47 protein-coding genes (2 of these 47 running past the window's edge) are annotated in these 57407 nt (G+C 71.4%); 22 read left to right on the top strand and 25 right to left on the bottom strand.

Annotated elements, in window-relative coordinates; translation table 11 throughout:
• The 3 genes in view from O1Q96_RS41575 to O1Q96_RS41565 are tightly spaced (at most 4 nt apart) and all read right to left on the bottom strand, a layout consistent with a single transcriptional unit that may run on beyond the window.
• Positions 1–2359, bottom strand: partial view of an ABC transporter permease gene (locus O1Q96_RS41575; protein WP_269253023.1) — the 5' portion only. The gene continues 227 nt to the left of window position 1, outside the view; only the first 2359 of its 2586 coding nucleotides appear in the window; its start codon is at positions 2357–2359; the stop codon falls past the left edge of the window.
• Positions 2360–2363: 4 nt separating this feature from the next.
• Positions 2364–3128, bottom strand: a complete 765-nt coding sequence (locus tag O1Q96_RS41570) for an ABC transporter ATP-binding protein (protein ID WP_269253022.1) — start codon at positions 3126–3128, stop codon at positions 2364–2366.
• The gene (locus tag O1Q96_RS41565; protein WP_269253021.1) at positions 3125–3367 is read right to left on the bottom strand and encodes a hypothetical protein; all 243 of its coding nucleotides are present in this window, start codon (positions 3365–3367) and stop codon (positions 3125–3127) included. Before O1Q96_RS41565 ends, O1Q96_RS41570 begins: the two co-directional genes overlap by 4 nt.
• A gap of 264 nt (positions 3368–3631) precedes the next feature.
• Here O1Q96_RS41565 and O1Q96_RS41560 point away from each other — a divergent pair, with 264 nt between their 5' ends.
• The 3 genes from O1Q96_RS41560 (at position 3632) to O1Q96_RS41550 (ending at position 6912) form a co-directional block, all read left to right on the top strand.
• Positions 3632–4858: a sensor histidine kinase gene (locus O1Q96_RS41560; RefSeq protein WP_269253939.1), complete on the top strand. Its 1227-nt coding sequence runs from the start codon at positions 3632–3634 to the stop codon at positions 4856–4858.
• A complete protein-coding gene (locus tag O1Q96_RS41555) occupies positions 4846–5505 on the top strand; it encodes a response regulator transcription factor (protein ID WP_269253020.1) in 660 nt (219 codons plus the stop codon). The genes O1Q96_RS41560 and O1Q96_RS41555 overlap by 13 nt, the downstream gene beginning before the upstream one ends.
• Before the next feature lie 210 nt (positions 5506–5715).
• Positions 5716–6912 (top strand): serine hydrolase domain-containing protein, encoded by a 1197-nt coding sequence (locus O1Q96_RS41550; RefSeq protein WP_269253019.1) that lies wholly within the window; start codon positions 5716–5718, stop codon positions 6910–6912.
• A gap of 75 nt (positions 6913–6987) precedes the next feature.
• Here the strand turns inward: O1Q96_RS41550 and O1Q96_RS41545 are convergent, their stop codons facing one another.
• The 3 genes from O1Q96_RS41545 to afsR all read right to left on the bottom strand — a co-directional run bounded on the left by O1Q96_RS41545 (position 6988) and on the right by afsR (position 10676).
• Positions 6988–7140: a hypothetical protein gene (locus O1Q96_RS41545; RefSeq protein WP_269253018.1), complete on the bottom strand. Its 153-nt coding sequence runs from the start codon at positions 7138–7140 to the stop codon at positions 6988–6990.
• Between the two features lie 128 nt (positions 7141–7268).
• A complete protein-coding gene (gene afsS / locus O1Q96_RS41540) occupies positions 7269–7505 on the bottom strand; it encodes a regulatory protein AfsS (RefSeq protein ID WP_269253017.1) in 237 nt (78 codons plus the stop codon).
• Between the two features lie 216 nt (positions 7506–7721).
• On the bottom strand, positions 7722–10676 hold the full coding sequence (gene afsR, locus O1Q96_RS41535) for an SARP-family global regulator AfsR (protein WP_269253016.1): 2955 nt from the start codon (positions 10674–10676) through the stop codon (positions 7722–7724).
• Between the two features lie 224 nt (positions 10677–10900).
• On the opposite strand from afsR, the gene O1Q96_RS41530 reads away from it, so the two are divergent.
• From O1Q96_RS41530 to O1Q96_RS41520, 3 genes are all read left to right on the top strand, one after another.
• Positions 10901–12133 carry an amidohydrolase family protein gene (locus O1Q96_RS41530; RefSeq protein WP_269253015.1) on the top strand — a complete coding sequence of 411 codons (1233 nt, stop codon included), beginning with the start codon at positions 10901–10903 and terminating at the stop codon, positions 12131–12133.
• A gap of 50 nt (positions 12134–12183) precedes the next feature.
• On the top strand, positions 12184–13086 hold the full coding sequence (locus O1Q96_RS41525; protein WP_269253938.1) for an LLM class F420-dependent oxidoreductase: 903 nt from the start codon (positions 12184–12186) through the stop codon (positions 13084–13086).
• 192 nt (positions 13087–13278) lie between these two features.
• Positions 13279–14001 carry a helix-turn-helix transcriptional regulator gene (locus tag O1Q96_RS41520; protein ID WP_269253014.1) on the top strand — a complete coding sequence of 241 codons (723 nt, stop codon included), beginning with the start codon at positions 13279–13281 and terminating at the stop codon, positions 13999–14001.
• 70 nt (positions 14002–14071) lie between these two features.
• On the opposite strand, the gene O1Q96_RS41515 is transcribed toward O1Q96_RS41520, so the two are convergent.
• A complete protein-coding gene (locus O1Q96_RS41515; protein ID WP_269253013.1) occupies positions 14072–14863 on the bottom strand; it encodes a hypothetical protein in 792 nt (263 codons plus the stop codon).
• A gap of 171 nt (positions 14864–15034) precedes the next feature.
• On the bottom strand, positions 15035–15769 hold the full coding sequence (locus O1Q96_RS41510; protein WP_269253012.1) for a hypothetical protein: 735 nt from the start codon (positions 15767–15769) through the stop codon (positions 15035–15037).
• 283 nt (positions 15770–16052) lie between these two features.
• Between O1Q96_RS41510 and O1Q96_RS41505 the strand changes: the two genes are divergently transcribed.
• The 4 genes from O1Q96_RS41505 to O1Q96_RS41490 all read left to right on the top strand — a co-directional run bounded on the left by O1Q96_RS41505 (position 16053) and on the right by O1Q96_RS41490 (position 21355).
• Entirely contained in the window at positions 16053–16832 is a 780-nt protein-coding gene (locus tag O1Q96_RS41505) for an SDR family NAD(P)-dependent oxidoreductase (RefSeq protein ID WP_269253011.1), read from the top strand.
• A 110-nt stretch (positions 16833–16942) separates the two neighbouring features.
• Positions 16943–18061 (top strand): LLM class flavin-dependent oxidoreductase, encoded by a 1119-nt coding sequence (locus tag O1Q96_RS41500; RefSeq protein ID WP_331276095.1) that lies wholly within the window; start codon positions 16943–16945, stop codon positions 18059–18061.
• 115 nt (positions 18062–18176) lie between these two features.
• Positions 18177–19907 (top strand): N-acyl-D-amino-acid deacylase family protein, encoded by a 1731-nt coding sequence (locus O1Q96_RS41495; protein ID WP_269253010.1) that lies wholly within the window; start codon positions 18177–18179, stop codon positions 19905–19907.
• On the top strand, positions 19904–21355 hold the full coding sequence (locus O1Q96_RS41490; protein WP_269253009.1) for an aldehyde dehydrogenase family protein: 1452 nt from the start codon (positions 19904–19906) through the stop codon (positions 21353–21355). The genes O1Q96_RS41495 and O1Q96_RS41490 overlap by 4 nt, the downstream gene beginning before the upstream one ends.
• Before the next feature lie 148 nt (positions 21356–21503).
• On the opposite strand, the gene O1Q96_RS41485 is transcribed toward O1Q96_RS41490, so the two are convergent.
• On the bottom strand, positions 21504–22595 hold the full coding sequence (locus O1Q96_RS41485; RefSeq protein WP_269253008.1) for a S1 family peptidase: 1092 nt from the start codon (positions 22593–22595) through the stop codon (positions 21504–21506).
• Between the two features lie 423 nt (positions 22596–23018).
• Between O1Q96_RS41485 and O1Q96_RS41480 the strand changes: the two genes are divergently transcribed.
• On the top strand, positions 23019–24680 hold the full coding sequence (locus O1Q96_RS41480) for a serine/threonine-protein kinase (RefSeq protein WP_269253007.1): 1662 nt from the start codon (positions 23019–23021) through the stop codon (positions 24678–24680).
• A gap of 20 nt (positions 24681–24700) precedes the next feature.
• On the opposite strand, the gene O1Q96_RS41475 is transcribed toward O1Q96_RS41480, so the two are convergent.
• Genes O1Q96_RS41475 through O1Q96_RS41465 form a run of 3 tightly spaced genes read right to left on the bottom strand, consistent with a single transcriptional unit; the run spans position 24701 to position 26197 of the window.
• Positions 24701–25096 (bottom strand): nitroreductase/quinone reductase family protein, encoded by a 396-nt coding sequence (locus O1Q96_RS41475; protein ID WP_269253006.1) that lies wholly within the window; start codon positions 25094–25096, stop codon positions 24701–24703.
• Between the two features lies 1 nt (position 25097).
• Positions 25098–25337 carry a DUF397 domain-containing protein gene (locus O1Q96_RS41470; RefSeq protein ID WP_269253005.1) on the bottom strand — a complete coding sequence of 80 codons (240 nt, stop codon included), beginning with the start codon at positions 25335–25337 and terminating at the stop codon, positions 25098–25100.
• Between the two features lie 8 nt (positions 25338–25345).
• Positions 25346–26197 carry a helix-turn-helix domain-containing protein gene (locus tag O1Q96_RS41465; RefSeq protein WP_269253004.1) on the bottom strand — a complete coding sequence of 284 codons (852 nt, stop codon included), beginning with the start codon at positions 26195–26197 and terminating at the stop codon, positions 25346–25348.
• Between the two features lie 197 nt (positions 26198–26394).
• On the opposite strand from O1Q96_RS41465, the gene O1Q96_RS41460 reads away from it, so the two are divergent.
• Positions 26395–26817, top strand: a complete 423-nt coding sequence (locus O1Q96_RS41460; protein WP_269253003.1) for an ATP-binding protein — start codon at positions 26395–26397, stop codon at positions 26815–26817.
• Between the two features lie 103 nt (positions 26818–26920).
• Positions 26921–28780 carry a protein kinase domain-containing protein gene (locus O1Q96_RS41455; RefSeq protein ID WP_269253002.1) on the top strand — a complete coding sequence of 620 codons (1860 nt, stop codon included), beginning with the start codon at positions 26921–26923 and terminating at the stop codon, positions 28778–28780.
• Between the two features lie 67 nt (positions 28781–28847).
• Here O1Q96_RS41455 and O1Q96_RS41450 read toward each other — a convergent pair whose 3' ends face one another.
• On the bottom strand, positions 28848–30398 hold the full coding sequence (locus tag O1Q96_RS41450; protein ID WP_269253001.1) for a CehA/McbA family metallohydrolase: 1551 nt from the start codon (positions 30396–30398) through the stop codon (positions 28848–28850).
• A 227-nt stretch (positions 30399–30625) separates the two neighbouring features.
• Here O1Q96_RS41450 and O1Q96_RS41445 point away from each other — a divergent pair, with 227 nt between their 5' ends.
• The 4 genes from O1Q96_RS41445 to O1Q96_RS41430 all read left to right on the top strand — a co-directional run bounded on the left by O1Q96_RS41445 (position 30626) and on the right by O1Q96_RS41430 (position 38502).
• Positions 30626–31471, top strand: a complete 846-nt coding sequence (locus O1Q96_RS41445; protein ID WP_269253000.1) for an LLM class F420-dependent oxidoreductase — start codon at positions 30626–30628, stop codon at positions 31469–31471.
• 82 nt (positions 31472–31553) lie between these two features.
• Positions 31554–34139 carry a bifunctional FO biosynthesis protein CofGH gene (locus tag O1Q96_RS41440; RefSeq protein WP_269252999.1) on the top strand — a complete coding sequence of 862 codons (2586 nt, stop codon included), beginning with the start codon at positions 31554–31556 and terminating at the stop codon, positions 34137–34139.
• A 126-nt stretch (positions 34140–34265) separates the two neighbouring features.
• Positions 34266–34841, top strand: a complete 576-nt coding sequence (locus O1Q96_RS41435) for a hypothetical protein (RefSeq protein ID WP_269252998.1) — start codon at positions 34266–34268, stop codon at positions 34839–34841.
• A 325-nt stretch (positions 34842–35166) separates the two neighbouring features.
• Complete coding sequence (locus O1Q96_RS41430; protein WP_269252997.1) at positions 35167–38502, top strand: tetratricopeptide repeat protein; 3336 nt, start codon at positions 35167–35169, stop codon at positions 38500–38502.
• A 113-nt stretch (positions 38503–38615) separates the two neighbouring features.
• On the opposite strand, the gene O1Q96_RS41425 is transcribed toward O1Q96_RS41430, so the two are convergent.
• Together O1Q96_RS41425 and O1Q96_RS41420 are read right to left on the bottom strand one after the other, a co-directional pair.
• A complete protein-coding gene (locus tag O1Q96_RS41425; RefSeq protein ID WP_269252996.1) occupies positions 38616–39131 on the bottom strand; it encodes a DUF2165 domain-containing protein in 516 nt (171 codons plus the stop codon).
• A 108-nt stretch (positions 39132–39239) separates the two neighbouring features.
• Positions 39240–40115, bottom strand: a complete 876-nt coding sequence (locus tag O1Q96_RS41420) for a hypothetical protein (protein WP_269252995.1) — start codon at positions 40113–40115, stop codon at positions 39240–39242.
• A gap of 170 nt (positions 40116–40285) precedes the next feature.
• Between O1Q96_RS41420 and O1Q96_RS41415 the strand changes: the two genes are divergently transcribed.
• Both O1Q96_RS41415 and O1Q96_RS41410 read left to right on the top strand, forming a co-directional pair.
• On the top strand, positions 40286–41071 hold the full coding sequence (locus O1Q96_RS41415; protein ID WP_269252994.1) for an SDR family oxidoreductase: 786 nt from the start codon (positions 40286–40288) through the stop codon (positions 41069–41071).
• A 142-nt stretch (positions 41072–41213) separates the two neighbouring features.
• On the top strand, positions 41214–42779 hold the full coding sequence (locus O1Q96_RS41410) for a sodium:solute symporter family protein (protein WP_269252993.1): 1566 nt from the start codon (positions 41214–41216) through the stop codon (positions 42777–42779).
• Between the two features lie 132 nt (positions 42780–42911).
• Here O1Q96_RS41410 and O1Q96_RS41405 read toward each other — a convergent pair whose 3' ends face one another.
• The 5 genes from O1Q96_RS41405 to O1Q96_RS41385 all read right to left on the bottom strand — a co-directional run bounded on the left by O1Q96_RS41405 (position 42912) and on the right by O1Q96_RS41385 (position 47831).
• Complete coding sequence (locus O1Q96_RS41405) at positions 42912–44066, bottom strand: ADP-ribosylglycohydrolase family protein (protein ID WP_269252992.1); 1155 nt, start codon at positions 44064–44066, stop codon at positions 42912–42914.
• A 401-nt stretch (positions 44067–44467) separates the two neighbouring features.
• A complete protein-coding gene (locus O1Q96_RS41400; RefSeq protein ID WP_217459233.1) occupies positions 44468–44668 on the bottom strand; it encodes a DUF397 domain-containing protein in 201 nt (66 codons plus the stop codon).
• A gap of 248 nt (positions 44669–44916) precedes the next feature.
• Complete coding sequence (locus tag O1Q96_RS41395) at positions 44917–45774, bottom strand: helix-turn-helix domain-containing protein (protein ID WP_217459232.1); 858 nt, start codon at positions 45772–45774, stop codon at positions 44917–44919.
• A 407-nt stretch (positions 45775–46181) separates the two neighbouring features.
• Positions 46182–46937, bottom strand: a complete 756-nt coding sequence (locus tag O1Q96_RS41390) for a GOLPH3/VPS74 family protein (protein ID WP_217459231.1) — start codon at positions 46935–46937, stop codon at positions 46182–46184.
• A 432-nt stretch (positions 46938–47369) separates the two neighbouring features.
• A complete protein-coding gene (locus O1Q96_RS41385) occupies positions 47370–47831 on the bottom strand; it encodes a hypothetical protein (RefSeq protein WP_269252991.1) in 462 nt (153 codons plus the stop codon).
• 39 nt (positions 47832–47870) lie between these two features.
• On the opposite strand from O1Q96_RS41385, the gene O1Q96_RS41380 reads away from it, so the two are divergent.
• Together O1Q96_RS41380 and O1Q96_RS41375 are read left to right on the top strand one after the other, a co-directional pair.
• On the top strand, positions 47871–50210 hold the full coding sequence (locus O1Q96_RS41380; protein ID WP_269252990.1) for a D-alanyl-D-alanine carboxypeptidase family protein: 2340 nt from the start codon (positions 47871–47873) through the stop codon (positions 50208–50210).
• A 587-nt stretch (positions 50211–50797) separates the two neighbouring features.
• Positions 50798–52525 carry an MFS transporter gene (locus O1Q96_RS41375; RefSeq protein ID WP_269253936.1) on the top strand — a complete coding sequence of 576 codons (1728 nt, stop codon included), beginning with the start codon at positions 50798–50800 and terminating at the stop codon, positions 52523–52525.
• A 124-nt stretch (positions 52526–52649) separates the two neighbouring features.
• Here O1Q96_RS41375 and O1Q96_RS41370 read toward each other — a convergent pair whose 3' ends face one another.
• The 3 genes from O1Q96_RS41370 to O1Q96_RS41360 all read right to left on the bottom strand — a co-directional run bounded on the left by O1Q96_RS41370 (position 52650) and on the right by O1Q96_RS41360 (position 55200).
• Entirely contained in the window at positions 52650–53549 is a 900-nt protein-coding gene (locus tag O1Q96_RS41370; RefSeq protein WP_269252989.1) for a MerR family transcriptional regulator, read from the bottom strand.
• A gap of 103 nt (positions 53550–53652) precedes the next feature.
• The gene (locus tag O1Q96_RS41365; protein ID WP_269252988.1) at positions 53653–54168 is read right to left on the bottom strand and encodes a glutathione peroxidase; all 516 of its coding nucleotides are present in this window, start codon (positions 54166–54168) and stop codon (positions 53653–53655) included.
• A 9-nt stretch (positions 54169–54177) separates the two neighbouring features.
• Positions 54178–55200, bottom strand: coding sequence for an ArsR family transcriptional regulator (locus O1Q96_RS41360; protein WP_269252987.1), 1023 nt, complete (start codon positions 55198–55200; stop codon positions 54178–54180).
• 97 nt (positions 55201–55297) lie between these two features.
• On the opposite strand from O1Q96_RS41360, the gene O1Q96_RS41355 reads away from it, so the two are divergent.
• A complete protein-coding gene (locus O1Q96_RS41355; protein ID WP_269252986.1) occupies positions 55298–56482 on the top strand; it encodes an MFS transporter in 1185 nt (394 codons plus the stop codon).
• Positions 56483–56598: 116 nt separating this feature from the next.
• On the opposite strand, the gene O1Q96_RS41350 is transcribed toward O1Q96_RS41355, so the two are convergent.
• Together O1Q96_RS41350 and O1Q96_RS41345 are read right to left on the bottom strand one after the other, a co-directional pair.
• Entirely contained in the window at positions 56599–56964 is a 366-nt protein-coding gene (locus tag O1Q96_RS41350; protein WP_269252985.1) for a PH domain-containing protein, read from the bottom strand.
• Between the two features lie 203 nt (positions 56965–57167).
• Positions 57168–57407, bottom strand: partial view of an aldo/keto reductase gene (locus tag O1Q96_RS41345; protein WP_269252984.1) — the final stretch only. Its footprint extends 615 nt past the window's final position; the window shows 240 of its 855 coding nt (coding positions 616–855); its start codon lies off the right edge, out of view — the gene reads right to left on this strand; its stop codon occupies positions 57168–57170.

Raw genomic sequence — 57407 nt, 5'->3', positions numbered from 1 at the left:
CCTCGCGGCGCATCATCGCGAGGATCTGGCGCGGTGTGGTGCCGTTGAGGCGGAGCGTGGCGATCTCGCCCTGCCGCTGGGCGGTGGTGGCGACCAGCTTGTTGGCGATGCTGAGGAGGAGATAGCCGAGGAGTACGACGATGAGGGCCAGGTTGATCCAGACCGTGGGCGGGGCGTCGCTCAGGCTGTCGCCCGATCCGGTGTCGGTGGGCGTGAGGGCCAGGCCCGGGCGGCCCGCGGCGAGGGCCGTGAGAGCGCGCCGGGACGTCTCGCTGCCGTCGGTGCGGACGAGGATGCTCTGGTCGAGGCCCGCGGTGGTGTGGCCCTTGGCCAGGTCGTGGGAGAGGGCGAGCGGGCCGAAGCCGAGGCCGCGGTCGTAGACGGCGACGACCTTGGGGCTGACCCGGGTGCCGTCCCCGAGGACCACGGTGATGCGGCTGCCGAGTCCCGAGCCGGGGGAGCGGGCGACCTCGGTGCTGACGGCGACCGTGTCGCCCTCGAGGCGGGCCAGGCTGCCGTCCCGTACGCCGAGGTCGAGGACGTCCGACGCGGCCGGGGTCAGGATCATCGCCGAGGCGGCTTCGACGACCGGGTCACCGAACTGCTTGTACTCCCGGATCACGGTGGTGTCGCTGACCGGGGCCGCCGCCTCGACGCCCGAGGTCCTGGTGACGGCGGCGAGGGTGCCGGCGGGCAGGCCGCCGAGGCCCGGCGCGGTCAGGCGCTGCTGGGCGAGGGTGCCGGTGCGGGTGTCCTGTGCGGTGGCGCTCATGACCGTCGTCTGGGCCAGCGTGTAGGTCAGGACGAACACGACCGCCATGGCCAGGGCACTGACGACCCCCGAGAGCCGCAGCGCGTATCCGCGGATGTTGGACACCGCGAGCCAGGTCGGTGCCGAGACCCCGGGCCGCAGCCGCCGGCCCGCCGCGTCGCCGATGCCCCGGACCAGGGCGGGTCCCGCCAGGGCCAGGCCGATCGCGCCGATGATCCCGGCCATGGAGGTGGCCGTCGCGCCGAGGACCGTACGGCTCAGCAGCGGTACGACCGACAGCGTGGTGGCGGCGACGATCAGCAGCAGCCCGCAGCGGGCCCGCGTCTTCGACGGGGTGCGGGGTTCGCTGCGCGACTCGGCGACCGCCTCGGTGGCCGGCATGCGCGAGGTGCGCCACGCGGCGCTGCGGGCCGACACCTGCACGGCGAGGCCGAGGAGCAGGACGGTGGCGAGCGCGGGCAGCGGACTGAACGTGAGCGGCAGGGCCTCCGGGATCACCTCGCGGTCGACCAGCAGCCGCCGGAACCGGCCGGCCAGCAGATAGCCGAGGCCGACCCCGGGCACGACCGCCACGGCGGCGATGACGGACGCCTGCCCGGCCGCAAGTCGCCTGATCTGCCGGGGAGTTGCGCCGACGGCCCGCATCAGGGCCAGGTCGCGGCGCTGGCCGCCGATCGACACGGCGAGCGCGCTCGCCAGCACGAACCCGATGACCAGCATGATGACCCCGGCGAGCGAACTGGCCAGCAGGATCAGCAGGGAACGGGCGGCGCCCGCGCCGGGAGAGGCGATGTCGCCGCGCTCGGAGCCGGTGGAGACGATCAGGGGGGCGGCGGCCTCGGTGTCCTTGCGGGCGGCCGTCTTCTTGCCGGTGTCCTTGATCTTCTCGCGGGCAGCTGCGGCCACCGAGGCCTCGGCGCCGGGCTCGGTGCGCAGGGCCACCAGGTCCACGGTCCCGGCGCGCTCTCCGTCGGCGCGGCCGGACAGCCGTACGGCCGTCGGGTCGGCGAAGAGGATTCCGGCGTCCGGTGCGTCGACCAGCGCCGTGACGCGGTACGCGGCGGCGGCCCGGCCGGCGGCGGCGACCTTGACGCTGTCGCCCACCCGGACTCCGGCGGTGGCGGCCGTGGCGCTGTCGAGGGCGACCTCGCCGGAGCCGGCCGGAGCGGAGCCGTCGACCTTCGCGTCCACGAGCAGCTTGGTCGAGGACCAGCCGTGCCCGGCCGTCCGCGGGTCCTCGGTCGGTACGACCCGGCCGTCGGCGTCGATGAGGCCGGCGGGGAAGCCGATGTCGCCGACCGCCGCGGTGACGCCGGGCAGTTGGGCCAGCTCGTCGACCAGCTCGGCCGGGACCGCGCCGCGCTCCGTGAACGCGATCGGCAGGTCGGGGCCCGTGTTGAAGCTCTGTTCGGTGGAGACCACGACCTGCGCGCCGGCCAGGCGCCCGGCCGGCAGCTGGGAGCGGAACCCGGACTCGGCCATCACACCGGTGCCGGTGATGAGGGCCGCTCCGCCGAGGACCGCGCACGCCACCGCCAGCAGGGCGGTGATCCGGTGTCCGGCCATCCGGACCGCGAGATACAGCATGGTTCTAGACCTCTCCGAGCTTGACGAGACGGTCGGCCAGTTCGGGTGCGGTGGGCTGGTACAGGCGCTCGACCACCCGGCCGTCGGCCATCACCACCGCGTGGTGCGCCTGGGCGGCGGCGGCCGGGTCGTGGGTGACCATCACCACTGTCTGGCGCAGTTCGTCGACGAGTTCGCGCAGCAGGCCGAGCACCTCGTGGGCGCTGCGCAGATCCAGCGCTCCGGTCGGCTCGTCGGCGAACACGACGGCCGGCTTGGCCACCAACGCCCGTACGATCGCGGCCCGTTGCTGCTGGCCGCCGGAGAGTTCGGCGGGCCGGTGCGACAGCCGGTCGGCGAGACCGACCCGCTCGACCAGTGCCCCCAGCCACTCCCGGTCGGGGGCCCGCCCCGCCAGGCGCAGCGGCAGCGTGATGTTGTCGGCGATGCTCAGGGCGGGGACCAGGTTGTAGGACTGGAACACGAACCCGATGTGCTCGCGGCGCAGTTCGGTGCGGCGCGTCTCGTTCAGTCCGCCGATCTCCTGGCCGCCGATACGGATGCTGCCCGAGGTCGGTGAGTCGAGGCCGGCGGCGCAGTGCATCAGCGTGCTCTTGCCGGACCCCGAGGGACCCATCACGGCGAGGAACGTGCCGTGCTCCACGGCCAGCGACACGTCGTCGAGGGCGTGGACGCCTCCCGCGTACGTCTTGCTGACGTTCACCAGCTCGATGGCCGGAGCGGTTCGGGTCGCCCTCGGGTGGCCGGCTCCCGCCTGGACGCCGCTCATCGCCGGCCCCGCAGGTGGCGGGTGACGAGCGCGGTCACGCACAGCGCGGTGACGACGCCGCAGGCCAGGTGCATCTCGGTGGAGGCGACGCCGTAGGAGGCCACCATGTTGCCGACGGTGCTGATGACCAGCACCAGCCAGAGCACCGTACGCCCGACGTCGTTGCGGGTGACGTCGGTCTTCGCCGGGTCCGTGCTCTCGACGCCGCTGGTGAGGCGGTAGGGGTCCATGGTGGCCATCGCTGTCCCTCTTCGGATTCTTCGAACTCTCCGGACCCTGGGGCGGGTCCCGCTGACATCACCGAAGTTACGGATCAGCACCCTGTGCGGCCGAGCCCGCCAGCAGCCCGACTCGGGGTACAGCAGGCTGTACCTCTACGCTCCTCATCGAGAGTGAACCGGCCGCTCGCACAGGGCTGTTGGCGAGGCAGAGAGGAGGAGCAGATGTCGATCTCGACCCGGCACGACGAGCCGGTCGACGCGGGCGCGGGACAGCCCGGGATCATGGCGAGCGCGATCCGGACCGCCGAGGCCGCGGGCGCCGCGCTCGGACAGCTCATCGGCGGGCTGGGGACCGCGATGCTGGCGCTGGCCGTGCTGTTCTGGCTGGCCGTCGCCGCGGTGACGTCCGTCGTGGGCGTCGGACTGCTCATGGCCCCCGCCGCGCTGCGCGCCCTGCACTCCCTCGCCGACCGTGAACGCCACCGGCTCGCCCGGTGGGGTCCCGAGATCATCGGGCCCGACCCGGCCCCGGCCCGGCTGCGGCTCGCCCTGGTCGACCCGACCACCCGGGCGGAGCTGCGCTGGCTGACCCGGCACGCCACGCTCGGGCTGCTGCTCGGCCTGATCGCGCTGCTGCTGCCGCTGATGGCCGTACGCGACGCGATGTTCCCGCTGTACTGGCGCTTCATGCCGGAGAACGCGACCAGCACGTCCGTGGGCCTCGGCCATGCCCAGGGCTGGCCCGACGCCCTGGCCGTGACTTTGCTGGGGCTCGGCTGGATCGCCATCATCGTGGGCCTCACCCCAGGCATGGCACGGCTCCAGGCGCGGCCGGGACGGGCTCTCCTCGCGGCCGGTCCCGACACCGACCTGTCCCTGCGCGTCGCGGAACTCACCGCCACCCGGGCCGCCGCCCTGGACGCGCACGCCACCGAACTGCGGCGCATCGAGCGCTCGTTGCACGACGGCACCCAGAACCGGCTCGTCACCGTCACCGTGCTGCTCGGCGCGGCCCGCCGGATGGTGGCCCGCGATCCGGCGGGCGCCGACGAACTCCTCGAACGGGCCCAGAGCGCCGCCGAGCAGGCACTCTCCGAACTGCGCTCGGTCGCCCGGGGCATCCTGCCGCCCGTACTGGCCGACCGCGGCCTCGAAGGCGCGCTCACCGGCCTCGCCGCGAGCTGCCCGGTGCCCTGCCGGATCGACGTCGAGGCACCCGAGCGGTGCGCCGCGTCCGTGGAGGCCAGCGCCTACTTCGTGGTCGCCGAGACGCTGACCAACATCGCCAAGCACAGCGGGGCGACGAGCGCCACCGTCACAGTCCGCAGCCGTGGCGGCCGACTGCGACTGGACATCACCGACGACGGCCGTGGCGGAGCCGACGAGGCCGGCGGCTCCGGGCTCACCGGCATCCGCCGCCGGATCGCGGCCCACGACGGCACCCTCGACCTGGCCAGCCCGCCCGGCGGCCCGACGACTCTCAAGGTGGACATGCCATGCGGATTGTGATCGCCGAGGACGACCCGTTGCTGCGGGAGGGGCTCGCGCTGCTGCTGCGCGCCGAGGGCCTCGACGTGGTGGCCACCGCCGGTACCGCCGACGGCATCCTCGACGCCATCGACACCCACAAGCCCGATGTCGCCATCCTCGACGTACGGATGCCGCCGACGCACACCGACGAGGGGATCGTCGCGGCCGTCGAGGCCCGGCGGCGCAGGCCCGATCTGGCGGTGCTCGTCCTTTCGGCGTACGTCGAGCACTCCTTCGCCACGGAGTTGCTCGTCGGCGGGGTCACGGGACTCGGCTACATGCTGAAGGAACGGGTCGGGAGGGTCGAGGAGTTCCTGGACGCGCTGAACCGAGTGGCGGCCGGGGGCACGGCCATCGACCCGGAGGTCGTCGCGCAGCTCTTCACCCGCAGCCGCCAGGACACCCGCCTGGAGCGGCTCAGCCCGCGCGAGCGCGACGTGCTCGGGCTGATGGCGGAGGGACTGGGCAACGGCGCCATAGCGGAACGGCTCGTCGTCACGGACGGCGCCGTCCACAAGCACATCCGCAGCATCTTCGCCAAGCTCGACCTGTCGCCCGCCGACCAGGTGGACCGGCGGGTCGCGGCGGTCCTGCGCTACCTCGACGACGCGCGACGCCGCACCTGACCGATCCGACGTACCGTCACCGGGCCCTGATTTCGGCGGTGTTGGCCGAGGTCGGGGCCGGTCAGGTACAGCAGGCGCTACCGGCACAGGGGAGTGGGCACCCGTACCGAACGGCCAGGCTGCCGGATCGTGACGTACGGCCGGAATTCCTAAGTTGGTGATCACACCGCAACGGCGGTACGACGACCGACCCGCTAGGAGCCCGCCCGCATGAAGACGAAGCTCACCTCCCGCATTGTGGCCACGACGCTGGTGACCGCCCTGGCCGGTATCGGACTGACCCTGCCCGCGGCGGGCGCGACGGGGCAGGCGGCGAAGCCGACGCTGAACAAGACGCACGGCAAGACGCACGACAAGGCGCTCCAGGCCGACGTGAACGCGATCCTCAGGACCGGGACCGTCGGTGTCGTGGCCCAGTCGACGGGTCCGCGGGGCTCCCGGTACGCCAACGCCGGGGTGGCCGACAAGGCCACCGGCGCCGCCGCCCGCTCCGGCGACCGGTTCCGGATGGCCAGCGCCAGCAAGACGTTCGTCGCCACGGTGGTGCTGCAACTCGTCGGTGAGGGACGCCTGTCGCTGGACGACTCCGTGGAGCACTGGCTGCCGGGAGTCGTGTCCGGCAACGGCAACGACGGCAGCCGGATCACCGTGCGGCAGCTGCTCCAGCACACCAGCGGACTGTTCAACTACACCGCGGACTTCGCCCCGTTGACCAGCGTGGACGCCTACCAGGCGGGCCGCTACACCACCTGGACCCCGGAGCAGTTGGTCGGCATCGCGATGCGGCACGCCCCGGAGTTCGAGCCCGGCGACAAGTGGTCGTACTCCAACACCAACTACATCCTCGCCGGGATGATCATCGAGAAGGTCACCGGGCACAGCTGGGAGCAGCAGGTCACCAAGCGCATCATCCGCCCGCTGGGCCTGCGCGACACCTCCGCGCCGACCACGGACACCCGGATACCCGGCCGCCACCTGCACGGCTACTCCGACTTCGGGAAGACCGGGCCGACGATCGACACCACCGTCTTCAACCCCTCCGCGGCGGGTGCTGCCGGCGCCGTGATCGGTACGACGGCCGACCTGACCCGCTTCTACCAGGCGCTCCTGGGCGGCAGGTTGCTGCGCTCCGCGGAACTGAAGGAGATGAAGACGACCGTACGGACCCCGGACCTGGACGTCGTGTGGCCCGGCGCGAGTTACGGCCTCGGCCTGATGCGGGTCCCGCTGACCTGCGGCGGCTCCTACTACAGCCACGCGGGCGACCTCCCCGGCTCCACCACCCGCAACGGCATCAGCCCGGACGGCCGCCGGGTGGTGGTCCTGCACGCGACCGGCGACGGCGCGTCCGACCTGTCCACCGAGCAGGCCCAGAGCGACCTGATCGACGGCGAACTCTGCGCCTGAGAAGCCGGGCCGGCTGCGGCCGCGCATGCCGATGGGGCCGAGCCTGGTGAGGCTCGGCCCCATCGGGGTGCTGCCTTACGGCGTGGGGTTGCCCGGCGCGGTCACGGGCATCGAGTTGTCCGGCGGAGGCGCGGGCATCGAGTTGTCGGCGAGTGCCGGGCTCGCGGCCGCGACGGTGACGCCGACTATCAGGGTGATCGTGGTGAGGATCTTCTTGGTACGGGTCATGTCGGCTCCGGTGGGGAGGGGACTTCCGGACAACAAGTGTCGCCAGCGAACCGTGCCCCGGACAGACCTCGGCCGCGGTGGCTCCCCCTCCGGGCCACCGCGGCCGATCCCCGTCGGGAGAAAGGTCTCTACTTGCCGCCGTCGAGGTCCAGGGCGGGCGGAGCGGGCATGCCGTTGTCCATGGTCCGCAGCTCGTTCTTCGCGGGCTCGCTCGGCATGCCGTTGTCCAGCGGGGCGACCTCCGGGTCCTGCGGCGGAGTCGGCATCCCGTTGTCGAGCGGCTTGACGACGGGGTCCTTGGCCGGTGGTGTCGGCATCCCGTTGTCCTGCGTGGTGAAGTCCGCGTCCCTCTTCTGGTCGCTCATGGGCTCGGGTCCCTCCGTTGTGGTGACGAGTGAGGAACGCCCGCCCAGAAACTCCCCCGAGGGCCGCTGGACGGGCGTTCGGAGCCGCACACTAACCGGTTGGGCTCCTGGTCAGACCGTCTGCCCCCCGACGCGACGGTGTGACAGGTATGAGAGTGCCGGTCGGCGATAAACGAATGCTGAACGTCCGCGTCAACCCGGTCGAAAGGCCGCCGCTCACGCCGCCTTGGCGGGCGTGAGCAACGCCCTGACCTCCTCGGCCTGCACCGCGCCGCCGTTCTGTTCGAGCAGGTTGAGCGCCTCGCGCCAGCAGGCCCTGGCCCGGTCCACCTGCCCCAGCATGGTGAGCGCCCGGCCCAGGAGTGTCAGGACGATGCCCTGCATCCGGTCGCCGCCGATGCAGCCGAGCGCGAGGGCCTGCTCGGCGTGCTGGGCCGCCTGCGCGGGCCGGCGGGCCGCCAGGTGCGCCTCGGCCATCCGGAAGTTGGTGGTCCCCTCCCAGAGCCGCTGCCGGTGGCTGCCGAACACGGACAGCGCGTCGGAGAACTGGCTGAGCGCCTCGGAATGCCGGCCGGCCCTCGTCAGCGCGATGCCCAGCGTGAAGTGGCCGTTGGCGAGGCGCAGGGTCTGGCCGATCTCCAGGTACGTCGCGAGGGCGCGCTGCGCGATCTCCACCGCCATGGTGATGTTGCCCATGCCCAGGTGGGCGCGGGACAGGTTGCACAGGCTGAGCGCTTCGAGCGGACGGTTGCCGATCGCGCCGTACCCCTCGATGGACCGCTCGAAGTACGGCTTGCCGCTCGCGAACTGTTCCTGGTGGAGGAAGGTGAGCCCCCGGTCGTTGGCCGCCCAGCTCATGGCCATGGCGTCCCGGGCGGTGGCGGCGAGGTCCATGGCGAGCTGCGCCTGTTCGGCGGCCTGCTGGATGCGGCCGGAGACCAGCAGGACGTTGGTGAGCGTGGTGCGCGCCCTGCCCTCCGCGCGGGCGTCCCCGGCGGCCCGGGTGGCGTCGCACATCGCCCTGGCCGTCGTCTCGTACTGGTGGGAGTTGGCCCCCGACTCGGTGAGGTCCTTGGCGGCCCACAGCAGGTCCACCGCCCGCGGCAGCAACTCCGTACCCGCCGACTGCCGTACGCACGCCAGCAGCGGCGAAGCCTCCGTGTAGAGCCAGTCGAGGGCGGCGCCGCCCTCGGTGAACCGCAGCCCCGGGTACTCCGTCGTCTCCAGGTGGTCCACCAGCAGGTCGCCCGGCCGCTCGATGGCGTAGACCCCCGAGGCCGTGGCCAGGTAGAAGTCGAGCAGCCGGGACATCGCGGCGGCCCGCTCCCCGGGCGGCTGTTCGTCCCGCTCGGCGCACGCACGCGCGTAGAGCCGGACCAGATCGTGGTACCGGTAGCGGCCGGGCGCCGCCGACTCCAGCAGCGAGGTGTCGACGAGCGACTCCAGTACGTCCTCGGTGTCCTCCGTCGAGAGGTCGAGGACGGCGGCGGCCGCCGCGAGGGAGATGTCCGGACCGTCCGCGAGCCCCAGCAGCCGGAAGGCCCGTGCCTGGGCGGGCTCCAACTGCCCGTAGCCCAGCTCGAAGGTGGCCTTCACAGCCAGGTCGCCGGCCTGCAGCTCGTCCAGGCGCCGCCGCTCGTCCGCGAGCTTCGCCGCCAGTACCGAGACCGTCCAGGTGCGCCGGGCCGCCAGCCGGGAGGCGGCGATCCTGATCGCCAGTGGCAGGAAACCGCAGGCCGCCACCACGTCCAGCGCCGACTGGCGTTCCGATGCCACGCGCTCCGCGCCCACGATCTTCGTGAAGAGCTGGAGTGCCTCCTCCGGTGACATCACGTCCAGGTCGACCAGGTGCGCGCCGGCCAGGTCGACCATCCGCACCCGCGACGTCACGAGCGCCGCGCACCCCTCCGTCCCGGGCAGCAGCGGGCGGACCTGGGCGGCGTCCCGGGCGTTGTCCAGCAGCACCAGGACCCGCAGGCCGTCCAGGGTCGAGCGGTACAGGGCCGCCCGCTCCTCCAGGGAGTCCGGGATGGCCGAGTCCGCGGTGCCCAGGGCGCGCAGGAAGGCGCCCAGTACCGTCTCCGGTTCGGCCGCCCGCCCGCCGGCTCCCTGCAGATCCACGTACAGCTGCCCGTCAGGGAAGGCGGCCCGCGCCCGGTGCGCGACATGCACGGCCAGCGTCGTCTTGCCCACGCCGCCGATGCCCGCCAGCGCCGACACCGCCATCACCCGGCCCTCGGCCGCCGACGCCGCCGAGAGCACCTCGCTCAGCTCGGACACGAAGGACGCCCGGCCGGTGAAGTCCGGGACCGTCGCGGGCAGTTGGGCCGGACGCACCGGGGTGGCCGCGGTCTCCGGGACCAGTGGGGCCGAGGGTTCCGCCAGCCCCGGGTCCGCCTGAAGGATGCGCTGCTGGAGTTCCTGGAGGCCGGGGCGCGGGTCCACGCCCAGCTCGTCCGCCAGCAGCCGCCGGGTGTCCGCGTACGCCGCGAGGGCCTCCGCCTGCCGGCCCGAGCGGTACAGCGCGAGCATCAGCAGCTCACGCAGCCGCTCCCTCAGGGGGTGGGTGGCGGTCAGGGCCGTCAGCTCGGAGACGGCCTCCGCGTGGCAGCCCTGTTCGAGGTCCATGTCCAGGCGTGACTCCAGCAGTTGGAGCCGCCATTCCTCGAGGCGCGTGCGCTGTGTCTCCGCGTACGGGCCGGGGACGCTCGCCAGCGCCTCCCCGTCCCACAGGTTCAGTGCCTTGTTGAGGAGAGCACGGGCGTGACACAGGTCACACGAGTTCCTCGCCTTCTCGGCGTCGGTGGCCAGCTCCTGGGCGACGGCCAGGTCCAGCGCCCCGTCGTGGAGGGAGCGGATCGCGTACCCGCCCGCATCGCTGACCAGGACGTCGGGGTCCAGCACCTTCCGGAGCCGGGACGCGTACGTGCGCAGTGCCGCCAGCGCCTGGGAGGGCGGCTCCTCGCCCCACAGGGCGTCGATCAGCTCGCCCGCCGTGGCCGTGCGGCCCTCGCGGAGCAGCAGGGCCGCCAGCAGCGCGCGTTGCTGGGGGGATCCCGTGGGCAAGGAATCCGCCCCACGCCAGGCGCGCACCGGGCCGAGCACGCTGAAGCGGAGGCTCGCCGATTCCTCGGGACGCCGCTGCTCCGGTACTCGCGGTACACCGTCCATCGCTGTCCCCCTGCCGAACCGTCATGACAACCACGCCAGTTTGCCTTGTCCATGGCGGATGCGTCAGCCGTGGGAGGTGCCGATCACAGGACGCCGTGCCAACTCGCGCAACCTCTCACAGGGCCCACACCCCGTCCTCGCAACCTCACGATGCGACTTCCGCATTCCAGAGACCGCCCTCCAGAGAGCTGACGCCCCGTCAGATCGGCGCTACCGTACAACGTATGGAGACCTTCCCGAAGATCATCTCGGTGGACGACCACACGGTGGAACCTCCCGACGTCTGGCGGGACCGGCTCCCGTCGAAGTACCAGGACCAGGGACCCCGCGTCGTGCGCGCCCCCCTGAAGGAAATGACCTTCCTGGGCGGCAAGTTCGCCCCCGTCATGGGCAGCCCCGGCGACGACGGCCCGATCGGCGACTGGTGGGTGTACGAGGACCTGCACCGCCCCCTCACCCGTCTCGACACCGCCGTCGGATACGACCGGGACGAGATCAAACTCGAAGTGATCACGTACGAGCAGATGCGCCCGGGCTCGTACGACGTCCCGCAGCGCCTCGCCGACATGGACGTCAACCACGTCCAGTCCGCCCTCTGCTTCCCCACGTTCCCGCGCTTCTGCGGCCAGACCTTCACCGAGGCCAAGGACCGCGAGCTGGGGCTCCTCTCGGTGCGCGCCTACAACGACTGGATGGTCGACGAGTGGTGCGGGCCCGACGCCCGGGGCCGGCTGATACCGCTCACCCTCATACCGCTGTGGGACGCGGAACTCGCCGCGCGGGAGGTCCGGCGCAACGCCGCCCGCGGGGTGCGGGCCGTCGCCTTCTCCGAGATACCTCCGCACCTCGGACTGCCGTCCGTTCACACGGACGACTGGGATCCGTTCTTCGCGGCCTGCGACGAGACGGGCACCGTCATCGCCATGCACATCGGGTCGAGCAGCCGGATGCCCTCCACATCCGCCGACGCCCCGCCCGCCGTCGGCTCCACCATCACCTTCGCCAACTGCTGCTTCTCGATGGTCGACTGGCTGATGAGCGGCAAGTTCGAACGCTTCCCGAACCTCAAGGTCATGTACGCGGAGGGCCAGATCGGCTGGATCCCCTACATCCTGGAGCGCGCCGACGTGGTCTGGGAGGAGAACCGCGGCTGGGGCGGCGTCGCCGACAAGGTCCACCGCCCGCCGTCCGAACTGTTCACCGAGCACGTCTACGGCTGCTTCTTCGACGACGCCTTCGGCCTGAAGAACCTGGACGCCATCGGCGTAGGGAACGTCCTGTACGAGACCGACTACCCCCACTCCGACTCCACCTGGCCCAAGTCGCGTGAGGTCGGCGAGGCCCAGATGGGCCACCTGGACGCGGACGTCGTCGACCGGATCGTCCGCCGCAACGCGATCGAGCTGCTGGGGCTGACGCGGGACGGGCTGTGGGCCGGACCGGGCGGTGCCCGGTGAACGCGCCCCCTGGCGACGCCCCTCCCGGCGACGCGCCCTTCAGCTACGGGATGCAGCTCCCGGTCCAGTCGCAGAGCACCCTCTACGCCGAGGCGTGGGAGGCCGACGCCGGGCCGGGGGATCTCGTGGAGATCGCCCGGGCCGCCGACGTCTCCGGCTTCGCGTATCTCGCGAGCTGCGACCACGTCGCGATACCGAGGCGGCTCGCCTCCGCGATGAGCACCGTCTGGTACGACCCGGTCGCCACCCTCGCCTTCCTGGCCTCGGTCACCGAGCGGGTGCGGCTGCTCAGCCATGTCGCGGTCGTCGGGCTGCGGCATCCCCTCGCCACCGCCAAGCAGTACGCGACCCTCGACCACCTGAGCGGGGGGCGCCTGATCCTCGGGGTCGGCGCGGGGCACGTACAGGAGGAGTTCGAGGCGCTGGGGGTGGACTTCGAGCGGCGAGGGGCCGTGCTCGACGAGTGCGTCGACGCCCTGCGGGCCGCGCTCGGGCCGGACGAGTTCCCGTCCCACCACGGCAAGTTGTACGACTTCGAGGGACTCGGGCAGCGGCCCCGGCCGGCGCAGGAGCGGGTGCCCGTCTGGGTGGGCGGCTCCTCGCCCGCGGCCGTCCGGCGGGCCGCCGTCAAGGGCGACGGATGGCTGCCGCAGGGAGATCCGCGCGAGCGGCTGCCCGAGCAGATCGCCCGCATCGGCCGGCTCAGGGAGGAGGCGGGGATCGCCGACCCCCTCACCGTCGGCGCCATCACCGAACCGCTGTACGTGGGGGAGCCGGACTGGGCCGTGGGGCGCCGCACCCTCACCGGCGCCCCCGAAGCGCTCGCCGAGTCGCTGCGGGCGTACCGGGCGATGGGGGTGCACCAGATCCAGGTGCGGTTCCGCAGCAGGAGCCGCGCCGAACTCACCGACCAGATGGCGGCGTTCGGGACGGAGGTCGCGCCGCTGCTCTAGGAACCCCTGGCCTCGCGGAGGCGGGTCTCCGTGGGGAACCTGTCTGACAGCCAGACAGTTTGTCGTTGAAACTTCGAACACATTCCGTCCGTGGCACGTACGTAGGGGCATCCCGGCTTCGGCGGAAGGACACGCGAAGTGCGATCGCCCCGGCACGTCCGAACTTCCCAACACGGTTCTCTGCAGGGCTCGTTGACCGGCGCCCGGCGTACGGGCGCCGCCGCCCCGACAGACCCCTCCCGCAAACTGACCGTCGCCCTCGCCTGCGCCGAGGGCGACTGGCCGCACGACGACTGGCCGGCTCCGGACGACCCGTACGTGGGTCCGGCGCAGCACGTTCCTGCGCCCTACCGCGCTCTTCGGGAGGGCCCGTTGCGCGGCGCGGTCGACGTCGTCGTCCTGCGCTGCGAGGAACCGTCGGCCGCCTTCGCGGAGCTGCTGACGGCCATGGGCGCGATGAGCGCCCCGGTGATCGTCGTCAGCCCCCGGCGGGACACCGAGGCGGTGGTCGAGGTGTTCCGGGGCGGGGCGGGCTATCTGGTCGAGGGCGACTACTGCGCCTGCATGCTGTCCTCGGCGGTCGTGGCCGCCACGATCGGACACACCTACCTCTCGCCGACCGCGTCCGTCGTCCTGCGGGAGGCCGCCCGGCGGATGCCCGACGGCGCGGAGGCGACGGAGCGGGTGCGCGCCCTGCTCTCACCCCGCGAGCGGGAGATCATGGAACTGCTCTCGACCGGCCTCGGCGCGCAGGACATCGGTCTGAGACTGGGACTGAGCGAGAAGACCGTCCGCAACAACCTCAGCAACATCTACGCCAAGCTGGACGCCCGGGGCGGCACGGAAGCGGTGCTGCGGTGGCTCGGCGCCCCGCACGGCGACGCCCCGGGCATGCAGGGATCACCCATCCACTGACGCGGGGGCGGGCACGGAAGAAGCCCCCGCGCGGATCGCGGGGGCCGTTCGTGCCGTGTCGCCGGCGTCGTTACGGCGCCGGGATCTCGGACAGCGGAATCTCGACGTCCGACACGTTCGAGCCGCCCTCCTCGAAGCCTGGTTCCGCCCTGAGGCTCTTCGACGAGTTCTGGATTCCGCCCGCCTCGGGAGTTCCGCACTTCACGTTGCGCAGCCAGAGGCGGCCGTCAGGGGTGCCGTTCTTCAGGAGCTGCGGGTAGAAGACGTGCACGCTCGTGCCGCCCTCGCCGGGCGAGAAGAACACCTTCTGACCGTCCTGCTCCTCCTTGTACGTGGCCCTGAGGAAGCCGCTCACGTCGGTGCGCTTCTCCGACCACATGAAGAAGCCGAGGTGGTCGGCCTTCACGGTGTCGGTCCTGGAGAAGTCGAACCCGGTCCCGGTGTCGTCCCGCTGGATACTGAATTCCGTCGTGTTGAACTTGGCGCCGATCTCGAAGAACGAGTTCCCCAGCTTCGAGTCCGCGGCGGCCGTGAACCCGTCCTCGAGGGTGATGGACCTCGTCACCGAAGCGGAGACGCTGAAGTTCTTCGTGGCGTCGGCCGTGGATCCGCAGTTGTCCGTCACGGTGGAGACGCGCTTGTTCGGGCCCAGGTTGTTCCTCTTCACCTGGACGTCGACGAACGCGCAGTCCTCCAGCTTCGCGGAGTCCTCCGCGCAGTCCTTGGACACCTCGGACGGGGTGGCGGCACCCGCCTGGTTCATCAGCGGAACGGCCACCGCGGCGGCCACCACCGGGGCCAGCATGAGGGCGATGCGCTTCTTCTTGCTCCGGTGATGTCCCTTGCGGCCGGTGCGTGTCATGGTGCGTCTCCTTGGAGCTTGAGGGGGGAAAGCAGGTGGGGGGAGCGTGTAGGGGGAGGTGTGCAGGGGGGAGGTGTGTGGGGCCGGCCGAGGGGGACGCGGGGGAGCCGGAGTGACGGAGGGGCCGTCGGAGTTCCGCCGGCGGTCCGTCGCAGACCCGTCAGCAGTCCGTCAGCAGTCCGTCAGGACGGGCTTGGCGACCCCGTCCGCGATGCCGGGCGCACCGGCGGCCGAGGCCAGGACGACGGGTCCCTCGATGACCTCGGGGGCCGCGAAGTTCTTCTCGGGGCTGGGGTTGACGGCGAAGCTCCCCGGGTCGGCGTCGATCCGTACCCGCCACTCGCCGGTCATCCGCTGCATCTTCGGCGTGAACTCCATGTGCAGGACCTTGCCGACCGGGACGTCCCGGGTCTCCGTGTCGCCGGCGGTCACCGACCGGACGGTCAGGTCGGTCGTCCCCTTGTGCTTGAGCCACGACCCGCTCAGGAAGCCGAACAGGCCTCCGCCGGCGCCCTGTTGGGTGGAGGTGTACTTGCCCTCCCCCTGGCCCACGGTCGCCTTCCAGGTGATCGAGACCTTCGCCGGCTCGGTGGCGTTCGGCTCGCAGTTGGGGAAGTCGATGGACGCCTTCTCCTTGGGGCCGTCGAAGGTCTCGAACTTCGTCTCGGCGAAATCGCAGTTGTCGGCCTGGAATCCGTCGGCGAAGGCGCCTCCGAAGTCCCTCACCGACCGTTGTTTGCCGCTGACGACCGCGGACCTCTCGCACATCGTCGTGATCTGCTCCGGCGTCTTCTCCTCGGCCGCGTTGGCCGAGGGCAGCAGGGTGACGACCGCCGCACCGGTGGCGAGTGCGGACCCGATGGCGACCAGCCGGATCTTCTTGTTCTTCAAGGCCCTCTTGGCCACGACTTGCTCCGTCCTTGGGGGCTTCTTTGCCTTGCCGAGAACGGATTATTGGGCCGCGCCGGGAACGCCGACAGAGTCAAATGTCCCTACCGGACAGTTACTTGACGTGTGCATTGCGACACACCCCGAAGCCCCCGACCCCTTGCCTGACGATGCGTCAGATACGACGATGGGCACGCTCGCCACATGTATGACGGCGCGTCAGCAGCGCCGCGGCCGTCTCCACGTCTCCATCTCCCGCACCTTCACGTCTTCACGTCTTCATGTCTCCGGAGGGAATCCCATGGGCAAGCTCGACGGGCGCGTCGTCCTCGTCACCGGTGCCGCGCGCGGCCAGGGCGAGCAGGAGGCGCGGCTCTTCGCGGCCGAGGGCGCCAAGGTCGTCGTCGGGGACGTGCTCGACGACCAGGGGGAGCGCCTCGCCAAGGAGCTGGGAGCGCTCTACGTCCACCTGGACGTGAGCCGCGAGGAGGACTGGAGGGCCGCGGTCGCCGTCGCCAAGGGGGCGTACGGAAAGGTCGACGGGCTGGTCAACAACGCCGGCATCCTGCGGTTCAACACGCTCGTCGACACGCCCCTCGAAGAGTTCATGCGGGTCGTGCAGGTCAATCAGGTCGGCGTCTTCCTCGGCATCAAGACCCTGGCCCCCGAGATCGGGGAGGCCGGCGGCGGGACCGTCGTCAACACCGCCTCGTACACCGGCCTCACCGGCATGGCGTACGTCGGCGCGTACAGCGCGAGCAAGCACGCGATCGTCGGCCTCACGCGCGTGGCCGCGCTGGAGCTGGCCTCCAAGGGGATCCGCGTCAACGCCGTCTGTCCCGGGGCGATCGACACCGCCATGAGCAACCCGGCCCTGCTCGACCCGGCGGCGGCGGACGCCGAGGCGGCCTCGGAGGGTGTCGAGCGGCTGTACCGCAAGCTCGTGCCGATGGGCCGCATCGGTACGGCCGAGGAGGTGGCCCGGCTCGCGCTCTTCCTGTCCTGCGAGGACTCCTCCTACATCACCGGCCAGCCCTTCGTGATCGACGGCGGCTGGCTGGCGGGAGTCAGCGCCATGTGACGCTCCATCAGGTATTGACGCCTCGCGGGTGCGGTGCAACAGTCGGCGGCAGATGGATCTGACGGTGCGTCAGGTCAGGCAGGGTGACGGACAGAGGACGGTGAACCTCCTTGGAATTCGGGCTCTTTGTACAGGGATACGTGGGCAAGCGGGCCGAGACCGATCCGCTCGCGGAGCACAAGGCGCTGATGGAGGAGACCGAGTACGTCATCCAGGCGGACAAGTCCGGCTTCAAGTACGCCTGGGCGTCCGAGCACCACTTCCTGGAGGAGTACTCGCACCTCTCCGCGAACGACGTCTTCCTCGGCTACCTGGCGCACGCGACGGACCGGATCCACCTGGGATCGGGCATCTTCAACCCCCTCGCCCAGGTGAACCACCCCGTGAAGGTCGCCGAGAAGGTCGCCATGCTCGACCATCTCACCGAGAACCGCTTCGAGTTCGGCAGCGGACGCGGCGCCGGATCGCACGAGATCCTCGGCTTCCTCCCCGGCATCACCGACATGAACTACACCAAGGAGATCTGGGAAGAGACCATCGCCGAGTTCCCGAAGATGTGGCTCCAGGACGAGTACGTCGGGTTCCAGGGCAAGCACTGGCAGCTCCCGCCCCGCAAGATCCTGCCCAAGCCGCACGGCAAGTCGCACCCCGCCATGTGGTACGCGGCCGGGTCGCCACCCTCGTACTCCATGGCGGCCCGCAAGGGGCTCGGGGTGCTCGGCTTCAGCGTGCAGAAGGTCTCCGACATGGAGTGGGTGCTGGAGCAGTACAAGACGGCGATCGTCGAGGCCGAGCCCATCGGGGACTTCGTCAACGACAACGTGATGGTGACGACGACCGCGATCTGCGCGCCGACGCACGACGAGGCGATCCGCGTCGCCGTGGGCGGCGGACTGCACTATCTGCCGTCCCTCGTGTTCCGGTACCACGACACCTTCCCGCGGCCGGAGGGTTTCCCCGTGTGGCCGGAGACGCTGCCCGAGTACAACGAGGAGTTCATCGAACTCCTCATCGCCGAGGAGCTGTTGATCTGCGGGGACCCCGACGAGGTGCTCATGCAGTGCAAGCGGTGGGAGCAGGCCGGGGCCGACCAGCTGTCCTTCGGGCTGCCTGTCGGCGTGCCCAAGGAGGAGACGCTGCAGACGATCCGGCTGATCGGGGAGCACGTGATTCCGAAGATCGACACGGATCCTGTCCATCGGACCACCCGGTTCCGTCAGGCGGGCTGAGGTCCGTCGCAGGGTGCGGCGCCGTCGTGGTCGCCCGCGCAGTTCCCCGCGCCCCTGAAAGAAGGGGCGCCCAGGTGCAGCGGCAGAAATCGCAGAGCCAGAGAGGGGTGTCGTCGTGCTTGACCATCTGATCAAAGGCGTGACCGTCGTCGATGGGTCGGGTGGGCCCGCCCACGTCGCCGATGTGGGGATACGGGACGGGCGGATCGCCGTGATCGGTCAGGTCACGGAGGAGGCGCGAACGAGTGAGGACGCCGCCGGGCTCGTACTGGCGCCCGGATTCGTCGATCCCCACACCCACTACGACGCGCAGCTCTTCTGGGACCCGTATGCCACTCCCTCCCTGAACCACGGGGTGACGACCGTGGCCGGCGGGAACTGCGGATTCACCCTCGCCCCCCTGAACCCGTCACGGCCCGAGGACGCCGACTACACCCGGCGGATGATGTCCAAGGTCGAGGGGATGTCCCTGGTCGCGCTGGAGGAGGGCGCGCCGTGGAACTGGCACTCCTTCGGGGAGTACCTCGACGCCCTGGAAGGACGGATAGCGGTCAACGCGGGCTTCATGGTGGGCCATTGCGCGCTGCGCAGGTACGTGATGGGTCCGCAGGCCGTGGGCGGACAGCCGACGCGGGAGCAGCTGTCGCAGATGGTCACGCTGCTCCGCGAGGCGATGGAGGCCGGCGCCTGGGGACTCTCCACCACGCAGTCGTCCACCCACTCCGACGGCGACGGGAAGCCCGTCGCCTCACGGCACGCGGGGCCCGCCGAACTGCTCGCGCTCTCCCAGGCGGTGGGCGAGCACGAGGGTACGCAGATCGAGGCGATCGTGGCGGGCTGCCTCGACCAGTTCAGCGACGACGAGATCGATCTGTTCGTGGAGATGAGCGCCGCGGCGGGACGCCCGCTGAACTGGAACGTCCTGACGATCGACGCGGCCGTTCCCGAGCGGGTGCCCCGGCAGCTGGCGGCGAGCGAGCGGGCCCGCAAGGCGGGCGGCCGGATCGTGGCGCTGACCATGCCGATCCTCACGCCGATGAACATGTCGCTGGGCACGTTCTGTGCCCTGAACCTGATCCCCGGGTGGGGCGAGGTGCTCGGCCTTCCCGTGCCCGAGCGGATCGCGAAGCTGCGGGAGCCCGACGTCCGCGCCGAGATGCTGCGCCGCGCCGACTCCAAGGAGGCGGGCGTCTTCCGGCGCCTCGCCGACTTCGGGCGGTACGTCATCGGGGACACGTACAGCGCGGCGAACGAGGGGCTCACCGGGCGGGTCGTACGGGACATCGCGGCCGAGCGGGGCCAGGAACCCTTCGAGTGCATCGTCGGGATCTGCGCCAACGACGACATGCGTACGGTCCTGTGGCCCATGCCCACCGACAACGACCCCCAGTCGTGGAGCCTGCGCCAGGAGACGTGGCGGCACGAGGACGTGATGCTCGGCGGCTCCGACGCGGGCGCCCATCTGGACCGGATGTGCGGGGCGCCGTACACGACCCGGTTCATCGGGGACTGCCTGCGGGGCCGGAAACTGGCGACGCTGGAGGAGGCCGTGAAGATGCTCACGGACGACCCGGCCCAGCTCTTCGGGCTGCGTGACCGCGGCCGGATCGCGGAGGGTTTCCATGCTGACCTCGTGCTCTTCGACCCGCAGCGGATCGACGCCGGCAAGGCCACCCTGGTGCACGACCTGCCGGGAGACAGCCCGCGCCTCGACTCGAAGGCGATCGGCATCAAGGCCGTGTGGGTCAACGGAGTCGAGTCGATACGGGACGACGTGGTGACCGGGGCCGTACCGGGGAAGGTGCTGCGGTCCGGGCAGGACACGCGGACGGTGAGCACCAGGTGACCGACGCCCAGCGGCTGTTCGTCGGCGGCTCGTGGGTGGAGCCGGACGGCGGCCACTACGAGGTGACCGACCCGGCGACCGAGGACGTCGTCGGGCTGGCCCCGGAGGCCTCGCGGGATCAGGTGCACGCGGCGGCCACCGCGGCCCGCGAGGCCTTCCCTGCATGGTCGCGCACGGCCCCCGCGGAGCGGGCCGCGATCCTCGGACGGGCGGCCGACGTGATCCGCCGCGGCCTCGCCCCGCACGCCGAGGTGGCCCAGGCGGAGACCGGCGCGACGACCGGCACCGCGCGCGCGATGCAGGTGAGCGTCGGGGCGGCCCGTTTCCAGCGGTACGCGCGCGTGGAGCCCGTCGAGGAGCCGCTGCCCCCGCAGATCAACGAGGCGGGCCCCTTCGGGAAGGCCGCCGTGATGGGCGCCCTGGCCGTCCGCCAGCCGGTGGGCGTGGTCACCTGCATCACCTCGTACAACAACCCCTGGGCGAACCCGGCGGGCAAGATCGCCCCGGCGCTGGCCATGGGCAACACGGTCGTGGTGAAGCCCGCCCCGCAGGACCCGCTCTCCGTGTACCGGATGGCCCGGGCGCTGGAGGAGGCGGGCGTGCCGCCGGGGGTCGTGAACGTCGTCAGCGGCTCGCGGGCGGAGGTCGGGGAGGCGGCCGTCGACTCGGACGACGTCGACATGGTGAGCTTCACCGGTTCCACCGCCGTCGGCCGGCGCATCGCCGAGGTGTGCGGGCGCGGCATGAAACGGCAGCTGATGGAGCTGGGCGGCAAGGGCGCGGCGGTCGTCTTCGAGGACGCCGACCTGGAGTCGGCGGTCCGCGGCATCGGGACCACGTTCTCCTTCTACAGCGGCCAGATCTGCACGGCTCCGACCCGGGTGCTCGCGCAGCGTCCGGTCTACGACCGGCTGGTGGCCCAACTGGCCGCCTACATCGGCTATTTGAAGGTGGGCGACCCACGGGCCGAGGGCACGGTCGTCGGCCCGGTGATCTCCGCCGCCCACCGCGACCGGATCGAGTCGTACGTCGAACTGGGCCGCAAGGAGGGCGCGCGGGTCGTGGCCGGCGGGGAACGCCCGCCGCTCGACAAGGGCTTCTACGTGGCCCCCACCCTCCTCGCGGACTGCACCAACGACATGCGGGTCGTACGCGAGGAGATCTTCGGACCGGTCGTCGTGGTCCTCCCCTTCGACGACGAGGACGAAGCGGTCGAGCTCGCCAACGACAGCGACTACGGCCTCATCGACTACGTCTGGTCCGGCGACGTGGCCCGCGCCTTCCGCGTGGCGCGGCGCCTGCGGGCCGGCGGGGTCGGCGTCAACACGGTCGGCCGGAACATGGAGGCACCCTTCGGCGGCTTCAAACAGAGCGGGGTGGGACGGGACGTGGGGTCGTACGCCCTGCACGCGTACTCGGAGCTGCAGTCGATCGTGTGGCCGGGCTGAGCCCGGGACCCGGCCGTGGCCCGCACCACGCCTCGGGGTGAGGCGGGGCTCGGGCCACACGGTGCCGGGCGGCGGCCGGGTGGCTCTGTCCTCGTCCGCGAAGCCGGGAAGACCACTCCGGCGGGAAACCTGTTCGACCCGGCAGGTCCTAGTACACGCTCAGCCCGTAGCGGGCCAGCACCCACTGCACCGGCTGGAAGAAGGTCCGGTACTGACCCTGCGCGCTGTTGCACGACGCGCCCTTCGGGGTGTTGGTCGCGGAGGTGATGCCGAGCGCGTCGGTCCCCGCCCACAGGGGCCCGCCGCTGTCTCCGGGCAGGGCGCAGTGCGAGGTCTCGATCATGTTCTTCATCACCTTGCCGCTGGGGAAGGTGAAGGTCACGCTCGGGTTGATCACCTGGCCCACCAGGTCGCTGCTGACGGCGCCGGCGCGCTTGACGGACTCACCGTCCTGCGGGTAGCGGGAGTCGGTGATCTCGAACGTGGCGCCGGCCGCCCTGACCGCCCCGTAGGCGGCGACGTTGTCGTTGAGGTACTCGATGACGGCGTAGTCCTTGTCGACCTCGCCGAAGTCCCACCACTCCGTGCGATTGCCGAGGTAGATACCGCCGGCCTCCCGGTGCCAGGGCACCTCTTGGCTGGTGCTCGCGCAGTGACCGGCGGTGATGAAGTACCGCTTTCCGGCGGAGTTGCGGACGTTGAACCCGAGGGTGCAGTTCGTGGGGCCGTACGGCGCGACGATGCCGATGCCGCCAAGGGATTCGTAGGCGGTCTCCTTGATCCCGCCCGGCACCTTCTCGACGCGCACCTTGTCGCCGTAGCCGGCGACGAGGTCGGTGAGGCGCTTCTGGTCGGCGGCGGAGACGCCGTCGAAGATCTCCACGGTCACCTGGTTGGTGCTCGGGTCGATGCCCCAGGAGGTGTTGGGGATGGCATCGGTCTCAGCGATGCGCTCGTCGAGGGCGGTGCGCACCGAGTTCAGGTCCGCGGTGCTGTGCTCGACGACCTCGGCGGTGCCGCCCTCGGCCCGGACGGTCCGCGCGGCGGCCTCGTCGGTGACGGCGACGACGAGCTGCCCGGCGGTGTCGTAGTAGACCCCGCCCGTCCGGTCGGGCCCGACTTCGGCGGCCAGCGCCCGCGCCCGGGCCGGGTCGGTGAGGGACGCCGGGAGCGGGGCCGTGGCCGCGTTCGCCATCGGCGAGGTGAGCGTCGCGAACAAGCCGCAGATCGCTATCGCCATGACTGTGGGACGGAGCGGGACTTTCCGCATACGGAGCACTTTCGCTGAGCAGGGAGCAGGGAGCAGGGAGCAGGGAGCAGGGAGCATGACGTGTCGGCAGGCCGACTTCCGCTCCAGGGTGCGGGACGGCTGCTCGGTCTGTCGTTGCCGGTGCGTGCACAGAACCTTGGCTCTGCGTTCACTCCCCTGCTCAGCCCTGTGCCATGTTCCGTGAGCTCACCTTGACCGGAACTCCGGGTCGGCCCTCGAACCGGCTCACGAATTCGGCGTTGTCGTGCTTGACTTTCCAGTCCGCACGATCTTGGCGGGGCGGCCGAGCTGTGTGCCTCCCGCTGCGACCGGCGGACAGGGGACGACCGTTGGGCTGACACCGCTGGTCAGCGCATCGGCCGAGGGGATCAGGGGATCAGGGGACGAGGGCCGATGAATCACGCGACCGAGGTGTTCCAGCCACTGCAGGCGGACGATCCGTCCATGGTGGCCGGTTACCGCCTCGCCGCCAGGCTGGGAGCGGGAGGCATGGGCCGGGTCTACCTGTCCCACACCCAGGGCGGCCGACCGGTGGCGATCAAGGTGATCCGGCCGGAACTGGCCGACGACCCGGTCTTCCGGCGTGGCTTCAGCCGGGAGATAAGGGCGGCTCAGCGGGTCCGGGGCGCGTACACCGCCGAGCTGATCGACGCCGACGCGGACGGCGTACCGCCGTGGCTCGCCACGCTGTACGTGCCCGGTCCCTCGCTGGCGGACGCGGTCGCCCGGCGCGGACCGCTGCCGGTGCCCGCGGTCCTGTGGCTGATGGCGGGAGTGGCGGAGGCGCTCCAGGCCATCCACTCCGCGGGAATCGTGCACCGGGACCTGAAGCCGTCGAACGTGCTGCTGGCCGCGGACGGGCCGCGGGTCATCGACTTCGGCATTTCGCTGGCCTCCGGCATCACCTCGCACACGGCCACGGGAGCGACCGTCGGCACGCCCCAGTTCATGGCTCCCGAGCAGGCGTCCGGCGGTGAGATCACGGCGGCGACCGACGTGTTCGCGCTCGGCCAGACAGCGGCGTTCGCGGCGCTGGGCGAGCCGCTGTACGGAGACGGCAACTCGGTCGGCGTGCTGTACCGGATCGTGCACTCGGAACCGGATCTGTCCCTGCTGCCCGCACAACTCCGACCGCTGATGGCCCGGTGCCTCGCGGCCGACCCGGGGGAGCGGGCCACTCCGGCGGAGATCGTCGAGTGGTGCCGTCAGCGGCTGGGCGGGGATGCCGACGCGGGCGCGGGGCCGGCCGTCTGGCGGGAGGTCATGGGACCGGAGGTGACGGTTCCGGCCCCGGTCCCGCATCCCACCCCGGTGTTGCCGATGCCGTTGTTTCCGCAGCCGCAACTGCAGGGGCGTCCGCAGCCGACGGTGCAGGACGAGCGGCGGGCCCGACGTCGGCGTACCAGAGTGTTCGCGGTCGGCGTGCTCGTGGCCTCGCTGCTGTCGGTGAGCGTGGCATGGACGAACCTGAACCTGTCGGACCGGCTCGGCGACCGGAACGCGGGGGCGTCCTCGACGTCCGGCCGGGAGTCCTCCGCGGGGTCGTCGGTCTCCTCATCGGCATCCGCGCCGTCCTCGGGCTCGAAGACCGGTGGCCGGGCAGCAGGAGGTTCGGACCCGTCCTCGGCCGCGTCGGGGCAGCCGGAGCGGATCCCGTATCCCGTGATGCTGCTGAACGCGACCGAACCCCTGGACATGAAGGATCCCTACCGCTACGCCACCAAGAAATCCAAGGGCTCCAAGGACACCAGGAGCGCCGAGGAACGCAAGGCGGACATCCGCTTCGTCTGCGGGCAGACCTGCGCGCTGGAGAGCGACACGAGCCTGATCGACTGGGTGCCTTCCGAGAAGCCCGGCGCCACCCTGGAATCCTGCCGCGCGACCCTCGCCGACGCCGAGCACAAGCTCCCGCTCGCCATTGTGGCGGCCGGCAGCGAGATCTGCTTCGAACACCCCTCCGGAGACATCGGGCTGTTCGTGATCGACGTGAAGTCGACAGCGCTGCCGGAAGCCGCCTTCTTGTCGGGGGACATGACGGTCTGGCGGGCGGGCTAGGCGGTTCTGCCCACCCGCGCTCAGTCGGTCAGATCGACCCGTACGGTCAGCAGGTTCGTGCCGACCGCCCGGACCGCGGTGCTGTTCAGGCGCGGCAGGGACTTCAGCCGGGTGCGGGCGTCGTCCTCGTGCAGCAGATGGGCGGTGCCGTGGTGCCACCGGCCCTTCACGCGGACCCTGACCTTCGGGTCCGCCTGGATGTTCCGCACGTACTGCGACTTCTCGCCGTACTCGGACACTATCCAGAACTCCTGCCCGACGCGACGCCCACCGACCGGCGTCCGCCGGGGGAGGCCAGACTTGCGCCCGGTGGTCTCCAGAAGCACCTGGAACGGCAGCAGCCTGGAGACCGGGTTCGCGATCCGTCGCTGGACCGTGGTGACGATCCGGAACTTGAGCTCGTGATGGCGGGACATGTCAGGCGTGGCTCCTCTTGAGTACGTGGAGGAGGGTGCCGAAGGTGGCCGGGTCGGTCGAAAGTATGGAGCGGGCGGGGTCGCTGCTTTCGGTGAGATGGATCGTTTTTGCGGTGGTGGTGACGTGGAGGCAGGCTTCGCCTTCCTGGCAGTAGGAGGACTTCTGCGCCGTCGCGGCGACATGGACGCAGGATTCGCCCTGGGCGCAGTAGGACGACTTCTGCCATGCGTAGGCTGTCATGCGGGTCCTCACAGTTCGGTGGCCAGGCTCTGGATGAAGTCCCGGGTCTTCTCCGGGGGAAGGGCTACGGACTCCATGCGTTGCAGCAGATTCCGGTACGTGTCCAGTTCGGCCTCGGCGTCGACCAGCGCGGGTCCGTGCGATTGGTCCAGGGAGACCGTGTCGAGCCGCGGAACAGGGCCCTCGATGTAGAGGAACGTCTGTCCGGAACCTGGGTAGGCGCCGATGGCAAAGGGGATCACCTGGATCGTGATGTTGTCGCGCTGGCTCTGGGTCAGCAGGTGTTTCAGCTGCCGCTTGGTGACCGGCGGCCCGCCCACGGGTACGCGGAGAGCGGCCTCGTGGATGATCGCTTGGTACGGCACCGGTTGGTCCTGGTCCAGTAGCGCTTGGCGCTGAAGTCGGTGGTTCACCCGATGCTCGATGTCGCGGCGGCTGAATTCCGGCACGGCCTGCTCGTAGATGGCACGGGCGTGGTCGGCGAGCTGGAGCAGGCCAGGGATGTGCGCTGTGTTGGCCGCCCGGAGTCGAAACGCGTGGTGTTCGATCTCGGCCAGGTCGAGCAGGGCTGTCGGGAGCACCTCCCGAAAAGTCTCCCACCATCCCCCCTTCCGCTCCGTGGCCAACTCGATCAGTCCATCCACGTAGGCGGCGTCGGCGCAGCGGTAGTTACGGGCCAACGCGCGCAGCCGGTCCGGGCTCACGCCGAACCGGCTGGCCTCGATGTTGCTCAGCTGTGCCTGGCTGACGCCGAGTTGACGGGCGCCCTCGGTGACGGTGAGTCCCGCGCGCTCGCGCAGCCGCCGCAGTTCGGTGCCGAGACGCAGTCGGCGGGCGGTGGTGGCGGTCCTGGGCGCCATGGCTGAACACTCCTTGCGCAACCGCACGTTGGAGTCACGCACACGAGCGAAAACCTCATGCAATTGCCAAAATGGGAAATGTATTAGGTGGTGAGCCGCTAGCTTACTGAGTGGCGCCACCCCCCCCAGAAGCACCCCGCTCGACGGAGCGGCACGGTCACTGGGTCCCGAACTCCCCTCGTGATCGGAGACTTCCGATGGCCACCGTATCGCCGCCCTGGGCCTACACCCTCCAACTTCCGCACGATCCACGCGCACCGGGGATCGCCCGCGCAACTCTCCGAACCGTCCTCGCCGCCCACGGCCTGACGGGCCTCACGCCCACCGCCGAACTGCTGGCCTCCGAGCTGCTCACCAACGCCCATCTGCACACCCAGGGCCCGTACGCCCTCCGTATCCGCTCGGCGGAGCCCGACCGGCTGCGGATCGCGGTGTGGGACTCAGGCTCCGAGATCCCCCCGGGCTTCGGCGCCCCCGGCCCCGTACCCGTAGGCCCGGACACCGCGGAGAACGGCCGCGGCCTGCATCTCGTACGGGCGTGCGCGGACAGGTGGGGCGCGCACGTGCTGGGGGACGTCCGGGGCGGCAAACTCCTGTGGGCCGAGTGCGGGGGTGGGTGACCGGCGAAATGATTGCGCGGTCACCCACCGGCCCTCCCACCCGTAACTCCCGCCCCTCCCCTATCCTCATGCGGACGCGCCGGGACGGGGAGAGGGAGCACGCATGGACGGGTTGGAGCCGGCCGATCCGGGCTGGATAGGCGGGTACCGGCTGCTCGGCAGGCTCGGTGAGGGCGGCATGGGGCGGGTGTACCTGGCCCGTTCCGAGCGGGGCCGTACGGTCGCGGTCAAGGTCGTCCAGGAAGAACTGGCCCGCAGGCCCGACTTCAGGCGGCGCTTCGCCCAGGAGGTGAAAGCGGCGCAGCGGGTCGGCGGCGAGTGGACCGCCCCCGTGCTGGACGCCGACACCGAGGCGCCGACGCCCTGGGTCGCCACCGGTTACGTCGCAGGTCCCTCGCTCGCCGAAGTGGTCGACGAGCAGTACGGGCCACTGCCACCGAAGACCGTACGGGCGCTGGCGATCGGGCTCGTCCACGCACTGCGGGCGATCCACGGAGCCGGCCTCGTGCACCGCGATCTCAAGCCCTCCAACGTCCTGGTGACGATCGACGGGCCCCGTGTCATCGACTTCGGGATCGCGCGCGCCCTCGACTCGGCCGTGCAGTCCGCCGACGGGCTCACCAAGCCCGGTGCCCTCGTGGGGTCCCCGGGCTTCATGGCGCCCGAGCAGGTGCGCGGGGAGCGGGTGACGTTCGCGAGCGACGTGTTCTGTCTCGGTGCCGTACTGGCCTACGCGGCGACGGGCCGGCTGCCCTTCGGCAGTGCCGAGGGCGGCATCCACTCGCTGCTCTTCCGCATCGCCCAGGAGGAGCCGAACCTGGAGGGGATACCGGAGCCGTGGCACGGCCTGGTCGCGGCCTGCCTGGCGAAGGACCCCGGTCAACGGCCCTCACTGGACACGCTGTTGAAGCGGGCCGAGGAAGCGGAGGGCGGCGGCGCGGAAGGCGGGCGCGGCGCGGCGAGCGGCGCGTGGCTGCCCGGCGCGGTGCTGGCGGAACTGGGCAGACACGCCGTGCGCCTCCTCGACAGCGAGGACCCGGAGAGCCATGCCCTCGCCGGGCGGGCGGCGGCTCCCGGACCCGGGCCGGGCCCCGTACAGGTGGCGAGCCCCCTCCAGGGCGCGATCCCGTCCCCGGCGAGCCCCGTACCGGGCTTCGGGCCTCCCATTCCGTACGCACCGGCCACGCCCTCGTGGCAGAGCCCGCCGCCCGACGGAGTCCACCCCTACCGGACGGCACCGGCCGATCTCCACCCGCACAGCCCGTTACCGGGTGCCGTTCAGCCCCCGCGCCTTTCCACTCCCGTCTTCGCCGGCCCGCCCCTCACGCCCCGCCCGACCCGGGGGCTCTCGATCGCCCTGGCCCTCCTGCTCGGCCTGTTCGTCGTGCCCCTGCTGCTTCGGAGCTACGTCCTCGCGACGGCCTTCTCCCGGCTGTCGGCGGCGGCGAGCACCTCCGACACCGACCTCATCCAGGACTTCAGGTTCCTGGGCACCGCATCGCTGGCGACCGAGGTGCTCGGCGTCTTCGCGGGCATCCCGGTGGTGATCGTGTGGGCGTTCTGGTTCCAGCGCACGCGGATCAACGCCGAGCTCTTCGCCCCCGGACGCGTCCGGTACGCCACCGGGCTGGCGGCCGGCTCCTGGTTCATCCCGGTCGTCAACCTCTACATGCCCAAACAGATCGGCAACGACATCTGGACGGCGACGACCGGCACGCCGAAGGGCGCCGGGCGGTGGCTGCTGCACACGTGGTGGTGGTTCTGGATCGCCTTCTTCGTGGCGTACGCGAACGACTCGACCGCCAGTTGGTACGACAGGGACCTCGCCGTCGCCGCCACGGACACCATCGTCACCTCGCAGGCGGCCAACGCCCTCGGGATCGTGGCCGCCGTCCTGGCCATCGTCTTCGTACGACGGCTCACGTCCCTCCAGCAGAACCGCATCAACGGAGCGTCCCGCTAGGCCCTGTCGGCCCAAGGGCCCCGCATCGACGCAGCGCCCGGTCCACGGCCTCCGGCCGGGCGCCTGCTCACCCCCGCCCGAGAAAGACAGGGTTCGTGAACGCGGCCAGCGCCCCCGGCAAGGGGCCCGCCGCCGTCTCGTGCCGCACCTCGGCCCGTACGTACGCGGCGTACTGGGCCGTCGTACGCCACTCCACCGTGCCGGAACCCGACACCGGCAGGACGGGGCTCGTGTGCAGCACGCCCTGGTCCGTGACGAAGCGGACCGTGCAGCGGGGGGTGCCCGAGACCTCCAGGCGGACCGTGACCGGGTCGTCGCGGTCCACCCTCAACCGGCCGCCGATACCCGCGTGTTGGCCCTTCGGTCCGGTGGCCGCGAACGACAGCGTCACCGCCTTCGACTCCGCCACGTAGGAGCGGCCCGCGCGGATGCCCTCCTGGATCGCCTCGCGGGTCAGATCGTCGGCGAGGACGACCGTCTGCGGGCTGCCGACCGGGTCGGGGTCGCGGTGGGCGTCGCTGTTGCCCATCGCCGGAATCCACTCCCGGCCGCCCCGGCCCTCCCGTACGGAGGCGACGAGCATGCTGTCCCAGTCGGCGAGCGACACCTCGTCGTCGGGCCCGTACGCGCCGTTCCACACCTCCACCGCGTCCGCCTCGCCGAAGCCGAACTTCCAGTTGCAGCCGACGCAGGTGGCGTGCGGATGGGCGGGCACGACGAGACCGCCGGCCTCGCGGATCCGGCGCGCGTACCGGCCGAAGCGGTTGTCTCGCGCCCGGTAGCGCCAGTCGACGAACGTCCCCGGGTCGGTGCCGAGCGCGACGACGTGACCGTTCCTCGTCGTCACCTCCTCGCCCAGCATGATCAGCAGGTCGTCACCGGCCTGGTCGGCCCAATGGGCGTGCGCGGAGTGCGTGTTGTGCTCGGACGTGTTGATGAAGTCCAGGCCCGCCGCCCGCGCGAGGGCCGCGATCTCCGCCGGGGTGCGGCGGCCGTCCGAGTACCAGGAGTGCAGGTGGCAGTCGCCCCGGTACCAGGCCCGGCCGCGGCCCTTCGCCCGCGACGGCGGATAGACCGGCTTGACGACCGTGCCCGGCTCGCCGTACGTCAGCGTGATCGTCACCTCGTACGGGAGCCCCTGCGGAGCCACCGTGTACGGGCCCAGCGCGATGTGCCAGGTGCCCGCGCGGACCGGGCCGGGGATGTAGCCGGGTGTCGCGTCGTCCGCCCGGATGAAGAACTCCGTGCGGGCCCCGCCCGACCAGCCCCGGAAGCCCTTGCCGCCCAGGTCGGTGCCGCGCTGGTCGAAGATGCCGATGTCGAGCGCGTTGCCCGCGGTGCCCGCCGGGACCGGAGGCTTCTCGTAGGTGTACGCGACCCTGATCTCCCGTACACCGGACGGGACTTCGACGGGCAGGTACACGAAGTCCGGCGAACCGGTGGGCAGGGTGCCGCGTACGGTCCGGGTCTCGGGGTCACCGGAACCGGAGGGACCGTCGGCCGCGTCGGCGCCGCTCGCAAAGCTCACGCCTCCCAACGTAAGCGCGGCGGCGGCTCCCGTCACGAACAGGGCGCGTCTGCCGACGTCGTGGCCGGCGCTGTGGTCGTCCTCGCACATGCTGCTGCTCCCCGGGTTGTCGTGAGTCACATGGCACGGGTGACGCTGGTGTGGCGGTCACCAGCCTCGTATTCAGCCGTGAACCGCGGTACAAGGGAAGGCGATCGGCGGATTTCGGGAACGGAGCATCCGTGCGATCCGGCCAGTACGGAGAACCCGGTGCGAGGCACCGAAAAGGCCGACTGGTCGGTATGGACACCTGGGTGTCGTGCCGGTAGAGATGACCCATGCGCATCTCCGTGACGATCTTCCTCACCGACGAGACGATCACTCCGACCCGGCTCGCCCGTGAGCTGGAACAACGCGGTTTCGCCGGGCTCTACCTGCCCGAGCACACGCACATCCCCGTCGAGCGGACCACCCCGTACCCGGCGGGCGGGGACCTGCCGCCCGAGTACGGCCGCACCCTCGACCCCTTCGTCGCCCTCGGCCAGGCGGCGGCGGTCACCGAGTCCCTCGCGCTCGGCACCGGCATCACGCTCGTCGCCCAGCACGACCCGATCGACCTCGCCAAGCAGGTCGCGACCCTCGACCACCTCTCCGCAGGCCGCTTCACCCTCGGCGTCGGCTTCGGCTGGAACGTGGAGGAGGCCGCCGACCACGGCGTCGAGTGGCGTACGCGCCGGGAGCTCGGCCGGGACCGGATGGCGCTGATGCGGGCCCTGTGGTCGGCCGAACCGACCGCGCACGAAGGCCCGTTCGGATCCGTCCGGGCCAGTCACGCGTACCCCAAGCCCGTGCAGAAGCCGCGCGGACCCGTCGTCGGGCCGCGCACCCTCATCGGCGGAGCCGCCGGCCCGAAGCTGTTCTCGCACATCGGCGAGTACGCCGACGGCTGGCTGCCGATCGGCGGCAGGGGCCTGACCGAGTCGATGCCCGTGCTGCGGACCGCCTGGGCGGAGGCGGGACGCGACCCCGGGGCCCTCCAGGTCGTGCCCTACGCCGTGCTGCCGAGCGCCGGCAAACTCGCGCACTACGCGGACCTCGGCATCGAGGAGGTCGTCCTGCAGCTGCCGCCCGCCGGTGAGGGGGACGTACTGCGCGTACTGGACGCGTACGCGTCGTACCTGTAGCCGACCCTGACGCGCGGCAGGTGTGCCGCTTGTAACGCGGCACACCTGTAATGCCTGATCAATCCGATCGTATGCTCGAAGGATGACGACTTCCGCGACCTCCGGAACCGGGCCCACCGCGAACGCCATGCGTCGCGCGCTCAAACGCGCCCGCGACGGCGTCGCCCTCGACGTCACCGAGGCCGCCGTGCTGCTCCAGGCCCGCGGCGCCGACCTGGACGACCTGACCGCCTCGGCCGCCCGGGTGCGGGACGCGGGCCTGGCGGCGGCGGGCCGCCCCGGCGTCATCACGTACTCGAAGAGCGTGTTCATCCCGCTCACCCGGCTGTGCCGGGACAAATGCCACTACTGCACCTTCGTCACGGTCCCCGGCAAACTGCGCCGGGCCGGACACGGAATGTTCATGTCGCCGGACGAGGTCCTCGACATCGCCCGCAAGGGAGCCGAACTGGGCTGCAAGGAAGCCCTGATCACCCTCGGCGACAAGCCCGAGGACCGCTGGCCCGAGGCCCGCGAATGGCTCGACGCGCACGGCTACGACGACACGATCGCCTACGTACGGGCCATCTCCATCCGCATCCTGGAGGAGACGGGCCTGCTCCCGCACCTCAACCCGGGTGTCATGTCGTGGACCGACTTCCAGCGGCTCAAGCCCGTCGCGCCCAGCATGGGCATGATGCTGGAGACGACCGCGACCCGGCTGTGGAGCGAGCCCGGCGGCCCGCACCACGGGTCGCCCGACAAGGAGCCGGCGGTCCGGCTGCGCGTCCTGGAGGACGCCGGACGCTCCTCGGTCCCCTTCACCAGCGGCGTCCTCATCGGCATCGGCGAGACGTACGAGGAACGCGCGGACTCCCTCTTCGCGCTGCGCCGCGTCTCCCGCGCCTACCACGGCATCCAGGAACTGATCATCCAGAACTTCCGCGCCAAGCCGGACACGGCGATGCGCGGGATGCCGGACGCCGAACTGGACGAACTGGTCGCGACGGTCGCCGTGGCCCGGCACATCATGGGCCCCTCCGCCTGCCTCCAGGCACCCCCCAACCTGGTCGACTCCGAGTACGGACGGCTCATCGGCGCCGGGATCGACGACTGGGGCGGGGTCTCGCCGCTCACCATCGACCACGTCAACCCCGAGCGCCCCTGGCCGCAGATCGACCTGCTGCGCGAGCAGTCCGCCGAGGCGGGCTTCGCACTGCGCGAACGCCTCTGCGTCTACCCCGAGTTCGTCCAGCGCGGCGAACCGTGGCTGGACCCGCGGCTGCTCCCGCACGTCCGGGCGCTCGCCGACCCGCAGACGGGCCTCGCGGTGGCGGACGCCGTCGTCGAGGGTCACCCGTGGCAGGAACCCGAGGAGGCGTTCACGTCCACGGGCCGTACCGACCTGCACACCGCGATCGACTCCGAGGGGCGCACGTCCGACCGGCGCGAGGACTACGACCACGTGTACGGCGACTGGGACGCCCTGCGGGAGGCCGCGGCGCCCGGGATGGTCCCCTCCCGCATCGACACCGACGTACGGGCCGCCCTCGCGACCGCCGCCGACGACCCGACCAGGCTGACCGACGACGAGGCCCTCGCCCTGCTCCACGCGGACGGCCCGGCGCTCGACGCGCTCTGCCGCATCGCGGACGACGTCCGCAGGTCGGCGGTCGGTGACGACGTCACGTACATCGTCACGCGGAACATCAACTTCACGAACGTCTGCTACACCGGCTGCCGCTTCTGCGCCTTCGCCCAGCGCCGCACCGACGCGGACGCCTACACCCTCTCCCTCGACCAGGTCGCCGACCGCGCCCAGCAGGCCTGGGACGTCGGGGCCGTCGAGGTCTGCATGCAGGGCGGTATCCACCCCGACCTGCCGGGCACCGCCTACTTCGACATCGCGCGCGCGGTGAAGGAGCGGGTGCCCGGGATGCACGTCCACGCCTTCTCACCCATGGAGGTCGTGAACGGCGCGACCCGTACGGGCCTGTCGATCCGCGAGTGGTTGACGGCCGCCAAGGAGGCCGGCCTCGACTCCATCCCCGGCACGGCCGCGGAGATCCTCGACGACGAGGTCCGCTGGGTCCTCACCAAGGGCAAGCTGCCCACCGCGACCTGGATCGAGGTGGTGACGACCGCGCACGAGCTCGGCATCCGGTCCTCCTCCACCATGATGTACGGGCACGTGGACCAGCCCCGGCACTGGCTCGGCCACTTCCGCACGCTCTCCCGCATCCAGCAACAGACCGGCGGTTTCACGGAGTTCGTGACGCTGCCGTTCATCCACACGAACGCGCCGGTGTACCTGGCGGGGATCGCCCGGCCCGGTCCGACGACCCGGGACAACCGCGCGGTCATCGCGATGGCCCGCCTCCTCCTGCACCCGCACATCCCCAACATCCAGACAAGCTGGGTGAAACTGGGCACGGAGGGTGCCGCGGAGATGCTCCGCTCCGGCGCCAACGACCTCGGCGGGACCCTGATGGAGGAGACCATCTCCCGTATGGCGGGGTCGAGTTACGGCTCGTACAAGTCCGTCAAGGACCTGATCGCGGTGGCGGAGGCGGCGGGCCGCCCGGCGAAGCCGCGGACGACGCTGTACGGGCCGGTCCCCGAGGAACGGCAGCGGGCCGCGGCGCTGTCGGACGGGCATCTGCCGGAGCTGCTGCCCGTCCTGGACTGACACGGCGGCCCCCTGGACCGCCCCGGCGGGCGCCGCCGGGGCGGGCCGGGCCAGGAACAGGCAGGGACCGCGTCGGAGTAGGATGATCCGACCCTCCGACGGGGTGAATCAGAGCTGAGGAGATGCGTGCCCGTGCCTGCCCGACGGCTTCCCTCGTGGGCCTGGGTCACCGGTCTGACCGCGGCCGCTCTGGTGCTGGTGGCCGTCCTGGCCGTCAAGGCCGACGAAGGTCCCGAGCCGACCGCGTCCGCGAGCCCGAAGCCGTCCGCCTCGGCCGGCGTCAAGCCCTCCGCCTCACCCGGAAAGTCCGAGCAGCCGACCGCCGTACCGGACGGCTCCGGCACGGGACGGCGCATCGTCTACTCCCTCGCGCAGCGGCGGGTGTGGCTGGTCGACGCGAGCGACGCGCCCCGGCGCACCTTCACGGTGTGGCCCGGGACGGTGAACCCGGAGCCCGGCAACTACACGGTCGGCACCCGGCGCGAGGCCGCGACCGGCAGTGACGGCGTGGAGATCGAGCACATCGTCTACTTCGCCGTGGCGTCCGGCGTGAACGTCGCCTTCTCCAACGCGGTGGACGGCTCCTCCCCGCCACCGCCCGCGTCGGGCGCGACGACGGGCGGCGTCCGCATGAAGGCGGCCGACGGGGACGCGGTCTGGAAGTTCGGCACGGCGGGGACGACGGTCGCGGTCGTGAAGTAGCGCTCGCCCTCCTCGGACGGACCCGGTGCACCGGTGACCTAGGATCACGCTGTTCTCTGGGGAGGGGATGGTGCGTGGGGGCGATGGGCCGTTGCGTGCGTGGCGATGTTGAAGCCGGCGGGGTGCGGGGAGCGGGCGGCTGCGGGGAACCCGAGGTTCGCAAGCACCGAGGAACCGCCGGACAAGCTTGGCAAGGACGGCGCCACCATTCCGGTGGGCGATCCGAGAGCGAAGCCGACCGTGCGCCCGGCCCTGGGTCCCGCCCGCCGGTCTGCTCCACACTGGAGTCCGGACTCGACGCGGGACGCGGCAAGGAGGCAGGCGGGTGGCGCAGGCAGGGCTGTCGAGGCAGGAGCTGATCCAGCAGGGCAACCGGGCCGGATTCGTGGGCCGGGACGCCGAACGGGCCGCGTTTCTGCGGAACTTCGACCTCCCGGCCAGTGACGCCCGGCAGCGCTTCCGCTTCCATGTGCACGGCCCCGCCGGCGTCGGAAAGACTTTCCTGGTACAGGAGTTGCGGCACCTCGCCCGCGACCGCGGCGCGCTGACGGCGTACGTCGACGAGCGCGCCGGAAGCGTGCCGGAGACGATGGCGGAGATGTGCCGTCAGTTCGCCGACCAGGGGCGGCGGTTGAAGGATCTGGAACGGCGGCTGGCCCTGTACCGCGAGCGGCGGCACGAGGCGGAGGCGGCCGCGCTGGCCGCGCTCGCGCCGGAGCCCGGGACACCGACGGCCGGCAGCAGGGCCGCGGTGGGGCTCGGCCTCGCCGCCGTGGAGGCCACCGTGCCGGGCGGCGGCCTCCTCACGAGTGCCCTCCCCGCCGACCTGCTCGCCCAGGGAGCGGACCGTCTGCGGGCCGGTCTGAGCGCCCGCTTCCGCAATCCCGACGACATCGAACTGGTGATGTTCCCGGAGAAGGTGCTCACACCCGTCCTGCTCCGCGACCTGCGCGCCGCGGCCTCCGCCGTCCCGAGGATCGTCCTGTTCTTCGACACGTACGAACGGACCGGGCCGTTTCTCGACCCGTGGCTGCACGACATGGTCACGCGCCACGAGGCGGACAGCGGACTGCCGGCCACCGTCGTCGTGGTCACCGCCGGCCAGCGTCCCCTGGACACCGTTCGCGGGAGCGGCCCGGGCTCCGTGGCGGACGTGCCGCTGGCGCCGTTCACCGAGTCCGAGTCGCGCGGGCTGCTCGCCGGGAAGGGGGTCGTGGCCGAACCGGTCGTCAAGGAGGTGCTGCGCCTCACCGGCGGCCTGCCCGTCCTCGTGTCCACGCTCGCGGAGGCCCGCCCCGGCGACCCGGACGACGTGGGCGATCCGAGCACGACCGCCGTGAAACGGTTCCTCCAGTGGGAAGCCGACGACGCCCGTCGCCAGGTCGCCCGGATCTGCGCGCTGCCCCGGCGGCTGGACGCGGACGTGTTCCGGGTCCTCGTCGACCGCCCGGACGACGAACTGGACGCGCTGTACGACTGGTTGACGGGACTCCCGTTCGTCGGCGAGCGCGGGTCCCGAGTGCAGTACCACGACGTCGTACGGGCGCCGATGCTGCGGCTGGAGCGACGCCGGTCCCCGCGCGAGTGGGCCGGGCGGCACCGACGGCTGGCGGAGGCGTTCGCGCGGTGGCGGGCCGAGGCCGGGGCCGGCCGGGAGACCGAGAACCTGTGGGCGGACGAGGAATGGCGCGAGCTGCGCCTGGAGGAGACGTACCACCTGCTCTGCGCCCGGCCCCCTGCGGCGCTCGGCGCGGCGCTGCGGGCGCTGGTCGAGGCCTGCCGTGAGGACGGCGTCGTCGGCCGCCGCTGGGCGCGGATGCTGGAGGAAGCGGGCCACGCGGCGGACAATCCCGGCCTCGCCGAGTGGGGCGCGCGGCTGGGCGAGGCCCTGGAGGAAGACGGGGGCGGGGTGGCCGGCGCGATGAACCTGCTCCTGGCCCGGCCGGGACTGGACACGGCCGGCCGGGCGCTGGCGCACACCCTGCGGGGCAGGGAACTGCGCCACGGCGGCGAGTACCGGCAGGCCCTGGAGGAGTACGGGCGGGCCCTGGAGCTCGACCCGGAGCTCGCCTGGGCCCACTACGGCCGTGGCTTCACCCACCAGCTGCTGGGCGACTTCCCGGCAGCGCTGGCCGCCCTCGACCGGGCGGACGAACTGGCCCCCGGCACCGGGTGGATCATCGCCGGGCGCGCGGAGACCTACCGGCTGGCGGGCCGATTCGAGGAGGCCGTCGCCGATTTCGACCGTGCCGTCGTCCTCGACCCGACCGATGCCGAATCCCTGACCGGGCGGGCCGTGTGCCGCCACGTCCTCGGACGGTACGACGAGGCGCTCGCCGACTTCGACCGAGCGCTGAGCATCGAGGAGGACGACCCCTGGGCGCTGGTGCGCAGGGCGCGCCTGCACCGCACCAGGGGGGAGCTGGACGAGGCGTTCGCCGATTTCGACCGGGCGGTGCACGTCGCGCCCGACGCGTCGTGGGTCGCGTCGGAACGGGGTGACGCCTACCGGCTGGCCGACCGGTTCGAGGAGGCCGTCGCCGAGCTCGGCCGGGCCGTCTCCCTGGAACCCGACTACGCCTCGGCCCTGGCGAGCCGTGGTGCGGCCCTGCACGGCCTGGGCCGCCACGACGAGGCGCTGGCCGACCTCGGCCGTGCTGTCGAGCTGCGGCCCGACTACGCGTGGGCGCTGGTGACGAGGGCCCGGGCGAAGAACGAACTCGGTGACCGGGCAGGCATGTTCGAGGATCTGGAGCGGGCCGTCGAGGCGGCTCCGGACATCGACTGGATCGGTCACGAACTGGGCGTGGAGTACCGGCTGGCGGGCCGGTACGAGGAGGCGGTCGCCGCCTTCGGGCGCGTACTGGAGCAGAGCCCGGACGACCACCACGCGCTGGCCGAACTCGGAGCCACGCACCGCCTGCGAAGGGACCACCAGGAGGCTCTGCGGTATCTGGACCGCGCACTGGAGGTGAGTCCGGACCACGGGTGGGCGTACGCGTCACGTGCGCTGGTCGGCCTGGCGACCGGGCGGACCGAGCAGGCGCTGGCCGATCTGGACCGCTGCGTCGTCCTGGAGCATCAGGCGCCCTGGGCGCGCCGCGCGGCCATCGAGTTGCTGACGCAGTGCGGCCGCTGGGACGAGGCGTCCGCAGGGCTGGCCGACGCCGACCGGGCGGCGCGGCCCGACGACGACCTGGACGATCTGCGCTGCGCGGTGCAGCGCCATGCCGGGCAGTGGTCGCAGGCCCGGCGTACGGCGGAACGGGTGCGCGGGACGGAACCGATCCCGGGCACCTTCGAACTGGCGGTGACCGTCGGCCGGTGCGAGGGGCTGCCCGCCGCGGAACCCCTCTGGCGTGAGCTGGCACGCCTGGTGCGCTCGGACGCCGAACCGGACGGGCCGGACAGCGTCCTGGGAGAGCTGGAACGCGCACAGGGAAGGTGTTTCATCGGCTGCGCCCTCGCCGACTGGACCGACGCCGACCGAGGTCTGGCCGAGGTCCTGGCCATGGACCCCGGCTGGGACGACCTGGCGAACCTCGCCGCCGTCCTCACCGAACTGCTGGACAGCCCCGGCGCCGACCGGGGCCGCCTCGCACCCCGCCTCGCGGAGATCACGGCGGCGCGCGACGCGATCCGGGCGCGCTGCGCGCAATGACCGGTCGCTGAGCCGCGGCGCACCTCCGCCACGGCGTGCCCCGCCGGGGGCGGGGAACCGCGCGACCGGCCACGGCCCGCAGGTACCGGACAACCCTTCCGCGGAGCAGCCGCCTAGACGCCGGTACGCGAGGCGGAGGCATCCCCGGCCCGGTCCATCGGAAGGTGGATGACCAGCAGCACGACCCCGCTCATCAGAAAGACCCGCATCGCCGCGTCCAGACCGTTCCAGTCCTCCGACTGCCACATCGCGAACCACTCGCCGCCGATCGCGAGGAATCCGGCGCCGAAGAGCAGCATCAGCATCAGCAGACCGATGGTGGAGGTCCGCCGGGCGTTGACGTGGTCGTGCCGGAACCACTGGACCGTGGCCCAGATCAGGACGAGTGCGGCGATCGTCTCCCAGACGATGATCGCCACGTAGGCCGCGTCCTGGAGCCCCTTCGACTCCACGGCCCGCCACATCAGGTCGTCGTCCTTGAAGGTCGTGTCCATGGACAGGACGTGCTGGACGAACTGTTGGTTGGTGCCGAAGTCCGTGATGTTCCCGAACGCCACGAACGTGATGTAGAGAGCGACCGTGCCGGTGAGCAGGGTCGCCGCGAGCGGTAGCGCGCGTACCGAGGTCATCCTCAAGTCCCTTCGCAGACAGGTGTGTTGGTCAACGACGGGACGCCGCGGAGTATGCCGCGTCCGGGTGACGGATCAGCGGGACGGCCACGGCCGAGTCGGCGGCGGTCAGCGGAGCCGGTCGACGTACCGGTCGGTCCCCGGCACGGTGGGGATGAAGGGGGCCACCAACTCGACGCGTCCCAGCCCGCCCGCGGCGGAGCCGCTCATGGATGCAGCGGCCACCGGGGCCTCCAGCCCCGTGAAGTACTCCTCCCAGCACTCCCGGGGGTCCGCCTCCAGGAACCACAGCAGCGTCAGCCGCGTGTCGACGCCCTCGACCTGCTTCACGTACGACATGCGGTCGCCGGGGAGCGGGGTCGGGCGGAAGACCGTGACCATGGCGGCGGGGGAGCCCGCGAGGTGCTTGGGCAGGTGGCGGGAGCGCAGCCACTCCAGCAACTCGGTGCGCTGTTCCGGTGATTCGGCGTCGATCACCTGAAGCACCAGGCCCGCGTACGGGTGGTCGAGGGCGTGGAAGTCGCGCGGCCCGGCCGCCCCGTCCCGGTACACCGTCGCCTCGTGGTCCTGGAACGCGGTGAAGACGTGCGTACGGTCCTGGTAGACCCGGCCGTCCCGGTTCAGCCGCTTGTTGATGCCGACCGTCCACTTCATGTGCTCGTCGTAGCGGCCGTCAGTGACCCAGTACGTCGAGAGGTAGCAGCCGGCGGTGACCGGCTGGGCGACCGCGGACTTCTCGGGGTAGCGCAGGAGCTGGAGGTCGCGGGTCGCGACCCAGCGGCGGCCCGCCGCCATCCAGGGCATGGCCATCGCGCCCGCGTAGTAGTGGTCGTCCTCGTACCAGCGGTTGTACGCGTACTCGTGGCCCGGATGCGGCTCCACCATCGTGATCAGGGCGTGGCCGGGACGGACGCCGTACGGGCCGACGGCGGCCAGTTCCGCGTACACCTCGCTGCGCGTGTCGACCGGTGTGTCATCGAGCATGGCGCTCCCCCTTCTCCGTGTTCCTAGGGTTCCTAGGGTTTCTCGGGCTTCTCGGGTTCTTCAGGCTCTTCGCGTTCCTCGGGGCCTGTGTCCTCCGGGCTTCCGTCCTCCGCCGGACGCACCTACTCTGACGGACCGTCAGATCAACCGCCAGAGCCGGGAGGCCCGCAATGTCACTGCTCCAGGGCAAGACAGTCGTCGTCTCGGGGGTGGGCGCCGGACTCGGCCACCAGGTCGCGGCGGCGGTCGTGCGCGACGGCGGCAACGCCGTCCTCGGCGCGCGCACCGAGGCGAATCTCGCCAAGGCCGCCGCCGAACTCGACCCGGACGGCACGCACACGGCGTACCGGGCGACCGACATCACCGACGAGGCCCAGTGCGAGGCGCTGACGGCGCTCGCCGTGGAGCGCTTCGGCCGGCTCGACGCGGTCGTCCATGTGGCCGCCTGGGACAGCTACTTCGGCGGCCTGGAGGACGCGGACTTCGCCACCTGGCAGGCCGTGCTCGACGTGAACCTGCTCGGCACGCTGCGGATGACCCGCGCCTGCCTGCCCGCGCTGAAGGAGCGCGGCGGGTCGGTGGTCGTCATCGGGACGCAGTCGTCGGTCGCCGCCCCCTCCCAGGTGCGACAGGCGGCGTACGCGGCCTCGAAGGGCGCGCTGACCAGCGCGATGTACTCCATGGCGCGGGAGCTCGGTCCGCATCGGATCCGGGTGAACACCGTGCTGCCGGGGTGGATGTGGGGCCCGCCGGTGGAGGCGTACGTGCAGTTCACCGCGTACACCGAGGGCGTGCCGGAGGCCGAGGTGCTGGAGCGGCTGACCTCGCGGATGGCGCTGCCCGAGCTGGCCACGGACGGAGACGTGGCGGACGCCGCGGTGTTCCTGGCGTCGGACCGGGCACGGGCGATCACAGGGCAGTCCTTGCTGGTCAACGCGGGGGAGCTGATGCGGTAGTCGCCACGCACCATGTTCAGAAACATGAACCGAGGTCAGTAAGCAGAACTATTTTACCTCCCTTTGACTGTACGAGTGGTTGTCGGAGTCATGCCATCAAACCCACGATGAGCGGGCGCTTCACGACCCTGGGAGGGGGCACATGAACGGTCTCGACTGGGCCGTGCTCATCGGCTACTTCGGTGTGATGGTCGCGATCGGCCTGTGGTCCCACAAACGTGTGGACGACGTCAGCGACTTCTTCACGGCCGGCGGCAAGATGCCGTGGTGGCTGTCGGGCATCTCGCACCACATGTCCGGCTACAGCGCCGTGATGTTCACGGGCTACGCGGCAATCGCCTACACGTACGGCGTCACTTCCTACGTCACCTGGTCCTTCCCGATCGCCATCGGCATCGCGATCGGCGCGAAGCTGTTCGCGCCCCGGCTCAACCGGGTGCGCTCTCGGCTGCACGTGGCCTCGCCACTGGAGTACCTGAAGAACCGCTACAACCTGCCCACGCAGCAGGCGCTCGCCTGGTCCGGCGTCCTGCTGAAGATCGTGGACGTCGGCGCCAAGTGGGCCGCCATCGCCACCCTGTTGTCCGTCTTCACCGGTGTCTCGCTCAACATGGGCATCCTCATCACCGGCGCGGTGACGGCCGTCTACTGCACGGTCGGCGGGCTCTGGGCCGACGCCCTCACCGAACTCGGCCAGTTCATCATCCAGTTCGTCGCCGGCATCGCGATGCTCGTCGCCGTCATGGCCGAGCTGAACGGCTTCGGCACCCTCTGGAGCGTCTGGGACGAGCCCGCGCTCGACGGCCACACCAAGCCGCTGGCCGGCCCGTACATGATGGTCTTCCTGATCGCGTACCTGTTCATCAAGACCTTCGAGTACAACGGCGGCATGTGGAACCAGGCCCAGCGCTACATGGCCACGGACTCCGCGAAGTCCGCCACGCGCTCGGCCGCGCTGTCCGCCGCGCTCTGGCTGGTCTGGCCGCTCGTGCTGTTCTTCCCGATGTGGGTCGCGCCGCTGATCATCAAGACGGACGCGCCGGGCGACTCGTACGCGCTGATGGCCGAACAGCTGTTGCCGCACGGGCTGTTGGGTCTGGTCGTCGTCGGATTCTTCTCCCACACCATGGCGATGTGCTCGTCCGACGCCAACGCGATCGCCGCAGTCGTCACCCGCGACATCATGCCCGCGGTCTCACGCAAGGCGCGCGAGTGGGACACCCGGATGGGACTGCTGGCCGCCCGCTGGGCCACGCTGCTCTTCCTCGGTCTGTCGATGGCCATCGCGACCCAGGTCAACTCCGCCTTCTTCGGCGACATCATCACCGTCGTCATCAAGTGGGTGGCGGGCCTGATGGGTCCGATCGCGATCCCGCTGATGCTGGGCCTGCTGCCGTGGTTCCGCAAGAGCGGCCCGACGGCGGCACTGATCAGCTGGGGCGTCGGACTGGTCACCTTCTGGCTGGTCAACTACCCGATCAGCTGGAACGTCGACGGCGGAGTCCCGCTCCAGTACCAGGTGTCGATCCCGCTCGCGGTGTCGCTCGTCCTCTACATCGTCGTCGGCTACGTGAAGCCGGAGGACACCCCGGAAAGGGACGCGCTCATCGCGAAGATCAACACGGATGACGGCGGATCCACCGCCGCGGCGGTACCGGCCCCGGCCGGACCCGTGGACGACGTGGTGGGCACGCCGGTCAAGGACTGATCCGCACACGCGAGGCAGGAGGGCGACCGCTCGGGAACGAGCGGTCGCCCCGACCTGTTCCGGGGCGCACCGGCCGTGCACCGGCCGCGTGGCGGCCGACGATCCGCGGAGGCGGCCGACGGTCTGCGTGATTCAGACCGCCGGGACCGGCGTGCCTCCCGGCAGGGCCGCGTACCCGCGCGGATACCGGGCCAGCCAGCCCGGTGAGGAGCCCGCCGGACCGTGCAGGGCCGGGCCCTGGGTCATCTCCATCGCGAAGTCGTCCGCGAGGACCAGCATGGTGGGGCGGCCCTCCAGCTCGGCCAGCCAGGACGGCGGAAGGGCCGTCTCGCCGTGCATGGCTCCGAGCAGCGCGCCGGTGAGGGCGCCGGCGGCGGCCGACGCGCCACCGTGGTTCACCGACAGGCACAGCCCGTGCCGGGTGTCCTCGCCGACCAGCGCGCAGTACACGGCCACCGAGAGCAGCCCGTCCGCCGTGCCGTCCCCGGCCAGGTCCTCGACCCGGGCCGGAGTCGGCATGCCCTGCCGTACGGCCCCCAGAGCCCGCTGCAGCGCCTCCGCGACGGGCTTCTGCCCCGGGCGGGCGGCCAGCAGCTGCAGCGCCCGCTGGACGGCGGTGTCGAGGCTCTCACCGCGCGCGAGCCCGTGCACGATGACGGCGTACGCGCCCGCCGACAGGTAGGCCAGGGGGTGGCCGTGCGTCTGCGCCGAACACTCCACCGCGAGCTGCATGACGAGCTGCGGCTCCCAGCCGACCAGCAGCCCGAACGGCGCGGAGCGGGCCGTGGCCTCCACCCCCCGCTCGTCGGGGTTCTTGGGTGCGTCCAGCGTGCCCATCAGCTCGTCGCCGAGGCCGATCAGACAGGCGCGCGCGGGCTCACGCCGGGCGTACAGCCACTCCTCGCGCGCCAGCCACCCGTCCTCCTTGCGCCGTTCGTCCGGGCCCCAGTCGCGCTGCGTGGAGGCCCACCGCAGATAGGCGCGGTGCAGATCCGTCGGCGGATGCCAGGCGCCGGTGTCCCGGCGCACCTGGGCCCGTATCAGCCCGTCGACCGAGAACAGGTTCAGCTGGGTGAGATGCGAGACGGCCCCGCGCCTGCCGTGGCCGAAGGCCAGGTCGGTGAGCCCCTCCGCGCCGTGCGCCTCACGGATCTGTTCCAGCGTGAGGCCCTCGACGGGCGAACCCAGCGCGTCACCGACCGCCGCGCCGAGGAGCGTGCCACGCACCCGGCTGCGGAAGTCCTGCTGTTCGGCGCGGCCCCAGACGGCACCGGCTGTCGCACCCACCGAGGCCTCCTGAGATCCCGATCCGATTCCGTCCGTACGGTCGACAGCTCAGCACTGTAATCGAACAGGAACGGTCGGTTGAGAGGCGGAACGGTATGTGAACAGTGAGGCGACTGATCATATTTGGCGGGGATCGGAACGCATTTCCGTCGGTCCGCCGCCGTGGAAAGAAAGATCCACGCGGACGATCACGGATTTCATGTGCGACATCTGCGCGGCATGCACACAAATGCAGGGGCCCTTCAGCGATCACCCGGACAGGGCCGAGCCCCCTCGGCCGGGACGGCGGGCCAGTCGAGAGGGCTCTTTCATGGTGCGTGTGCAGTTGTTGATCCAGTTGTCGGTGCTCTTGCTGTGCGTACCGCTTCTGCTGTGCGTACTGCGCGAGGCATCCGTTGAGATCAGACGGTGCCGCGGCTCACTTCTGAGACGAAGGCGTTCCACGACTCCGCCGGGAAGGCCAGTGTGGGGCCTTCGACGACCTTGGAGTCGCGGACGGCCATCGCCGCCAGGACAGGGGACTTGACCTCGACGCATGCGCCGTTTCCTTGGGAGTACGAAGACTTCGTCCACGTGTCCGAGGAGCCCTGCTTGATTGCCATGTTCGCTCCGGTAGCCAGTTGCTGAGTTGCTGTCACCGAGCTGAGGGTCCCCTGTGGAACCCACGGTTCGGATTGCGCCAAGGTCGTTGCTCCCTGGCGTGATCGACGCTACTCGCCAACATCGGCGTACGAAGAGACTATTCACTCGACCGGATGGCATATACCAGCTGGGTCTTCCGTCGTGATAGGCCGAGGGTGTATTGTCCCGCCCTTCTCGCAGGGGCGGTCGAAATCGGCCCCGAATCAGTTCAGTGCGCGTAGTCCTTCGCGACGTCGGCGATGAACTCACGGGACTGGTCCGCGTTGAGCGCCTGCGCCCGCAGATGCTCGTACATGACGCTGTACTTCTGGACGTCGTTCGCCTTCTCCAGGTACAGGTCGCTCGTGACGCCCTCGATGTAGACCACGCTGGAGTCGGCCGCGTCGGGGAACTCGAGGATCGCGTACTGACCGCTCACCCCCGGATGGGCGCCCATCGTGAACGGGATGACCTGCACCGTCACGTGCGGCACGTGGGACATCTCGACGAGGTGCTCCAACTGCTCGATCATCACCTGCTTGTTGCCCACGGTCCTGCGCAGCGCGGCCTCGTCCAGGACGGCCCACAGCCGCAAGGGGTTCTCCAGGTCGGAGATACGTTCCTGTCGCCGCAGCCGTACCTGCACACGCTTGTCGATGTCACCGGGGGCCGCCTCGGGGAGCGCGCCCTGGATCAGCGACTCGGCGTACGGACGGGTCTGCAGCAGGCCCGGCACGACCAGCGGGTCGTAGACGCGCAGACTCGCCGCGTCGGTCTCCAGACCGATGTAGACGCTGTAGGGGATGTCGCCGAAGGAGTGCCACCAGCCCTGCTGGCGCGAGTCCTTGGCCATCTGCATCAGCGAGTCGACGATCCGGACGTCCTCGACCTCGTACACCCCGCACAGGTCGCGGACGTCGCGCTGGCTGATGCTGCGCCGCCCGTTCTCCAGGCGGCTGATCTTCGACTGCGAGACGAGCAGCCGCTCGGCGACCTCTTCGGCCGTCATGCCCTTGAGCTCGCGGAGCCGTCGCAGCTCCTGGCCCAACCGGCGTCGCCTGACGGTGGGATTGACATTGGACGCCACGGGACGTGCACCTCCGGCTGCGTGCTGCCTGTACTTTGCGTATCTGCTGTTGAGCAGATTGCCACCAAGGCGCTTACTACCGCTGGGAAACAGCGGATATGCCGTGCGTACACGCCACTTGTCGCCACCTCGCGCCACCTTGCCGTCCGTACGGCGACGGACGACTGTGGACACACGGCCGCGCGGGGCGACGGGCCTGTCGTCGTCCCGACGAACGGCCCGTCGCCCCGCGCGGCCCAGCGGCTCCCGAACCGGGTACTGGCGACTGCGGTGCGGCGCTGACGTGCGTGACGCGCGAGCGCGGTGCACGTGGGTGCTGCGGAGTTACTGCGGATGCTGTGCGTACTGCGGATGCTGCGCGTACTGCCGTACTGCGGTCGTAACGGTGGGTGCCGTGGACCAGCGACTCAGTGGGCCACGGCGCGCGCCATCGAACCGCGGCGCGGTTGCATCGGAACGCCCCTGGCGGGCTCCGGTGCGGGCCTGGCTCCGGGTGCGGCCTGACGGCCGGCCGGTGCCGGGCTGCGGCGCGGCTGTGCGGCCACACCGTTCTGGACGTCCATCACGGCGTGTGCCACGAGGCCGCCCATGGGGTCGTGCCTGATCAGATCCCGGAGACGGGAGCGCGACGAACGCCCTTCGTTCCCCGGGTAGAGGTGCTTGCCCAGGCCGACGGCGTGCGCCAGCGCGGCCAGTGCGGCGGTCCGCGGGTCCGGCGGTACGCCGGTGCGGATCGCGCTGTCCAGCCGGGCCCTGATCTCCCGGCTGATCTCCGTGTCCGTCGCCTGATAGCGAGTTGTCGGAAGCACCCCGCACATCTGACCCGCCACGGCATGGACCATGCCGCATCGCTCCAGATGCGAGAGATATGTCTGGCGCAGCCCCAGTCGGGGCCCGCCGATCCAGTTCACAGCGCGTACTGGAGCACCCCGCCTGCGGAGTAGTTCCAGCGCACAGTCCAAGGTCGGATCTCCGGTCGGCCGTGGTGCCACCACGGCGATACGATCCCCGTCTGGGGCTATCCGTCCGGCCAGCGCCAGCTCCACTAGCTGTGCTCCGGCCAGACCGAGGTCGAGCGACTGTGGCTGTGCGGTGGTACCCGTGGTCGGGTCCAGCGCCAGCAACAGAAGCTCCTCCGGAATTGTTCTGCGGCTCCTGCCCATCCATGCCTCCCCGCGTGGATGAATGACAGGGTGACCCCTCTCACATTGGTCTGTCGAGAGTGCGTGACCGGTTCGTAGTGGAACCGATAGATATGTCGTTCTCGTCTACTGCAGGGGCTAAGCCCCCACACAGGACACTGGTACACGGTTCGGACACGGGTGTCCGGGCCGCGTGTGCACTGGTTCACGGGTTCATGGTTCGGTTGGGCGCACGGTGTGTGGCGCACGGAGGAGGCATCGGTGGCGGGCGAGTCCCCCGACAGGTCGAAGCAGCACGAGTCGTCGGCAGAACCGACGTCGGGGAGCAGGGCTCCGGTTCCGGACCCGCGGCTCGCGGTCGCACGGGAGGCCGTGACGGCGGCCTCCCGGGCGGACACGGCCACGGCGGTGTTCTCGACGAAGAGCGCCGCGGGTTCGGCGCGTTCCGCGGATTCAGCGGATGCGGCGGATGCGGCGGAGCCGGAGGGCTCCGACGGGCCGGCCGCCGGGAGTTCCCGGGGGAGTGACGGTTCTGCGGAGCCGGAGAAGACCGCGGAGGGCGGCGCCCAGGGCGCAGGGGGCGGCGACGCGCGCCTGCGGAACGCTGTGGCGGCCTGGGTCGCCACGGCGGACGAGAAGACGCCTGAGGGCGCTTCTGCGGACGAGGGCGCAGGCGACGGCGCTGATGACGGCGCGGGCGAGGGCGCGGCGCCGGAAGCGCCGGGTGCGGACTCGGCCTCGGGTGCGGACTCGGTCTCGGGTTCGAGTTCGGGCTCGGGCTCGACCGGGAGTGATGACGCTGCCGCCGATGCCGATGCCGATGCCGATGCCGATGCCGATGCCGATGCCGGCGACCCGGGCGCAGACGCGGAGGTCGAGTCCGAGGCCGAGGCCGAAGTTGGGTCCGAGAGTCATGTTTCGCAGGACGCGCAGGACGCGCAGGACGCGCAGGACGTGAGCGAGGCAGAGGCGGAGGCTCCTTCGTCCGGCGCGGACTCCGAGCCGGAGGACGCCGCCCCTGCGGACGCACCGGCCGAGGAGGTCGCTCCCGACAGCGCCACGCCCGACGCCGACTCCGTCACTGCTGCGAAGGACGCCGACGCCGACGCCGAGCGTGAGCCCGGCAGCAGGTCGACGGACGCGGTGACGTCGCAGCCGAAGGCCGAGACCGCGGCCGACACTGAGGCCGAAGCCGAAGCCGAAGCCGAAGCCGACGACGAAACCGACGACGAAACCGACGACGAAGCGCCGGGTGAGGCGGAGAGCGAGCCGAAGGACGCCGCTCCGAAGGACGCCGCTCCCGCCGACGCGCCGGCCAAGGCCACCGCCACGGATGCGGATGCCGAGGTCGAGGACGCAACTCCGGCTGCCTCCGCCGGGGCCGGAACTGTCGCGGTGGACGCCGCCGAGGACGAGGCTCCCGCCGCCGAGTCGGATTCCGCTGCGGACATGGCCTCCGGCGCGGACCGGGACTCGGGTGACGGCAAGGACGCCGGCGCCGCCAAGGATTCGGGCCCCGCATCGGACTCCGCCGCCGCCAAGGATTCGGACTCCGCCGCAGACGCGGACAAGCCCGAGCCCCGCGTCGACCAGGCCACCGCCGTCTTCAAGCGGCCGCCCACCGTGGATCAGCCCACGACCATGCTCAAGCTGGGCGGCGCCAAGCCCGCCACTGGTGACGGCAAGCCCGGTGAGCAGTCCGCCTCCGGAGCGGATTCCGGGGCCGGAGCGAAGGCCGGGGCCGGGCCGGACGCCGGAGCGGGCAAGGTCGTCGAGCCGGGCAAGGCCACCGGAACCGGCAAGGACGGCAGCGCGGAGGCCGGTGGCAAGGCGGCCGCCGAGGCCGAGGTCGAGCGCACCAGCAAGTTCGTGGCCCTCAAGCCGCTCGACGAGCCCGCGCCGCCGAAGGCGAAGCCCGCCGCCTCGCCCTCGGTGCCACCTGCCGCCGATACCACCGCCATCCCACAGGTCGGCCCCGAACGGACGACGCAGCAGCCCCTCCCGCCGCGGCCCCCGCTGGACCTGCTGGCGGAGCTGACGAACACGCCGGCGCCCCGGCAGACACCGGTGCGGACGCTCGTGCGCCGGGTCAAGATCTGGACCCCGTTGGTGCTGCTGCTGGCCGTGGTGTTTGCAGTCGTACAGGCCGTACGTCCACTGCCGGCCCCCACCCTCGCGCTGACCGCCGACAAGTCGTACGCCTTCGAGGGCAACAAGGTCGCCCTGCCGTGGCCCGAGGAGGGCCAGGGCTGGATGGACGTCAACGGCATCGGCACGGTCGACACGTTCGGGGAGCAGAAGCCCGTCGCGATCGGCTCGGTCGCCAAGGCCATGACGGCGTACGTGATCCTCAAGGAGCACCCGCTGAAGCCCGGCGAGGACGGCGAGAAGATCCCCGTCGACGCGAAGGCGGAGACGGAGGGCGGCTTCGACAAGGACGGCGAGTCGACGCTCAACACCGTCAAGGAGGGCGACACCCTCACCGAGAAGGACGCCCTCGCGGCCATCATGATCCCCTCCGCGAACAACATCGCGCGGCTGCTGGCCCGTTGGGACTCCAACGGTTCCGAGGAGGCGTTCGTCAAGAAGATGAACGACGCCGCCAAGGACCTCGGGATGACCAACACGACGTACACCGACCCCTCGGGTCTGAAGGAGACCACGGTCTCCACCGCCGAGGACCAGGTGAAGCTCGGCAACGAGCTCGTGGACATCCAGGCGCTGGTGGACATCACCAAGCTGCCGAGCTGGGTGGACCCGTCCGGCAAGAAGTGGGACAACTACAACCGCCTCGTGCCGTACAACAACGCCATCGGCATCAAGACCGGCTCCACCACCAAGGCCGGCGGCAACCTGCTGTTCGCGGCCACGCAGGAGGTCGGCGGCGAGAACGTCATCGTCGTCGGCGCCATCCTCGGCCAGCACACCCCGCCGATCATCGACACGGTCAACGCGGTCAGCAAGACGGCGATGATCGCCGCCCAGGAGGCGCTGACCTCGCGGAAGATCCTGAAGAAGGGTGACGTCGTCGGGTATGTGGACGACGGGCTCGGCGGCCGTACGCCGGTCGTCGCGACGAAGGACGTCTCCGCGGTGGGCTGGGCCGGACAGACCGTCAAGCTGAAGCTGAGTGAGGACGGCACAGCCATCCCGCACGAGGCGAAGGCGGGAACCAAGGTCGGCTCGCTGAGCGTCGGGGACGGTACGACGGGCGACGCGGTCGACGTTCCGGTCGCGCTCCAGTCGGACCTCACCGAACCGGGCTACGGCGCCAAGCTGACCCGGGTGAGCTGACAGGGAGTACGCCCCAGGAGCAGTCGAACCGACCGCACCCCGCCGACGAGCACCATCCAGGAGCCCTCCGGCGGGGTGCGTGCTAGCGTCGCGAGAACGGGGCAGGTCGCCCGCCCGCGGGGCCCGGCCGAGAGTGGAACAACGGGACACGGGAGTACCTTCACGTGGCGACAGCGGAGCCGACGCACGCCGACGACGCCGAGCCGAGCCGAGGGGCCGGCCCGCGAATAGGCGTGCGTACACGGCACGTCGAGAGCCCCGGCACCGCCGGGCAGACCGACAGTGCCGCACCGTCCGGCACCTCCGGACCTCAGGACGTCGGCGAGGAGCCCACCGGCCCGGACGAGGGCTCCACCGATCCCGGCCAGGGGTCCACCGATCCCCACGACGGGGCGACCGGGCCGCGCGAGGCTCCCGCCGAGTCCGAGGACGAGGACGCGAAGGCCGACGGGCATCCGAAGGCCGACGTGGACCACGACGGCCCGGACGACGGTGGGACCGGTGGTGAGGGCGGCGGCCCGGACGAGTCCGCCGACGGCGGCGCCGGCTCGGGCGATCGTGCGGCCGACGGCCCCGAAGCCACCCGCATGCACCGCTTCATCCGCCACCCCGCGGTCCAGGCCACCGCACTCTCCGGCATCCTGCACGTCATCTGGTTCTTCACGTTCGCGAACAGTGGGGGCGACCTCGCCGCGCAGGACGCGTGGGCCGAGTTCGTCGGGCGCAACCCGGGATCCGCGTACAACCTGGCCTGGTACGGCGGCATGCACCCGGTGTCGTACAGCGTGGTGTCCCCGTACCTGATGGCCGTGCTCGGCGTACGGACGACGATGATGATCGCCGGGACGCTCTCCGCCGGGCTGCTCATGCTGATCCTGATGCGCACCAGAGCCGTACGGGACCCGGTCTGGCCGGCGCTCGCCGGAGTGTTCGCGCTCCTGTGCAACGCGATCTCCGGCCGGGTGACCTTCGGTCTCGGCACGGTCTTCGCGCTCGGTGCGACCGCCGTCGTCTTCTGCTGGCCGTACCGCTGGCGCTACAAGCGCTGGGCCAAGGCGCTGTGCGCCGCCCCGCTCGCCGCGATCGCGACGGCCGCGTCCCCCGTGGCCGGGCTCTTCGTGGGGTTCGTCGCGGTGGCGCTGTTCCTGCAGAAGCGCCGCCCGGGCGCCTACGCGCTGGGGATCGCGCCGGCCGTCGTCGTGGGCGTCTCGGCCTGGATGTTCCCCTTCTCCGGCACGCAGCCGATGATTTTCGGGTCGGTCGTGCTGCCGTTCACGTACTCGGCGTTCGTCTTCTTCCTCGTGCCCAAGGAGTGGAAGACGGTCCGGATCACGGCGGCGGTGTACGGCCTGTCCGTCGTCCTCGTCTGGCTGATCAGCTCGCAGATCGGCTCCAACATCAGCCGCCTCCCCATGCTGTTCGCGGGGGTCGCGCTGATCGCCGCGCTGCCCTTCACCGTGCCGCGCTCGCGCAAGTGGTACACGATCGTCGTCGCCTTCGTGGGCATGAACGCCTGGATCAGTTTCAAGGCCGTGGACGACATCGTGCACACGACGCCCGCCGCGTCCTGGGCCCGCGAGCTGGCCCCCCTCGTCAACCAGCTCCAGGAGGCGGGCGCCGAGAAGGGCCGCGTCGAGGTCGTACCGGCCCGCTCGCACCGTGAGGCGTCCGCCCTCGCCCCGTACGTCAACCTCGCCCGCGGCTGGAACCGGCAGGCGGACATGGAGCGCAACCCGCTCTTCTACGACGACACCCTCAACTCCGCGAACTACCACGAGTGGCTGAAGCGCTGGGCCGTCCACTACGTCGTCCTGCCCAAGGGCGAGCCGGACGGGGACGGTGGCCAGCGCGAGCGGCAGCTCGTACAGCGCGGGATGCCCTACCTGAAGCAGGTCTGGGGCGACGCCAACTGGCAGCTCTTCCGGGTCGTCGACCCGACGCCGATGGCCGACCCGCCCGCCGTGGTCGACCGGGCCGAGCAGGGCGAGCTGACGATCGAGGTGAAGCGGGCGGGCCGGGTACTCATCCGGATCCCCTACTCGCCGTGGCTCGGCCTCGTCGACGCGGAGGGCAAGAGCGTCAAGCCGCCTCAGGAGACCGCGGAGTCGAAGCGGCGGGAGGACGACGAGGCGCCCAAGACGTACGAGAACGTCAACGGGTGTCTGATGGAGACGGAAGAGGACGTCAACGGGGACCAGTGGACGGAGCTGCTCGCTCCGCGGGCCGGCACGTATCGGTTGGCTGCGCCGTATCAGCTGCCTCGGGGTACGGGGTGTCCTGAGGAGATGCGGGAGGCTGTCCGCGGGGGCGAGTAGCGCTACCGCGGGTCGGGGCCGGGGCCGGGGCCGGGGTGCGGGTCCGCTGTGGCTGGTCGCGCAGTTCCCCGCGCCCCTGAACAGGCTGCGCTGGTCCCGCGTCCCTGAAAGAAGGGGCGCTCCGTCAGCCGGGGCTGATCGGGAACGCCACGTCGCAGACCTCGTCCTGCGGGGTCGCGGCGTCCCAGTCGGTGAAGTAGATCTCGCGGCAGGGTCCCGCGTAGGAGTGGGCCTCCCGTGCCATCCAGGCTTCCACCGCCTCGTACGCGGCGTGGATCTGTGGGGCGGCGACCTGGGCCTTGGTGATGCGGGTGTAGGCGAGGCGCCGGGCCGGTTCCAAGCGGGCCGCCGCGCCCCACGCGCGCGCGTGCTCCGCGGCCCAGGCGCGGGCCGCCGCCACGTCGGCGACGGGGACACAGCACTCGACGGGACCGTCGCTCTCGTCCGAGACCGCCGAGTGGTAGACGGTGAAGGGCGCGCCCGTCGAACCGCCGCACTCCCCGGCCGCCGCCTCCAGACGTCCCAGCGACGCCGGGATCCAGAGGGGCAGCTCGTCCACGAGGGTGTGCCGCATCTCCGTGATGACCCACTGCTCCGGTACGTCCACGGTGCGGATGTCGAACTTCGCGTACAACTCGGAACTCCTTCCGGAAAGCCGTCCACGGAGGTAGTGCGCGAGTGTCCGCTGCCCGGCGAGGCGTTCCTCGACGTCCGCCCAGTACGCGGCGACGAGATCCGCCGCCCCGGCCCCGTCGGCCTCCTGCCGCTCGATGACCTCGGCGATCCGCGCGAGGGGCATGTCGAGCCGGCGCAGCAGGAAGACCAGCCGCGCGCGTTCGATCTGGCCGGCCCGGTAGTAGCGGTAGCCGGTCACCTCGTCGACCTGCGCGGGCGCCAGCAGGCCGAGCCTGTCGTACAGCCGCAGGGCCTTCGGCGAGAGCCGCGCACGGGCGGCGAACGCGCCGATCGTGAGCAGCTCCCCGGCCGCGGGGGCCGGGCGTCGCACAGGTTCCGAGTGTTCCACCGGCCCCTCCTCCGTCACCGGGCGAGTGCCGCCCGGTGGTAGGACGCTGCGCCTTGTCCCAGGGGCAAGGTCAACCGGCGGGTGCCCACGCGGGAAGGACCGCTCAGCCGATGTGGGCCTCGATCGCCGACACGACCTCGGCGGACTCCGGCTCGGTCTTCGGCGCGAAGCGCGCCACGACCGTGCCGTCCCGGCCGATCAGGAACTTCTCGAAGTTCCAGCGGACGTCACCGGTGTGCCCCTCGCCGTCCGCGAAGCCGGTGAGCCGCTCGTACAGGGTGTGCCGCGCGTCGCCGTTCACGTCGACCTTCTCGGTCATCGGGAAGGTCACGCCGTACGTCGCCGAGCAGAACTCCGCGATCTCCTCGGAAGAGCCGGGCTCCTGGCCGAGGAACTGGTTGCAGGGCACTCCGAGCACGGTGAAACCCTGTGCCGCGTACCGCGCGTGCAGCCGCTCCAGGCCCGCGTACTGCGGGGTGAGCCCGCACTTGGACGCCACGTTGACGATGAGTACGGCCTGGCCCTTGTACTGGCCGAGGTCCGCGGAACCGCCCTGCAGCGCGTCGATGTCGACGTCGAGAACCGAGGCGTCTGAGGTACTGGTGTTGTCGTTGGTCATAATCGGATGCTAACTCCGGTCCGTCGGCACCCGGGCGGCGCCCTGGGCCCTGAGAAGAACCTCACCCGCGGCCGTCCGGTAGTAGAGCACCGACCGCCCGGCGCGACGGCGCCGGACCAGCCGGGCGTCGAGCAGGACCTTCAGATGGCGGCCGACCGAGCCGAGCCCCTGCCCGGTGACGGCGACCAGCTGGCTCGTACTCATGGGGGAGTCGAGGCGGGCGAGCACACCGGCCCGCGCGGTGCCGAGCAGCCGGCCGAGGCTCTCGGGGGCGGCCGACCCGGCGGAGTGCACGGCGTGCGCGGCGGACGGTTCGGTGTGTGCCAGCACACCCGAGCACGGGTACACGACCGCGTACCGGTCAGGCTCCTCCCACGACACCCAGCCGTGCCGCTGCGGCGTCACCGGTACGAAGAGGAGCTCGGCACCCGAGATCTCCCGGGGCGGGTACTCGTGCAGGTTGACCTGCAGCCGGTTCTCGCCGAGCCAGCGCATGCCCGGCCGCATCGCGTCGAGCGCGGCCGCCCAGCCGCCCTGGCTCAGCTGGGCGGTGCGGGCCACGACATCCGCTTCCAGTACGCGGCGGCGACGGGGCCAGTAGGGGCGTACGGCCTCGGTCCAGAGGTGGGTGAGCAGGTCGGCTGCGCGGCCGGGGAGGTCGTCGCGGCCCCGGAGAATCGCGGGGAGCGGGCCGCGCAGGGCGAGGACGAGGTGGGCCCGGGCGGCCTCGGGGGAGGCCTCGCGCACCCGGGCGACCTCCGTGGCGAAGTCCTCCTCGCCGCGCGGGGTGGGAGTGAGGAAGTCGGCTATCCACTCGGGTCCGAGACCGGCCCGGACCAGGGCGGCGGTGACGGGGTCGGCCGCCAACCGCCGCTGGTGGTCCGGCAGATGGGCGTTCAGCCAGGCCCGTTCGCCGGGGTGCGCGGCCGTCCCCGCACTCAGCGCCTTCAGGGAGGCGAAGGTCTCGGCGAGCGGCGAGATCACGAAGCGGCTGCCGGCCAGGGTGTCGGCGTTGACCTGCCACCAGCCCATCTCCGCGGCCCCCCCCGGGTTCGTCGTCGCGCGCGATGGTTTCGCACAGACGCGAAACACTAACGGCCGCTCCGGCACCGGTCCAAGACTCCGGTCCATGCGAACGACGTACCGCTCCCTCTTCCGCACCCCGGAGTTCACGCCCCTCTTCCTGGCCTCCTCGGCGCAGGTGGCAGCCCAGACGATGAGCGGCCTCGCGCTCGGCACGCTGGTCTACCGGGCCACGGACTCGCCCCTCCTGTCGGCCCTGAGCATGTTCGGCCCGTCGCTCGCCCAGGTCCTGGGCGCGACCACACTCCTGTCGGCCGCCGACCGCCTGCCGCCCCGCGCCACGATGACGGGCACCGCGCTCGCGTTCGCGGCGGGCACGGCACTCCTGGCGCTGCCCGTCCCGCTCTGGGCGGTCTTCGCCCTGATCCTCGCCCTCGGTCTGGTGGCCTCCCTGGGCGGCGGGGTCCGCTGGGGCCTGCTGAACGAGATCCTGCCCAAGGACGGCTACATCGTGGGCCGCTCGGTCTTCAACATGGCGAACGGGATCACGCAGGTCGCGGGCTTCGCCGCGGGAGGCGTCCTGATCGCCCTGCTGTCCCCGCGCGGCACACTGCTCGCGGCGGCGGCCCTGTACGCGACGGCCGCCGCGGTCGCCCGATTCGCCCTGACCCCCCGCCCGCCGAGAGCCACGGGCCGACCCTCGGTACGCGAGACCTGGCGCACGAACAGGACCCTCTTCTCCGCCGGCCCCCGCCGCCACCTCTATCTGGCCCTCTGGCTTCCCAACGGCCTGATCGTCGGCTGCGAGTCCCTCTACGTCTCGTACGCTCCCGGGCACGCGGGCCTGCTCTTCGCCTGCGCCGCCCTGGGCATGCTGATCGGAGACGTGGCGGTCGCCCGCTTCGTGAGGCCCCACCTGCGGCCCCGGCTCGGGGTACCACTGCTCCTGCTGCTGGCGGCCCCGTACCTGCTCTTCCTCCTGCATCCCCGCCCGTCCCTGGCTGCGGCACTCGCCGCCCTGGCCTCGGTCGGCTTCGGCGCGAGCCTGCTCCAGCAGGAACGCCTGATGGCCGTCACGCCGCCCGAACTGGCGGGCCACGCACTGGGATTGCACTCGTCCGGCATGCTGACGATGCAGGGAGTGGGGGCGGCGCTGGCGGGCTCACTGGCCCAACTGACGTCACCGGCCACGGCGATGGCGGCGACGGCAGCCGCGTCGATCACCGTCACGCTGGCCCTGGCCCGGGGACTCAGGCCCGTACGGCCGTCCTCCGTACCGGACTTGGCATGAGACCAGCAGCCGGTGACCAGCAACCAGTGACCGGCCACCAGCCGATGGCCGAACCGGCCGTACGGGGAGGCGGCAGACATCTGCCACGCCCTCGCCTACGCCCGTGCCGGTACGTGCTATCGCGCCACGAACTGGGTGAGGATCGCCTGGACCTCGTAGATGTCGACGCCCTTGGTGAAGGTCTTCTGGATCGGCGTCGGCGATCCGGAGATCCAGATCTTCAGCTCGGCGTCGAGATCGAAGGTCCCGGCGGTCTCGACGGCGAAGTGCGTGATGCTGCGGTACGGGACGGAGTGGTATTCCGTCTTCTTGCCGGTGATGCCCTGCTTGTCGACCATGATGAGGCGGCGGTCGGTGAAGAGGATGGTGTCGCGGATCAGCTGGAAGGCGGCGTACACCTGCTCGTTCTGCCCGAGCAGCCGCGCGTAGTCGTGCTGGGCCTTCCCCGGGTCGACGGTGTGCGCGTTTCCGAACAGTGCCATGACAAACCCCCCGTTGGGTGTGTGAAGTCCCAAGATCCTCGCACCACAGGCCAATCGGAGCAATGCCCGCCGGCCCGCGGGCGGGCGCCGGGGCGGATCCGGGCCGACGGGGCCCTTGGTCCCGCCGCCGTCGCAGCTGCCGCAGGCGCCGTCACAGCCTTCGCGGCCGTCGCCCCGTCGCCCCGTCGCCCGTCGTCCCGTCGTCAGGCGAGGTCGGAGAGGTCCTCCGGGGTGAGGGTGACCGACCCGGCGGCCATGTTCTCCTCCAGGTGCGTCAGGGAGCCGGTGCCGGGGATGGCCAGGGTGACGGGGGAGGAGGCGAGCAGCCAGGCCAGGGCGATCTGCGCGACCGTGGTCCCGTGCCGTTCCGCGACCTCGGCCGTGCGGTCCCCCGCGGGAGCGCCCATGCCGCCGCCCAGCGGGAAGAACGGCACGAAGGCGAT

The sequence above is a fragment of the Streptomyces aurantiacus genome (genome assembly GCF_027107535.1).
Taxonomy (GTDB): Bacteria; Actinomycetota; Actinomycetes; order Streptomycetales; family Streptomycetaceae; genus Streptomyces.
Note: the sequence above shows the minus strand (reverse complement) of the source record. Positions and strands in the feature narration are given on the sequence as shown.

Coding starts and splice junctions, on each gene's coding strand:
- O1Q96_RS41400 (WP_217459233.1), bottom strand. CDS start 44,668: ATGGCAATCAAGCAGGGCTCCTCGGACACGTGGACGAAGTCTTCGTAC.
- O1Q96_RS41375 (WP_269253936.1), top strand. CDS start 50,798: ATGCACCGCTTCATCCGCCACCCCGCGGTCCAGGCCACCGCACTCTCC.
- O1Q96_RS41410 (WP_269252993.1), top strand. CDS start 41,214: ATGAACGGTCTCGACTGGGCCGTGCTCATCGGCTACTTCGGTGTGATG.
- O1Q96_RS41505 (WP_269253011.1), top strand. CDS start 16,053: ATGGGCAAGCTCGACGGGCGCGTCGTCCTCGTCACCGGTGCCGCGCGC.
- O1Q96_RS41440 (WP_269252999.1), top strand. CDS start 31,554: ATGACGACTTCCGCGACCTCCGGAACCGGGCCCACCGCGAACGCCATG.
- O1Q96_RS41475 (WP_269253006.1), bottom strand. CDS start 25,096: ATGTCCCGCCATCACGAGCTCAAGTTCCGGATCGTCACCACGGTCCAG.
- O1Q96_RS41360 (WP_269252987.1), bottom strand. CDS start 55,200: ATGGGCTGGTGGCAGGTCAACGCCGACACCCTGGCCGGCAGCCGCTTC.
- O1Q96_RS41460 (WP_269253003.1), top strand. CDS start 26,395: ATGGCCACCGTATCGCCGCCCTGGGCCTACACCCTCCAACTTCCGCAC.
- O1Q96_RS41550 (WP_269253019.1), top strand. CDS start 5,716: ATGAAGACGAAGCTCACCTCCCGCATTGTGGCCACGACGCTGGTGACC.
- afsS (WP_269253017.1), bottom strand. CDS start 7,505: ATGAGCGACCAGAAGAGGGACGCGGACTTCACCACGCAGGACAACGGG.
- O1Q96_RS41365 (WP_269252988.1), bottom strand. CDS start 54,168: ATGACCAACGACAACACCAGTACCTCAGACGCCTCGGTTCTCGACGTC.
- O1Q96_RS41390 (WP_217459231.1), bottom strand. CDS start 46,937: ATGGGCAGGAGCCGCAGAACAATTCCGGAGGAGCTTCTGTTGCTGGCG.
- O1Q96_RS41455 (WP_269253002.1), top strand. CDS start 26,921: ATGGACGGGTTGGAGCCGGCCGATCCGGGCTGGATAGGCGGGTACCGG.
- O1Q96_RS41530 (WP_269253015.1), top strand. CDS start 10,901: ATGGAGACCTTCCCGAAGATCATCTCGGTGGACGACCACACGGTGGAA.
- O1Q96_RS41415 (WP_269252994.1), top strand. CDS start 40,286: ATGTCACTGCTCCAGGGCAAGACAGTCGTCGTCTCGGGGGTGGGCGCC.
- O1Q96_RS41420 (WP_269252995.1), bottom strand. CDS start 40,115: ATGCTCGATGACACACCGGTCGACACGCGCAGCGAGGTGTACGCGGAA.
- O1Q96_RS41525 (WP_269253938.1), top strand. CDS start 12,184: ATGCAGCTCCCGGTCCAGTCGCAGAGCACCCTCTACGCCGAGGCGTGG.
- O1Q96_RS41445 (WP_269253000.1), top strand. CDS start 30,626: ATGCGCATCTCCGTGACGATCTTCCTCACCGACGAGACGATCACTCCG.
- O1Q96_RS41515 (WP_269253013.1), bottom strand. CDS start 14,863: ATGACACGCACCGGCCGCAAGGGACATCACCGGAGCAAGAAGAAGCGC.
- O1Q96_RS41470 (WP_269253005.1), bottom strand. CDS start 25,337: ATGACAGCCTACGCATGGCAGAAGTCGTCCTACTGCGCCCAGGGCGAA.
- O1Q96_RS41355 (WP_269252986.1), top strand. CDS start 55,298: ATGCGAACGACGTACCGCTCCCTCTTCCGCACCCCGGAGTTCACGCCC.
- afsR (WP_269253016.1), bottom strand. CDS start 10,676: ATGGACGGTGTACCGCGAGTACCGGAGCAGCGGCGTCCCGAGGAATCG.
- O1Q96_RS41545 (WP_269253018.1), bottom strand. CDS start 7,140: ATGACCCGTACCAAGAAGATCCTCACCACGATCACCCTGATAGTCGGC.
- O1Q96_RS41570 (WP_269253022.1), bottom strand. CDS start 3,128: ATGAGCGGCGTCCAGGCGGGAGCCGGCCACCCGAGGGCGACCCGAACC.
- O1Q96_RS41480 (WP_269253007.1), top strand. CDS start 23,019: ATGAATCACGCGACCGAGGTGTTCCAGCCACTGCAGGCGGACGATCCG.
- O1Q96_RS41560 (WP_269253939.1), top strand. CDS start 3,632: ATGGCGAGCGCGATCCGGACCGCCGAGGCCGCGGGCGCCGCGCTCGGA.
- O1Q96_RS41385 (WP_269252991.1), bottom strand. CDS start 47,831: ATGACTCTCGGACCCAACTTCGGCCTCGGCCTCGGACTCGACCTCCGC.
- O1Q96_RS41465 (WP_269253004.1), bottom strand. CDS start 26,197: ATGGCGCCCAGGACCGCCACCACCGCCCGCCGACTGCGTCTCGGCACC.
- O1Q96_RS41555 (WP_269253020.1), top strand. CDS start 4,846: ATGCGGATTGTGATCGCCGAGGACGACCCGTTGCTGCGGGAGGGGCTC.
- O1Q96_RS41485 (WP_269253008.1), bottom strand. CDS start 22,595: ATGGCGATAGCGATCTGCGGCTTGTTCGCGACGCTCACCTCGCCGATG.
- O1Q96_RS41450 (WP_269253001.1), bottom strand. CDS start 30,398: ATGTGCGAGGACGACCACAGCGCCGGCCACGACGTCGGCAGACGCGCC.
- O1Q96_RS41565 (WP_269253021.1), bottom strand. CDS start 3,367: ATGGCCACCATGGACCCCTACCGCCTCACCAGCGGCGTCGAGAGCACG.
- O1Q96_RS41350 (WP_269252985.1), bottom strand. CDS start 56,964: ATGGCACTGTTCGGAAACGCGCACACCGTCGACCCGGGGAAGGCCCAG.
- O1Q96_RS41425 (WP_269252996.1), bottom strand. CDS start 39,131: ATGACCTCGGTACGCGCGCTACCGCTCGCGGCGACCCTGCTCACCGGC.